The organism is Cupriavidus sp. 2TAF22 (assembly GCF_052115045.1).
GTDB lineage: Bacteria > Pseudomonadota > Gammaproteobacteria > Burkholderiales > Burkholderiaceae > Cupriavidus.
In genome coordinates this window covers 112,849-169,479 of the sequence record NZ_JBFRFX010000012.1, presented here as the reverse complement: position 1 = coordinate 169,479, position 56,631 = coordinate 112,849, and the positions used below count along the sequence as shown (strand labels likewise).

Sequence of the window (56,631 nt, the reverse complement as noted above, 5' to 3'; positions counted from 1 at the left end):
GATCCCTTCGGCACCATCAGCTTGGTCCCGGCCACGAAGATCACCGGTGAGAACGACACGCGCTTCAGGCGCTCGACGTTCCTGGTGGTCGAGCCGCATTCCAGGTCGACCTTGCCGGACGTGACCGCATCGAAGCGGTTGTCCGAGGTGACCGGCGCCCATTGAATGCTGACCTCGCGGCCCACCTCCACCGCCGCCGCGTCCACGATCGCGCGGCAGATATCGATGGAATAGCCGACCGGCTTGCCAAGCCTGTCCAGGTACGAGAATGGCAAGGACGACTCGCGATAGCCGATGGTCAGGGTGCCGCTTTCCTTCGCCTTCTTCAGCGTGCCGGCCAGTTCCCCCGCCGGTTGCGCCGACGCCGCGCCGGCAGCCAGTGCCGCGCACAGCGCAACCGCCGCCCACGTCGCGATTCGCCGGCACCTGCGGCTGCCGCGCCCGCCGCCCACCCGTGTTCCATTTGAAAGCATTTGATTTGCACTCCTGCAGTGATCGTTCGCACAATGCCCGGCACACCACGCGCAAGGCCGCCTGCGAGGCGCCCCCGCGCAGGCTGGTCAGGCCTGGACCACGCCCGGCTTGCCGAGCGGGGCGCGCGCGTCGGATGCCGCGCTGTCGCCCTCACCGTCCAGATCCGACTCGCTCGCCAGCTGGCCCTCCCATTTCGCCACCACCGCGGCGGCAATCGAGTTGCCTACCGCATTGGTCGCCGAACGGCCCATGTCCAGGAACTGGTCGACCCCCATGATCAGCAGCAAACCGGCTTCCGGAATGCCGAACTGGTTCAGCGTGGCGGCAATCACCACCAGCGATGCGCGCGGCACCCCGGCCATCCCCTTGGAGGTCAGCATGAGCAGCAGCAACATGGTGATCTGGGTCCCGATCGGCAGATGGATATCGTAGGCCTGGGCGATGAACAGCACGGCGAACGTGCAGTACATCATGGTGCCGTCGAGGTTGAAGGAGTACCCCATCGGCAGCACAAAGCTGGAGATCCTGCGGCTGACGCCGAACCGGTCCAGCGCGGTAAGCATCTTCGGATAGGCGGCCTCCGAGCTGGCGGTGGAGAACGAGAGAAGGAAGGGTTCGCGAATCAGCCGGATCAGCGTGAATACCCGCTTGCCGAGGAAGAAGAAGCCGGCCAGGACCAGCAGGCCCCACAGCACCGCCAGGCCAAGATAGAAGCTACCCATGAACTTGGCGAAGGTGACGAGGATGCCCAGCCCCTGCGTGGTCACGGTGGAGGCAATGGCCGCAAACACCGCCACGGGCGCCATCCACATGACGGCGCCGGTGATCTTGAGCATCGTCTGCGCGAGATCATCGATGACGCCTGCCAGCCGCTTGCCGGTCTCCCCCAGCGTGGACAGCGCGGTACCGAAGAAGATCGAGAACACCACGATCTGCAGGATCTCATTGGTGGCCATGGCCTCGGCCACGGACTTCGGCACCAGGTGCGTGATGAAGTCCTTGAGCGTAAAGGCATTGGTCTTCAGATTGGTGGCCGCGCCCACATCCGGCAATGGCAGGCCGATGTTATGGCCAGGCTGCAGGAAGGTGGCCAGAACGAGGCCAAGCGACAGCGAGATGAACGAAGCCACGATAAACCAGCCGAGCGCCTTCACGCCGACGCGGCCAACGGTACTCGCATCGCCCATGTGCGCGATGCCAACCACCAGCGTGGAGAACACGAGCGGTGCGATGATCATCTTGATCAGCCGCAGGAAGACGTCGGTGAAGATCGATATATAGCCGGCGATCTCCTTGGCCGTACCGGGATCCGGGAAGGCCTTGTTACAGCTATAGCCGACGATGATGCCGAGGATCATCGCGATGACGATGTAGGTGGTAATCGGGCGCTTTTTTTTCATGACTGCTCCTTGGATTCTTGCGAGCCTGCTTTTCCGGTGCGTCAGACTTTCATGTGGGTCGATGCATCGCCGGGCAAATTCCGGCGCTGCCGTAGCTTCCCTCTCCCGCATGGCGGGAGCGGGAGAGGGAGCGGGAGCAAACCAGCAGCGTTATGCTTCCGGCAACTCGCACCCGCATGCAGTGCCCACACTAAAGTCCAAAGCACCACGTTTTCCGAAGCCGCCAACCCCTGATATGTTCAGGCGAATTGGGTCGCCGCGGACCGGAACGGACCGCGTCCTCTTTGTATTCCAGCGGATCAGATGGTTAGCGTTCGGCCAATGGCCGCGCGGTATCTGGTATCTATATGCATGCCTTCCCCGATGACCGATGAGACTGGGAAACTCACTGAAAACTACCCACATCGTCGAGCATCCACCGGCGCGCCGGCGCCACCGCGTGCGGCAGCGCCGTGCTCTCCACGTCGAACTCGATCATTCGGGCGCCAGGCAGGAAATGGCTGCAGGACTGCCGCCAGACGGCATCTGGCCAGACCATCTCGACGGAGCCGTCATAGGGGTGATAGACAGCGCTGTACAACGTGCCGTGGCCACGCCCGTAGGAAGTCTGAAACAGTGGCGGGCGTAGCAGCGCGCGCAGGACAGCCTTGGCATCCTCGGCCTGCCGCACGGCAACCGCCAGCGTCTGCTCCCTGGCTTCGGCCAGGGTCGCATTGGCGTGCGCCGGCCACTCGACGCCATGCTGCAGGTTGCTCACCGCCTGCTTGCGCACCACCTCCAGCGGCCGGTCCGGCGTGACAAACACCGTTGCCCACTGTGCGCGGCGGTCAAGCAGGCTCACCGTGTAGCTCATATGCACCGGGATGCGCGCGAGCATTTCCACCGCCTGGTCGACGTTCTCCGCGAACTCCAGCACGTAGCGCAGGACCAGTGGAATGCCGAATCCATTGCCTACCGCCTTGCGGCCCCCGAACGACAGCGACGCGGCCAGGCCGCTCTCGTTGATGCCGTCAAGCGCGCCCCACAGGCAGTCGTTGACCGCCACCACCCGCTGGCCATGCCACCTGGAAGCCAGCCACACGCCCTCGAGCAAAGCCGGGGCGAAATCGTAATTGCGCAACAGCGCAGGCGTGGCGCCGGCAGCCTGCTGCCCGTCCACCGGCAGCCACACCGCCTGGGAACAACCGGCAATGTAGGGCGGCGGCCCCCACATCGACAGGAAGCGCGCTTCCAGGTCGCCACCCCCGGCCAGCTCGACCAGCCGCTCCCAGGTCGGGACCAGCTCCGGCATATGGTGGCGCAAGGCCTTGCGGCACATCAGGAAGCCGGGCCGCGCGCGATCGCCGTCGCGCAGATACCATTGCCGGTATCCAGGCCAGAATTGCCGGAAGATGTTCTGCCATCGGTGGCCGGGCAAGTCCTCGCTGATCGCTTCGAATGTACAACGCATGAATTCTTGCCCTCTCGTGGTTGGACCTTCGGCCTACAGGATCTTGAATGCGCCCGGCTGCGGCGCCATCTCCGCCAGCGCGGGAACCAGGGGCTTGGCCACGTAGTACTGCTTGATGCCTCGGATCCATTGGTGCGCGCGCTCGTTGAGCTTGAACTCGTCGTTCATCGAACGGCCCCGCGTGATCAGGATGCCAAGATCGGCGCCTTCGTAGCGATAATCGCCCGGCCCGGTGATGCGCAGGAAGAAGGCTTCCTGCTCGCTTTCGATCTCGCGCCGGTTGGAGTCGAAGCGGTGGTAGGACACGGAGCCGTCGGACGCCATGCGATAGATGCCCGAGGGCGGTGCATGGGTCACGATGTCCACGTTGTCCTCGGTGTACTTGATGACCAGCTGGGACCAGCCGTCGATGAACGACTTCTCGGCCCAGCGCTCATTGAGTTCGCGCACATTGAGGTCGAACGGCACACCAGAGAATTCCAGCAGGTGGAACAGGAACAACGGCGCGTCCGCATAGGCGAAGGCCGCGTGATTGGTCATCGGGCTGGCGCCGCAGATGCGGGGATTCAGCTCGCCGAGATACACCTCGCCACTATCGACGTCGATCAGGAAGTCCAGGTCGAAGTAGCCGCGATAGCCCTCCTCCAGCAACTGGTTGCCAAAGCGGAAGGCCATGTCGCGTGCCTTCATCCTGACTTCTTCGGAGAACGCCCCAGGGAAGATCTCGTTGCCGCACCAGCCGCCCTTGTAGGGGGTCAGCTGGCGCGCGCCCACCACCTCGGTCAGCAGCGGCCCGACCAGCGTGCCGGACTGCGTGGCGCATGCCTCCAGGGTCGCGCCGCGGCAGTTGATGCGCTTCATGATCTTCACTTCGGGGTCGTTGACGATCTCGTCCTTGTGCTTGTTGAAATCGTCCTCGCCGGAAATAAAGAAGGTGGTGTGGCCGGAGTCGCCGAACGCGCTCTGCACCACCAGGTCCCTGCCGAGACCGTAGTGTTCCGCGATCTGCATCAGGTGCTCATAGCTGTCCACCTTCTCCAGGGCATTGGGCACCGAGTGCACGCCCGCCTTGTTGCCGATGCGCACGGTCTCCATCTTGTTGTCGCAGCGGCTGCGCAGCGCAGCCGGAGGGAACCACACGTCCAGCCCGAGTTCGTCGGCGAGCTCTTCGGTCTTCTCGTCGAACATCAGGAAGGTCGCCGCCGCCCTTCCCCCCCGCTGCTCGATCAGCTCGACCACATCCTTGTGCTGCAGCAGGTAGTTATTGATGTCTTCGATCGAGGTGAACTCCTCGTGCGGCAGTTCTTGCGGCACGAAGACATTGGGATGGCGGCCGTCGAAGCAATCGATATAGTTGATGTACTTGAATCGGTTGACCCACTGATCGATGCCCAGGAGATTGAAGTTGGTGGCGCTGATGAAGTAGATGGGCTTCTCGTTCCTGTGGAACATCACGCGCAGATCTGAGACATTACGGACTTTTTGCATCGTGGCTTTCTCCTGATGAACTCGGGGCCGGCTGGACGCGGGTTTCCCGCGGCTCCTGGACAGCCAGGACCGGCATTTTTTCTTTGTCGACATGGGCTCTGTTGCGAGAAGCCGGGCGCCAATCCCGGCCTCCCGCCTCGCTACTTTTTTGCCGCCGGGCGTTCCGCCATGGCCACCGCCGCCACTTCATCGACCGTTGCCGTCGAGACTTCCACAACGGTCGAGACCGACGCCTTTGCCGCGGCCGCCACCGCCGCCGCGGCCTCGCCGGCTGCCTGGAGGGCCAGTTGCTGGAGCGCCCCGTCGCTGAACACGCGGAATCCCAGCTCCGGGCGGTAACCGTGGATCTCGCGCACATCCAGCGCCTGCATGAACTCGAGGATCTCGGAGCTGATCACCTGCCCCGGCACCAGGATGGGGAAGCCCGGGGGATAGGGAATCACGAACAAGGCCGATACCACCTCACGGCCCTTGGAGATGGCCCTGGCCACCTCGGCCATGTTCAGGTACTCGCAGTTCTCCTCGTCATAGGACATGAAGAAGGCCTTGCGGATATCGCCGTCCGGCGTCTCGATCTGCCCGCTGTTGCACACGCTGCGGAATGCAAAGTGGAAGTGCGAGAAGTCCGGCAGCGGCGGCAGTTCCTTGGTCAGCGACGACACGCGCCGCTCGTGCAGGCGGCGCTCGATCACGCTCATGTCCGCCGTGCGCTCCTCCAGTTCCCTGGCGATCTTGATCAGCACCTCGATCAGGTAGGCCACCGACGAACGCGTGGTACCGATGTTGGTCATGAACAAGACGGTATTGCGCGACGTCTTGTTGATCTGGATGCCGTACTTGTCCATCAGGTACTTGTTCTTGAACGTATCGCCGTCGATGCCGGAGGTGCCGATCGACAGGGTCAGCCGGGTAGGATCCAGCGCGAATTCATCGACGCGCCACGCGGCTTCCATATTGGCCCAGCCGGATTCCGGGCTGTAGTACGCCTCGATGCCGGACGGCCGGTACGCGGTCGGCACCACGCGGGAGACGTTGAGGAACTGGAAGTACTTCTTGAGCAAGGGGTGGGTGTGGATCCACTCGCGCAGCGTCATGGCCAGTTCCATCTGGCGCTGCACCAGCTCGTAGCCTTCCAGCTCCACCTGGCGGCGGCCGACGTCGAGCGAGGCCAGGATCTGGTAGTTCGGCGAGGTCGAGGTGTGCGTCATGTACGCCTCGTGGAACGCCTCTTCCGCCTTGTCCTTGAAGTCCTGATCCCACACATGAATCATGGAGCCCTGGCGCAGCGAGGTCAGGGTCTTGTGGGTGGACTGGGTCGCGTAGACCCGCACCCGCGCGCGGTCCGGATCCGGCATCAGGCGGGTGGCGACGACCTTCTCCTCATCATCCCAGTCCGCCCCGCCGAACGATTCGGTGAATGCATCGTAGCGCCGGCGATAGTCTTCGCTATCCAGCTCGCGGCGCAGGCGCGACGCCGAATCCATGCCGGTGCGCTGGCGGTAGGTGGGATGAAAGCGGGCGAAGGCAAACCAGGCCTCGTCCCACAGGAAAATCAGGTCCGGCTTGATGGCCAGGCACTCCTCCATGACGCGCTTCACGTCATAGACCACGCCATCGAAGGTGCAGTTGGTCAGCAGCACCATCTTGACCTTGTGCAGCGTCCCCGCCTGCCTGAACCGCAGCAGCGTGCGCTTCATCTGGGCGATGGGGACCGCGCCGTACATCGAGAAGTCATTGAGCGGATAGGAGTCGAGGTACGCCACCTTGGCGCCCGCCAGCACCATGCCATAGTGGTGGGACTTGTGGCAGTTGCGGTCCACCATCACGATATCGCCCGGCTTGACCAGCGCCTGCACCACGATCTTGTTGGCCGTCGAAGTGCCATTGGTCGCGAAGAAGGTGCGGCGCGCACCGAATGCGCGCGCCGCATATTCCTGCGCGACCTTGATGGGGCCGATCGGGTCCAGCAGCGAGTCGAGCCCGCCGGACGTAGCCGAGGTCTCCGCCATGAACAGATTCAGGCCATAGAACTGCGCCATGTCCTGAATCCAGTGGGAGTTCATGATCGACTTTCCGCGTGCCAGCGGCAAGGCGTGGAACACCCCGGTCGGCTGCTTCGAATACTCCTTCAACGCCGTGAAAAACGGCGTCTTGTAACGCTCCGACACCCCTTTCATGATCGACATGTACAGCTCGGTGTGGTCCTCTTCCCGGAAAAAGATCCGGTTGAAGACCTCGCCCAGCCGCGACGCGATCTCCTCGGCCTTCACGTCCGTGACCAGGTACAAGTCCAGTTCCGGCCGCAGCTCGGCAATCTTCTGGCCCAGCAAGGGGCCGCGCTCGGACTCCGGCTGCTCCTCGATGCCCTCGTCCAGCCCTTCCAGGAACTTGCGCAGCAGGTCCAGCTCATACTCGGACTTGAACGGAAATCCATGCCGGATCACGCAAGCCTGCAGGTTGAAGTTGAAGAGCGTTGCTATTAGCGCATCCTCGAAGCTTGGCACCACCACCACGTCCCACACGAAGGGATCATCCACGCGCTGCTTGCGCTGAACGCGCCGGCGCAGGGCCTCTTCATCCTCGCGCGTCATGTCGTCGACGATCAGGACCTCAAAGTACGGCCGTGCTATTTGCGCCTGCATCTCCTCTTCCGTCTCGATCTCGGACGGCTCCTCCGACTCCGCATCCAGCGACAGCTTCTTGTGACGGTAGGTATCGCTGGCCAGCATGCGGTTGATACGGTGCACGGCGATGTTCAGCCGGCCCAGATCGCCAGCCTCGAACCACGCGTTCAGCTCCTCGAACAATCGGTGCCCCGGGAATGCCCAGAACCGCTCGATCGGCTCGAGCATGGCCAGCGTCTCTTTTACCCGGGCGTGGCGCTCGATGAATTCCTTGCACTCCCGCGCGAGATTGACCAGGCGGCCCAGGTCATCAGTCAGATTCATCCAGCCATCCGCGCGCATTTCCCAAACGCTACGGTAACGGTTTAGGGAAATGTGTTGCCCGGTCTTTGCTTTTCGTGCCGTGCTGCGTGCCATGTTATTCCTCTGCTAACTAGATAATCTCAATGCGCGGATCCGCAACTGCAAATCCGTTTAATCGAACGACCGTTTTATTCCAGGCCTGATATTCACCCATTCCTGTTTATCAAGCGGGTCAATAACAACCCGAAAGGCAAGCGCCATCCATTGGGCCAGCAATCACGCTTTCCCTCGGAAATTCCAATTCTGTTTTTTCCCGCCATGCGGGAATAACGTGACGGCCTGCCGGGGCCTTGCCCCCGGCGGCTACTCGCCAGCCGGCCCGGTCACTTCCGGCTGCGCGTCTTCCAGGACACCCGGCTTCACCAGCTTGCCAAGCGTGTGGAGATAGGCATCCGCGCCGCTGTCGCGCTGGTAGACCGGGAACTCCACCACCCGGTCGCGGAAGCTCTTCAGCGGCTGGCCAAGCCCGCGCAAGCCGCGCTCGCGCTCGCGCCGGACCTTTTCGAAATCGATCTCCACGGGGATGATCTCCGCGGTGCCCGGGCCGGCTTCATGCAGCACATAGCCAGCGGGATCCACCACGATGGAGCGGCCCACGCCACCGTCCCCGACTCCGTTGATATCGAAGAAATAGACCTGGTTGGTTGCCGCCGACGCCCGCACGATCGCCAATTCGATGTCGCGGTCGATGGTGTCCGTCATGGTCGGGTGCAGGATGACTTCGGCGCCCATCGCAACCAGCGTCCGGGTGGTTTCCGGGAACCACATGTCATAGCAGATCGAGATGCCGAAGCGCCCCGCGTCCGGCACGTCGAACACCACGAACTCGCTGCCCGCGGCGATGCCTTGCTCATAGGGCCTGAAGGGAAACAGCTTGCGGAAACGGGCAACCACGTTCCCTGCGGGGTCGATCACCGGCGAGGTGTTGTAGATGGCACCGTCACGACGCTCGAACAAGGATCCGGGGATCAGCCACAAGCCGTACTTGGCGGCCATCTCGCACAGGCGGGCCTCGGCCGCGCCCGGCATTTCCTCGGCCTTGGCCGGGCTCGGGCCAAACGCCGCCAGCTCGGAGAACATCACCATGTCGACCCACGGAAAGCGGTGCCTGACATGCGCCAGGTAACGATTCATCTGTGTGATGTTCTCTTCGAATGCCGACACCGGCATCTGGATACCTGCTACTGCAAAACGCTTCATTTAATGCCTCGGGAAACGCACCATGCCGGTGAATATCTACACACCGATATGGGGAGAATCGCCATCCCCCTTTTCCAATCAATTAAGTGCCCGCTAAATTGCGGGACTTTTCACGCTTGATGGGGGTTATGGCGGTGCTCTGTTACTTAAATTAAATAGTTATGTGGTAATGCCACGACACGATGGGATCTACTCTACAAGCGCGGTGGCTCCACTGTATAGTGCCGGTACAAATTTTCAGATGGAGCCAAGAATTGAAAGAGACGCCGTTGACCGATTGGCTTCTCGCGCGCAGTCATTGGAGCCACCCCGAACGATCCGGTGCTCCGCTGAACAGGCAGTTGTTTGACGACATCCGCGAGGCAATCCTCGCCGGCCAGCTGTCCCCGGGCACACGGTTGCCACCCACGCGCGAACTGGCCCGGGAACTGAGCATTGCCCGCAACACCGTTCTGTATGCCTATGAACGGCTCACCGATGAAGGCTACACCCATACGCATGGCGGCAGCGGCACCTACGTCGGCGATACCGCTCCCGATCCCGCCTTGCTCGCCCGCATCCTCGACACGAGCCCGACTGCCGATCCGGTACTCCCAAGCGTTGCTTCGCGCCTGTCCCTGCGCGCGCACGAGCTGCTCGCCAGCGTCGGCGCGTCGGACTTGCAGGTCGGCGCGTTCGTCCCCGGCATTCCGGATGTGAGCCAGTTCCCGCGCGGCGTCTGGCAACGCTTGATCACCAAGGTGTGGAAGACCGCCAGCCAGGAGCAACTGGGATATGGCAGCCGGCATGGCTGCCCCCCGCTCAAGCGCGCGTTGACCGAGTATCTGACGCTCGCCCGCGGTGTCGATTGCACCCCGGAGCAGATCATCGTGACCCAGGGCAGCCACCAGGCCATCGATCTGTGTGCCCGCCTGCTCGCCGATCCGGGAGACCTCGTATGGGTCGAGGATCCGTGCTATTGGGGCGCACGCAGTGTCTTTCGCTCGGCCGGCATGCGAATGGAGGGCGTGCCGGTGGACGAGCACGGAATCCAGCCGCCGCTTGCGCCAGAGACCGCGCCAAGGCTGATCTTCGTCACGCCGTCTCACCAGTACCCAAGCGGCGTCGTGATGAGCCTTGCCCGGCGCCGCCTCCTGACCGAGCTGGCGCATCGCCACAATGCGTGGATCATCGAAGACGACTACGACAGCGAATTCCGCTATCACGGCGCGCCGCTGCCGTCGCTACAGGGCCTGGACCCGCATCGCAATACGATTTATGTCGGCAGTTTTTCCAAGGTGCTCTATCCCGGCCTGCGGCTGGCGTTCCTGATCGTGCCGCCGGAACTTGTCGATGCGTTCTCGGTAGCGCAATCCGAGCTGCATCGCGGTGGGCAATTGTCGGCGCAGGCCGCGCTGGCGGAGTTTATCTCCGACGGCCACTACGCAGCGCACGTACGGCGCATGCGCAAGATCTATGGCGAGCGTCAGGCCTTGCTGACGCGGGAGCTGCAACTCCAGCTTGGCGATCAGGTCGATATCGTCGGCACGGATACCGGGCTTCACCTGACGGTGAAGCTCCGGCACGCCAACGATCACCTGGTATCCCGTGCGGCGCTTGCCCACGGCATCGTGGCTCGGCCCCTGTCGTCCTACTTTGCCTCCCAACTGCACTCCCAGAACGGCCTGGTCCTGGGCTACGGCGGGGTGAGCGACGAGGATATCGAACCGGCGGTCCGGAAACTGGCCCTGGCGATCGATCTGGTGAACCGCGCCTGATGCGGATCACCATGGCGGGCACCTGGGTGCCTTGGTGAAAGGTGCCTTAGTGAAGCCGGGTCACTCCCGGGCCTTCACTACCAAGCGCTCTAGCAAGTCATCGAATTGCTTGCGCTCGTCTTCGTCGAGACAGGACATGATTTCGGCATTGCGGCGCTCGATCAGGGCCATGGTCCGAAGCCAGATACGCTCCCCCTGGGTCGTCACCGTCAGGACGACGCCGCGGCCGTCCGTCGCACTTGCCGTCTTGCGCACGAGCCCCTTGTCGACCAGCGATTGCGCCGCCCGGCTTGCCTGCCCTTTGTCCAGGTTCGCGCGACGCGCCAGATCGTTGACCGATAACGGGCTAAATGAGCCGATCGCGGCCAGGCAGCGGCCTTCATGCATCGGAATGCCGACTTCTGACTCGTAGGCTAGCTGCGTGACACGGTCCGTAAGCTTGTTCAATTCGTGCAGGCGGTGTGTCAGGGTGCGGTCAAGGGCAATCGGGATATATCGGGAAGTCACCGGCAGAGACCTTTGAAAAAGTGAGGCAAACGGCTGCACAGCTGACCGGTTGCTGACGCGATGAAGGTGCGAATTATAGTTCCGTCACATAGTTGCGCGCACAACTAGTGCAAACCCCAGTGACGGTCCGCCTGCCGCTGACACATACTAGTTGCGCGCACAACTAAATCAAAAGCCGTGTCTGCCAATCGCTGCGCCAGACGCCTGTCACGTCGTTCCAGCCCCGATTGTTGTGGCGACGACGCATTCTCGTTATCCAGCCGACGGCGCAGCCGTAGGAGACAAGTCGCGTGAGATCCCCCATTGCAGCCCCCCCGCCCGGGAACGCCACCGCAGCGTTGACCGAAAATCAGTTCACGGCCGAAGCGAACAGCGTTATCGCCAAGGTATCGCGCCATCTGCTGTGGTTCGTGTTTCTCTTGTTCGTGGTTTCCTTCCTGGACCGCATCAACATCGGCTTCGCCGCCTTGACGATGATGAAGGACCTGGGGCTGACCAGCACCCAGTTCGGCCTGGCCACCACCCTGTTCTACCTGGCCTACATTGCCTGCGGCGTGCCGAGCAATGCCATCCTGGCACGCGTTGGTGCGCGACGCTGGATCGCGACGATCATGGTCGCCTGGGGATTAGCGTCCACGGCCACGCTCTTCGCTACCGATGCGCATACGCTGTACTGGCTCCGCGTGCTGGTGGGCATCACGGAAGCGGGCTTCTTGCCGGGGATGCTGCTGTACCTGACTTTCTGGTTCCCGGCGGCTTACCGGGCACGCGCCAATGCGCTGTTCATGATCGCCATGCCGGTCACGGCTGCTTTCGGTTCAGCCATCTCTGGGGTGATCCTCGGCATGGATGGGCTGCACGGGCTCAAGGGTTGGCAGTGGCTGTTCCTGCTCGAAGGGTTGCCGGCCTCGGTACTGGGCGTGGTCGTGTACTTCTATCTCACCGACACGCCGGAGCGTGCGCGCTGGCTCTCGCCGGGCGAGAAGCAAACGCTCGCGCAGATGCTGGCTCGGGAGCATCGGGCCGACCCCGTGGCACAACAGCGTGGCGAGGCGTCGCGCAGCCTGTGGTCCGAATTGACCTCACCCACCGTGCTGAAGTTCTCGCTGGCCTATTTCTGCCTGGTAAACAGCCTCGCCATGGTGGCCGTGTGGACGCCGCTGATCGTCAAGAGCTTTTCCGGCGGCGCCACCAACACAACAATCGGGCTGCTGGCGGCGATTCCCCAGGTATGCACGATCATCGGCATGATCTGGTGGGGCCGGCGCTCGGACCGCGCGCAAGAGCGCCGCTGGCACACCGTCCTGCCGATGCTGTTCGCGGCGGCGGGCTGGCTGCTGACGGCATATTCGTCGCATCCTGCGGTGCAACTGCTGGGCGTGTGCCTGGCTTCCACCGGCGCCTATACCGCCATGTCGATCTTCTGGACCACGCCGGACCATGCGTTGAGCTTCGCCGCGCGGGCCTTGGGCATCGCGGTGATCAACGCGACCGGCAACCTCGGCTCGGCCCTCAATCCGCTGGTCGTGGGCTGGCTCAAGGACGTCACCCACAGCTTCAACACAGGCCTGCTCTACGCGGCGGCCCTGCTGGTCGCGGGCTGTGTGATTTTCCTGGTCTTGCCGATCCCGCGCACGCTCAAGCAAACGACTTGAGAACGAGCTCGCATTCCCCGCTTTTTCGATGACCTGCTGCACGGTTACCCATTAGCTCACCTTGAAGCGACGTAGCCGCTGCGCGCTACGCCGGACCCATTCTATTTAAGTCGGAGTCACGTCCATGCATTTGCCCACCGCCGAAGCCCGTCCTTCGATCTACTACGACTATCAGGTGTTCAAGCCGTGGCTGGCTTCCGCCCACGCAAAGCAGGACCGCAAGAAGGTCGTCATTGCGGGTTCCGGCCCGGCGGGCCTGGTCGCCGCCCTGGAACTGGCCCGCCATGGCGTACCCAGCGTCGTCGTCACCTCTGAGTTGCAGGTGTCCCAGGGCAGCCGCGCCATCGTCTTCACGCGTCGCTCGATGGAAATCCTGCAGCAGGTCGGCGTGGCCGACCGTATGACCGAGAGCGGGCTGCCCTGGCGTTACGGCAATTCGTACTACCGCGGCGAGCGCGTGTTTCGCATGGAAGCCCCGCACGACGGCGACGACCGCTTCTTCCCGATGCTGAACATCCAGCAACAGTATATGGAGGAGTATCTGCTCGATGCCTGCGCCGCCAATCCCCTGATCGATTTCCGGTGGGGCAACAAGGTGGCCAAGGTCGATCAGGAAACCGATTTCGCGCGCGTCGAGGTGGACACGCCGGAAGGCCCATATTGGCTGGAGACTGAGTGGCTGGTCGCGGCCGACGGCGGACGCTCCGGCATCCGTACCGCGATGGACCTGCAGATGGAAGGCGCCTCCTACGAGGGCTTCTTCGTCATCGCCGACATCAAGATCGACCTGCCGCTGCCGACCGAGCGCCTGGCCTACTTCGACCCGGACTGGAACCCGGGCAACACCATCCTGATGCACCGCGAGCCACATGGCATCTGGCGCGTCGACTACCAGTTGCCGGCCGGCGAAACGCCCGAGGACGCGCTCAAGCCCGAGTCGCTCAAGGCGCGCATCGATGCCCAGCTGGCCATGATCGGCCATGCCGGCACCCCCTGGGAAATGGACTGGTGCTCCGTGTACTCCGCCCGCACGCTGACGTTGCCCGAGTACGTGCACGGCCGCGTGATCTTTACCGGCGATGCCGCCCACCTGCTGCCGATCTTTGGCGTGCGCGGCGCCAACACCGCCTTTCAGGACGCGCAGTCCCTGGCCTGGCACCTCGCCTTCGTGCTCAAGGGACTGGCCGGGCGGAAGCTGCTGGCCAACCACAGCGCCGAGCGGGTCGGCGCGGCACGCGAAATTATCGAGGAAGCGGGCAAGAGCACGCGCTTCATGACGCCGCCAAGCGAGGGCTTCCGCCTGCTGCGGGATGCCGTGCTATCGCTCTCGCTGACCGAGAAGTTCGTGCGTCCGCTCTACCACTGGCGCACTTCGCGCCCGCACGAGTACACCGCTTCGGTGCTCAACTGCCCCGGTGACGACAACGCGCTGTTCGTGCACGGCCCGGCCCACGGCGCCCCGCCGCAAAACATCCGACTGGCGGCCAACGACTACTTGCTCGACCATCTGGGCGCAGGGTTCGACCTGTTGTACTTCACCGAGGCCGACGCCGTACCCGGCGCCCTGCAGAGGGTAGTGGCTGCCACCCGGGAGCGCGGCGTGCCGCTGCGCGTCATCGCCGTCGGGGCCGCCAGCCCGGTGGCGGGCGCCGACCTGACGTTCGCCGACGCCGATGGCCACTTCCGCCGTCGCTATGGAGTGCAGGCCAGCGGCGCGGCTTACCTGCTGCGCCCCGACCAGCACGTGTGCGCGCGCTGGCTCACGCTGGACGCGACGCGTCTGCAAGCCGCCCTGAACACCGCCCTGCCCCAGTGAAGATCCATTAGGAGAGAGTCCCATGACTACCCCTCACAAGACCCTGAGCATCCCCGGCCTGGAAGCCGTCTATGACGCCCTGGCCACCGCCATCGATGAGGCCGGCGTGGACAAGGCCCAACTGTTCCTGGTCAAGCTGGCGCTGCTCAACGCCAATGCGCTGGGCGAGCCCGGGCAATTCCAGCAGCACGTGCAGGCTGCGCTCAAGAACCTGTAATGCGTCCAGGCCTGTCGCTGTCTGGGCGAATCGAAGGCGTGACCACCACAGTGCAGCTTAATCCAGCGTTACCCCGGCCGCCTTTGCCACCTTGGCCCACTTGGCGATGTCCGCCTTCTGGAAGTCGGCCAGTTGCTGGGGCGTGCCGCCGACGATCCTGACGCCCAGTTCATCCAGATGCGCGATCACGTCGCGGTCCTTCAGGATGCGGTTGATCTCGGTGTTCAGCCGCTGCACGATCTGCGGTGGCGTGCCCGCGGGCGCGAATATCGCTTGCCACTGTTCCGCCTCGAAGCTGGGGACGCCGGCCTCGCCCATCGTCGGCACGGCCGGCAGGCTCGCCACGCGGGCCTTCGTGGCCACCCCGAGCGCGCGCAGCTTGCCGCCTTGCACATGCGGCAGGATCGGCGCGGTCGGCGCGAACATGAAGTCGACGTGGCCGGCCATCACATCCTGGATGGCGGGCACGTCGCCCTTGTAGGGCACGTGCGTCAGCTTGACATGAGCCTGCGCCTTGAGCAGTTCCCCGGACATCTGGAGGATGGTGCCATTGCCGCCCGAGGCGAAGCTCACGGACCCTGGCTTCTTCCTGGCCGCGGCAAGCAGGCCCTGCACATCGTGGTAGGGGCTGTCCGCGCCGACCACGAGCACGCTCGGAATGGTGCCGATCAGCACGACGGGCGCGAACGACTTGACGGCGTCGTACGGCAGTTTCGGGTTCAGCACGGGGTTGATGGCGTGGGACGCGGTCGATGCGCCAAGCAGTGTGTAGCCGTCCGCCGGGGCCCGCGCCACGAAGGCGGAGCCGATCGCGCCCGTGGCGCCTGGCTTGTTCTCGACGACTACCGTGGTCTGCAGGGCCTGGCCGAGCTTCTGCGCGATCAGCCGGGCGAGGATGTCGGTGGTGCCGCCCGCGGGGTAAGGCACCACGTAGGTGATGACCTTTTTCGGCCAGTCCGCCTGGGCGTGGGCGTGGCCCGCGATGCAAGCCAGCGTCGACAGGCACAGCGTTGCGACGATCTTCCCGAGTGTCATGAGAGGGGTCTCCGGTCTTGTTGTCATGCGGCTTCGGCCCTCGCGGCGAAGCCATATAGTCGTTGGGGGTTGTCGACGAGGACGGCCCGCACCAGGGCATCGTCGCCGCACCACTGGCGAAACAGCGCGTGCAGGGCGCCATCGTCGCAGCGCGTCTTGTCCTGCGCGCGCAGCGTGGGATGCGGCCAGTCGGATGCCCACAGCATCTGCCCGGGCGCCAGCGCCAGGTAGCGGCGCGCCAGGGCTGCCACGTCGCCGTAGCGGGGCGCGCCTTCGCGCGATTCGATGTAGGGGCCGGAGAGCTTGACCCAGCCCTTGCCCTCGGCCAGCAGCCGCGCGATCACGGCGAACGCCGGCTCGAACGCCGCGTCGCCGAACGGCAGGTGGCCGTAGTGGTCGAAGACCACGGGCACCGGGCACGCCGCGAGCATGGATTCCATCTCCGGCAACCACGCCGCGGGCGCATTGAGCTGCACGTGCCAGCCCAGGGGCGCGATCCGCGACGCAAGCGCAGGCAGCATGCCCGCATCCACCGGTCCGGGCATGGTGAGGTTGAAGCGGATGCCGCGCATGCCCCGCGCGTGCAGGTGCTCCAGGTCTGCGTCCGTGACGGAGGTGTCGACCACCGCCACGCCGCGCGCGTCGGCGCCAAGCTCCGCCAGCGCGGCGAGCGTGGCACGGTTGTCGGTGCCATACGTCGACGGCGTCACCACCACGGCCCGCGTGGTGCCCATGTCCCGTTGCGCCGCGCGGTAGTCGGCGACGCGCGCGTCCGCCGGGCGCAGCGTGGCGCCCGGCGCGCACGGAAAGCGCCCGTCATAGAAGTGCACGTGGCAATCGCACGCATCCTGCAGCAGGGCGTTCGTCATCCGCGTTGCGCCTCCAGGTTGTCGTGTAATGGCATGCCGGGCACATCCATGTCGATGGACAGGATCTCGCCGGCGGTGGAGTCGGTGATGAACAGCCGCTTGCGGTCCGCCCCGCCGAACGCCATGTTGGTCAGCGAATGGCCGGGCGTGCCGCGTATCACCACCACCGGCTCGGCGCGCTGGCTGAGTACCCAGACATACGCCAGACCCGGGTTGGCCACCAGCAGGCGGCCTGCCTCGTCCATGGCCAGCCCGTCCGGCCCGCTGGGCCCGTACGAGGTGAAGAACTGCCCCGTCTTCGACACGCTGCCGTCCGCCTGCAACGGCATGCGCCATACGCAGTTGCCGCGCGTGACCGCGACAAACAGGAAGCGCTCGTCCGGCGACAGCACGATGCCGTTCGGGCTGGGCACGTTGGCCAGCAGCAGTTCCAGGCGCCCTTCCCGCGTCAGCCGGTAGACGCGCCCGGTCGGGTCGTGCAGGCCGGTCTGGCCCTGGTCGGTGAAGTAGAGGTTGCCGTGCGCGTCGAGCGTCAGGTCGTTCACGCCCTTGAAGCTCTCGGTATGGCGGCGTGACAGGAACGGCCGGACGTTGCCCGTGCGCAGGTCGACGGCCATGAGGCCGTTGCGGTAGTCGGTGACCAGCAGTTCGTGCGCGCCGATGCGCTTCATGCCGTTCGGCTCGCCGTCCCACTCCGCGATCAGCTCCCACTCGCCTTCTGCGTCGACGCGCAGGATGCGGCCGTTCGGGATGTCCGTGACATAGAGATTGCCGCTGTCGTCGGTGACCGGGCCTTCGAGGAACGAATCGATCTCCCGGCCGCCCTGGTTGGCGGCGGACCACGCGGTATGGCGGCGCTGCCGGTAGCGCGCCGGCAGCCGCGCGAACGTCTGAGCCTCGCGGACGGCCGGAGGATGCATGAGGAACATGATGATGCCTTGTGGTTTAGCCTGCGCAGGAGGATTGGCCGCGCGATCCCTGCCAGCTTATCTCTATTGGAATCGATGCGGCCGGCCCTGGCTACTGCTTCTGGAAGCCCGTGCCACTGGCCACCTTGCCCCAGAATGCCGTGCGCTCGACCATCTCCTTCGAGAACGTCCGGGTGTCCCAGTAGCCTGCGTCCGCACCGATGCTTTGCGCGTACGTGCGCATGTCCGGCGTGGCCATCGCGATGGCGACTTCCTTCTGGATGCGGTTCAGCACCTCCCGGGGCGTGCCCTTGGGTGCCCACAGGCCGGTGAAATTGGTGACGCCGTACCCGCGCAGCCCGGCTTCGGCGAACGTCGGCACGTTCGGCAATGCCGGCAGGCGCTTGTCCCCGCTGACCGCCAGCACGCTGAGCTTGCCGCCGGCAACCTGCCCGATCACGCCGGGGATGGAGGCGATCTGGAAATCGACGGTGCCGCCGAGCAGCGCCACGGTAGCCTCGCCGGCGCCCTTGAACGGCACATGCAGGAAATGCGCGCCCGCCGCCACGCCGAGCGCCTCGCTGGCGAAGTGCGGCGTCGATCCCGCGCCGCCCGAACCGTACGACACCTTGTTGTCTTCCGCCTTGGCGGCGGCCACCAGGCTGGACAGTGTCTTGTACTTGCCGTCGGCCTTGACGACCACGCCCATCGGCGCGAACACATACGCGGAGACCGGCTGCAGGTCTTCGGCGTAGTCGAACGGTAGCTTCTTGAAGATATGCGGCAGCAGCGAATACGTAGTGTCGTTGGCCAGCAGCGTGTAGCCGTCGGGCGCCGCGTGCACGACCTGCAGCGCACCGATCGTTCCGGTGGCGCCGGCCTTGTTCTCCACATAGAAGCTCTGCCCGGTCTGCGCGGTCAGGCGCTGGGCCATCTTGCGCGTGACCGCGTCGACCGCGCCGCCCGGCGGGTAAGGCACGACGATCTTGACCGGCTTGGCCGGCCAGGCTTGCGCGGGCGTTTGTGCCTGCGCCTGCATCATCGCCGGCAGGATGGCAAGCAGGCCCAGGGCCAGCCGCCACGGCGCTGCCGCGCCGCGTTGAATCGCTTTCATGTTCTGTCTCCTTGCACCACCATTTGCTGCGAGGCCCTGCGCACTCCTCTCGTGGGAGCCGCGCCTCGTGGCCTCGCCTGTCCGTCCTGCGTGCCGCCTATGCGCGGGCGAGCGCCGGCTCGCTCGCCGCGGCCAGCGCCGCGAGCGTGTTCCTGGCGGCGGCCATCCCCATGTTCACGTAGGCCGCGCTCGTCACGCCCCCGATATGCGGGCTCAGGATAAAGCCCGGCTCGCCATGGAAGACATGCGGCACGGTCATCGGCTCGGCGGCGAAGCTGTCCAGCCCGGCCGCGGCCACCTGCCCGGAGCGCACCGCCGACAGCAGCGCGGGCTCGTCGATCAGCCCGCCGCGCGCGGTATTGACGACCAGCACGCCGGGCTTGCAGCGCGCCAGCGTCTGCGCGTTGACCATCTGCCGGTTGTCCGCCGTGAGCGGGCAATGCAGCGAGATGACGTCCGACTCCTGCCAGATGGCATCGAGCGCGGCCGGCTGCACGTAGGCCGGCAGGTTCGTCGCGAACGGGTCGAACCCGATCACGCGCATGCCGATGGCATCGCACATCCTGGCGAAGCGCAGGCCGATGGCGCCCAGGCCGACGAGGCCGACCGTGCGGCCGTCGAGTTCCACGCTCTTGTGCGTGGCCTTGTCCCACTGCCCGGCATGCATGCGCTTGTCGAGCGCCACCACGGACTTCGCGCATGCCAGCATCAGCGCCAGCGCGTGCTCCGCCACGGCGGCGGCATTGGCCCCGGCCGCGGCCGTCACCGCCACGCCACGCGCGGCGGCGGCGGCCTTGTCGATGGTGTCGGTGCCGCTGCCGTGCTTGGAGATCACGCGCAATGCGGGCGCGGCGTCCATGATCGCGGCGGTCACCGCGCCATAGCGCACGATGATGCCGACCGGGTTGTGCCGGCGGGCCAACGCGAGGAGATCGTCGTGCTGCGGGGTCTTGCCGGCGAATACGATGTCATAGCCGTCCAGCAGCGCGAGGGCCTGCGGCGCGAGATCCGCCGCGGTCACGAGAATGGCGGGACGCGTCGTCACAGCGCTTCTCCCTGCTTGAGCACGCCGGCGGTCACCAGCGAGGCCAGCAGCCACGGCGCATTGGTATTGCCTTCCTTGATCTGCGCGATCCGCCTGGCTTCCGCCTCTTCCTTCCTGGCCGCGACCTCGAGCAGCGCTTCGATCTTCTCGCGCTCCACCACCACCAGCCCGTCGGCATCGCCGCTGATGAAATCGCCCGGGTTCACGGTCACCCCGCCCACCGACACCGGATGGCCGATGCGCCCGGCGACTTCCTTGGTCGGCCCGTTCGGGTTGGTGCCCACGGAGAAGACCGGGAACTGCATCTCCTCGAGGTCGAGGCTGTCGCGCACCGCGCCGTCGATCACCACGCCGGCGAGGCCGCGCTGGCGTGCCGCGTGCATCATGATCGTGCCCATCAGCGCGGAGGTCTGGTCGCCCTTGCCATCGATGACCAGCACGTCGCCGGGCTGCGCCAGCGCCAGCGCCGCGTGGATCATCAGGTTGTCGCCGGGGCGCACCTCGACGGTGAAGGCCGGGCCGGCCACCTTCATGCTCGGGCGCAATGCCCGGATGCGTCCGTGAAGCGCGCCGCGGCGCCCGGCGACGTCGGCGAGGATGGCCGGCTGGAACTTGGCGGCCTTCGCCACAACGGCGGCGGACACGCGATCGAACGACTTGATGATGTTGGGCAGGCTCATGGCTTGGCTCCGGAAGGACGTGAAGTGGGACGTGAAGTGGGACGTGGAATGGGGAACGCGCAAACGAGGCAGGACGGCAGCGCTCAGTCCAGCGTGGTGCCGGATGCCTTGACGACCGCCGACCAGCGGGAAATGTCCCGCTTGACCAGCGCGCCGAACTGGTCGGGCGTGCCGCCGAGCACCGTCGCGCCCTGCTCGTTGAGCTTCCTCGCGAGCTCCGGCGCCTGCAGCGCCTTGTTGAACTCGGCGTTCAGGCGGGCGACCACGGCTGGCGGTGTCGCGCCGGGGGCTGCGAAGCCGAACCACGTGGCAGCTTCGAAGGCCGGATAGCCGGACTCGGCGACGGTCGGGATCTGCGGCAGGTCGGCAACGCGCTTGAGCGAGGTCACCGCCAGCGCACGCAGCTTGCCGTTGCGGATATGGCCGAGCAGCGACGGCACGGAAGCCATGTACAGGTCGACCTGGCCGCCGATCAGGTCGTTGACGGCCTGGGCGGCGCCCTTGTACGGGATATGGGTGAGCTTGAGGCCCGCGGTCTTCTGGAGCAGTTCGCCGGACAGATGCGCGACCGTGCCGTTGCCGGGCGACGCGAAGTTGATGGCGCCCGGCCTGGCCTTGCCGGCCTTGATCACGTCCGCCAGCGTCTTGTAGGGCGAATTGACGGGCGTGACCAGCACCAGCGGCGCGCTGGCCACCAGGCTGATCGGGGCCAGGTCCTTCACGGGGTCGTACGGCAGGCGGCTGTACAGCGTGGGATTGATGGCAAGGTTGCTGGTCTGGCCCAGCACGATGGTGTAGCCGTCGGCCGGTGCCTTGGCGGCGGCATCGACGCCGAGGTTGCCGCCCGAGCCCGGCTTGTTGTCCACGACAAAGATCCAGCCGGTGGCAAGCGCCACCTTGTTGGTCACCTCCCTGGCGATGATGTCGGTGCCGCCGCCGGCCGGGAACGGCACGATGACGCGAATGGGCTTGGCGGGATAAGGCACCGCGGCGATGGCGGTGGCCGAAGCCGCGGCAACGGCTACCGCGCCGGCGCCGGCCGTGACGGCGAACGTGCAGCGGCGAACCGCGCCGAGGACAACGCTCAGGACTGCGTTCATGACTGTCTCCAGATCTCGTTATGTTGTGAGCTGGATTGTTGTCTAGCGTTTCACGGCATACAATACCGTTTCGTACCGTGCAACGCGTACCGTCATATGAACCGAAAAAGAGATGCCTCGACCACCCCTGGCCTGGAAGAGGGCGCCAGCGGCGGGGTCACCGCCGTCACGCGTGCCCTGCGCGTCCTGGAAGCCTTCGGCGTCAATGACGCGCAGCTGACGCTGGCCGACCTCAGCCGCCGCACCGGCATCCACAAGACGACGGTGCTGCGCCTGGCGCGCACGCTCGCCGCCGACAACTACCTGGTGCAGAAGGAGGACGGCAGCTGGCGCCTGGGCCGCGCGGCCGGCTGGCTGGGCGCGTGCTACCAGGCGACCTTCAACGTGCAGGAGGTGGTGGAACCGGTCTTGCGGGAGCTGACCATCAAGACCGGCGAAAGCGCATCGTTCTACGTGCGCGAGGGGCAGCAGCGCACGTGCCTGGTGCGGGTGGAAGGACCCCAGGCGATCCGGCACCACGTGCGGATCGGCGCGGGCCTGCCGCTGGACAGCGGCTCGCCCGGCCGGGTCATCCTGGCCTTCTCCGGCGAGCCCGGCGAGCTCCATGAACTGATCCGCCGCCGCGGATTCCACCTGTCACTCGGCGAGCGCGAGCCGGAGGTGTCGAGCGTGTCGGCCCCCGTCTTCGGGCTGCACTGGCGGCTGCTCGGGTCCATGTGCATCTCGGGACCGACATCGCGCCTGGGCGAGGCGCGGCTGCTGGAGCTGGCGCAGACGGTGATGGATGCCGCCAACAGGCTGTCCTACGCCATGGCGGGCAGCCAGCGGCCGGCGATGCAGATCGAACGGCCGTCGACCTGGCACCCTTGAGCCGCAGGGGATCTTGCGCAGCAGGGTCGGGCGGGCCCCGGCTCAGTCCGGCTGGCGGCGTTTCCGGTTAGGCGGGCGCCGAGCCGGTCCTGGCCGCCCACCGTGCAGAGGTCGACGCCTTCCGCGGGCACGCAGCGGATCTCGCCGGCTTCCTCGCTGCCGGCCGTCAGGCCGGCGGCCAGCAGCGCCATGCGCGTGGTATTGCGCCGTCATCGGAGCGCGTGCCGCGCCGCCGTGATGAACGGCTCGATGAAGGGGCTATCCAGATCGCGGCGCCGGCAGACGGCCACCTCGAACCCCTCCGTGACTTCCTTAAGCTTTCGGAACGCGACACCCGGAGGCCTGCCGATTGCCGCGCACGCCGGCACGATCGCAACCCCCTCGCCTGCGAGCACCAGAGCCAGTGCCGCATGAACCGTCTCCACCCGCTCGACTATCTGCATGGTTACCTGGTGGCGCCGCAGCAGAGCGGCAACCATCGAAGTGTCCCCGCCCCCTGTCAGTGTGGGCAGCGCAATCAATCTCTGCCCGTGCAGCCGTGCCACCGGCACCGACGAAAGCCGCGCGAGCGGTGCACGTGCCGGCAAGGCCAGCCGTAGCGGTTGCATGCCGACGATCGTCGTGGACAGGTCAGGCCGCTGAAGCGGTGGCATGCACAAACCAACTGTCACCTTGTGGTCGATGATCTGCGCTTCATATGTCGAGGTGCTCATCTCGACGAACTGCAGTTCGACATCCGGGAGTACGCGGTGCAACTGCGGCACGAGCTTCGGCAGTACGGCGTAGCCAAGCGAAAACATGTAGCCGACAGACAGCCGCCCGCGCCGCCCGGACGCTACGGCGCGTGCGGCCTCGAACCCCTCGTGTGCCAGCGCCAGGGCTTCGCGCGCGCGCGCGAAGAGCGCGCTACCCGCGTCTGTCAGTCGCATGCCGGTGGATTCGCGCACAAAGAGCGCCGTACCGAGTTGTGCCTCGAGGTTGCGAATCTGGACGGACAGCGGCGGTTGCGCCATGTGAAGACGCTCGGCGGCCTTGCCCACGCTGCGGGCCTCCGCTACAGCAACGAAATAACGCAGGCTCTTGAGGTCCATGGGTCATACGATTCCGATATGCCTTGATTGTGAACGAGTATTGGACCGGGCGGGGGGTGTATGTCAACTTTGATTCGTTGCCGGTCACTTGAGCCGGGCTCTCCCAGGATGTCTTGGATGAATGAGGAACTTTGCTTCTTGCCTGCCGTGCGGCTTCGCGAAGCGATAGCTGCCCGCGAGGTTTCCCCGGTCGAGGTAACGCGTGCCGTGCTGGATCGTGCGGCCAGGCTCCAGTCGGAACTCAACTGTTTCATAACGCTTTGCCCCGACGAGGCCATGCAGGAGGCACAGGCCGCGGAGCAATCGATCATGCGCGGGGAACCCACAGGATTGCTGCACGGGATTCCTTATTCCTGCAAGGACCTGGTTAACACCCGCGGGGTGCGTACGACATTCGGCTCCCTGCTGTTCGCGGACAACGTCCCGACCGAGGACGCGGTAGCCGTTGCCCGACTACGCCGACAAGGAGCCATCCTTATCGGGAAGACGACCACATCGGAGTTCGGAGCGAAGTGCCTCACCGATGCGCCTCTGTTCGGTCGTACCCGCAATGCCTGGCATCCCGGCCACACCAGCGGTGGTTCCAGCGGTGGCGCGGCGGTGGCAGTAGCGGCCGGGCTCGCCCCGATCGGCATTGCCACGGACGGCGGCGGTTCCACCCGGATTCCGGCGGCCTGCAATGGTGCCGTCGGCCTGAAACAAAGCATCGGCTTGGTACCGCACTCTCAGGTGGAGGATGCCTTTGGCAACCTCACCTATGTCACGCCTATCTCACGCACGGTGGCCGATACTGCATTGATGCTCCAGGCGATGGCCGGTGAAGACGCTTCAGACCCTTGGTCCGCTGGCGCGCGCGCGGCCGACTATGTAGATGCGACGCGCACTGCCACCGACCTGCGGGGCAGGCGCATCCTGTTCGCGATCTCGCCACCCGGGCGACCGGTCGCCGCAGATGTGGCCGCGTGCTTCGCGTCTGCCCTGGACCGGTTGCAGGACCTGGGCGCGGATCTCGCAGAGATGCCTGGCTCGGCCTTCGACATCGAGCCGCTCTGGCGAACCATCAACCACACGGTATGGCGAGCGCGCTTCGGTCAGATGGCCCTGCAGCAGCCTGACCGGCTCAGCCCTTCGCTGTTGCAACAGCTGGCCCTTGCCAATGAATTCAGCGCGGTCGACTACCAGAGGGCCAACTTCGAACGCACCCGCTTGTTCCGGCACGTGCAGGCGCTGCTTCGTGACCACGACTTCATCGCCGTTCCCACCATCGCGCGCACCGCCCTGCCGATTGACCAGGATCTGTTCGGGCAGATAGAGATCGACGGCCGGCTGTACGACGAGGTGCGATCCAACTGGTTCCCCTGGACCATGCCGTTCAACCTGACCGGCCACCCCGCCATCACCCTGCCCTGCGGTTTTGGCCGTGACGGACTGCCCGTCGGCTTGCAGTTGGTGGGGCGTCTGCGCGGGGAGTCCGACCTGCTCGGCGCGGCTGCGCTGTTCGAGGCCTCTCAGAATCTCTTGTCCCGCTGGCCAGACGTGGAGGTGCCATGAAGAAATCGATACGCCGTTTGCTTGCGGCTGCCTCGGTGGCCGGGCTGGCCGCCGTGCAAGCGAATCCAGCCGGCGCGCAGCCTCCTGCAGCGACGGGAAGCACAACTCCCTTGCGGCTTGTTGTCGGCTTCCCGCCCGGGGGCGCGCTGGACATCCTCGGGCGCTCGCTGGCCGAGCAACTGCGGTTGGCCGGCATGGGCCCGGTGATCGTGGAAAACAGGCCGGGCGCGTCGACGCGCATCTCCATCGACTACGTGAAGCGATCACAGCCGAACGGCAGGACTGTGCTGCTTTCATCGAATGCGCCGATGGTCATCTTCCCGATGACCTACCGGCGGCTTGACTATGACGTCGATCGCGATTTCATTGCTGTGGCGCAGCTTGCGGAAGTCCCTACGGTGATATCGGCGGGCGCGGATCGCCCCTACAAGACGCTGCGGGAATACGTGAGCTGGGTCCGTGCGAACCCATCACAGGGCAGCGTCGGCCTCACCTCGCTGGGCGGGACACTGCATTTCGCCATCCTCGGCATGGGCCGAACCGTAGGCGTACCGCTCAGGCCGGTGGCCTACAAGGGAGGCGCGCCGCTTGTGACGGACCTCGTGGGCGGGCACGTTCCGTTAGCCACCGACGCCCTGGCCAGCCAGCTGGAGCTTTATCGCGCTGGCAAGATTCGCATTCTGGCCGTGTCCGGCACCCATCGAAACGCGGCCCTCCCCGATGTGCCAACCGTGCGTGAAGATGGCATCGACGCATTCGATCACGCGAATGCGTCGTACAGCGCCTTTGTGCCTGCGGGGACGCCCCCGGAGGTGGTGCAACGGTTGGAGCAGGCATTCGTTGCCGCCATGCAGAAACCGGAGATGAAAGCCCTGTTGCCGCGTGTCGGTCTGGAAGCGACTGGCCTGCCTGGCGCGGCCGTGACCCGCACGCTGCACGCCGAGCGCGAGTTCTGGCGCCCGCTCGTCCAGGCATCGGGATTTCGCAACGAGGACTGAGCTGGCGGCGCGCAGACCACCAATAGCAACAGCAACAGCAACAGCAATAGCAAGGAGACAAAGACATGAGAAGCGATACCGAGCAGCTTTCTTCCCCGGCAATGCCCGACGGCATGGATCCGGCCGAGTGGCAGCTGCGCTGCGACCTCGCCGCGTGCTATCAGCTCACCGACCTGTACGGAATGTCTGACCTCGCGTCGACGCACATCTCGGTCATGCTGCCCGGGCCCGAACACCATTTCCTGGTCAACCCGCTGGGCACGCTGTTCGACGAGATGACGGCTTCGGCCCTGCTCAAGGTGGACCTGGCCGGCCGCGTCGTGAAGGGCGATCCGTCATTGCTCAATCCCGCCGGCTTCATCATCCACAGCGCCATTCACATGTCGCAGTCTGATCTGCAATGCGTCATGCACAGCCACACGCGCGCCAACAACGCTGTCGCGATGCAGGCCATGGGGCTGCGGCCGCTCAGCCAGAAGGCCTGCGTCATGCTGGACTTGCTCGGCTACCACGACTACGAGGGCGCAGCGCTGGATGAGGACGAACGGCAGCGGCTGGTGCGCGACCTCGGCCCGGAAGGTCGCGTTCTGATCCTGCGCAACCACGGTGCGCTCACGGTTGGCCGCAGTGTGGGAGAGGCGTTCTGCTGGATGCTGCGCCTGGAGACGGCATGCCAGTACCAGATCGATGGCCAGGCCGGTGGCGTGGCCCTTCACGAACTGTCCGAGGCCACCATCCGGCACACCCGCGCTCAGGGGCGCAAGATGCTCGGTCCCGGCGGCTTCCTGGAGGTTGGCAAGGTGGAATGGCCTGGCCTCTTGCGCAAGCTCGAACGGGAGCGAGGTACCTCGTACCGCACTTGAGAGCCGGCCTTGGCGGCCGCAGGCCGCGGCCTGGATCCTAAGGATCTACGGATCTAAGGATCTAAGGATCTAGAGGATAGAGAAACTGATCGACTTCGCAACCGCATCGCGGATGTGCTGGATGCGCTCCCGGTTTAGCTGCTCCGCCGCAGCGCCATCGCCGCGCCTGATGGCATCCAGCAGCTTCTCGTGTTCCTCGATCGCGGCTTCCATGCGGCCCGGCAGCACGGCGGTTCGATTGCCCATCAGGCGCAACTGATTCTCGATGGCGAGGACGTACTCAGCCAGCGTGTCGCTGCGGCAGCATTCGACGAGCACACGGCGAAACGCCAGCGCGTGGTCAAGATAGCCGGCGACATCTCCCTTCTTCGCGCAGGCAGTCAGTTGCTGGAGCGACTTCTTCAGCGTCTGCAGGTGCGCGGCATCCATATGCCGCGTCGCCAGACGTGCCACCAGACCCTCGAGCACCTCGCGGATGTCCAGCAACTCAAGCACATCTTCCGGAGTCAGCTGCCTCACCGTGACACCTACGAACGGCGTCCGGCTGACGAGTCGCTCGGTCTCCAGTTGGCGGATGGCCTCCCGGACGGGCGTGCGGCTCACTTCGAATTCCGCGGCAAGATCCTGCTCTGTCAGCTTTGCGCCTGGCCGCAGGTCTCCGCGCAGGATGCCGGAGCGAATCCGCTCGCAGACCTGCTCCACGGACAGCGGCTGGGGATCGCGTTTACGCAATGCGTTTGATTTTGGTTCACTCATGAGGACTTTATACAGGAGTCTGTGAGGTGCTTCAACGCAGAGCCAGGTACTCCGCAGCCATGGCCGGCATCTGCAATATGAGGAGGTGAAGGCCGTCCGGGCCGGCACGGCAGGCACCGCCGTGCTCACCCGCCGAGATGAACCGGCTCTCCCACTCCTGCAACCGGCTTTCCGGTGCGCTCAGCTCACCCGCAAGGACGAGCTGGAACTGCCCCGAGCCACGGGCGGCCGGGACGCTCACTTCCGAAAACGGCGGAAGCTGCAATGCATAGGCCTCGGGTTCGCTTCCATCGGCGCCAATCAGTTCGGCACGCAGCGGGGCCTTCAGTGCCCGGAGCTGCCCGATCGTTCGGGGTTCATGTACTGGCCCGTGCGCGTTCCGCTTCGGTCCGCGGCGCAGCTTGTCGCGCGCAAGCGGAAGAAAGTTCGCGCCGGTTTCGAACGCCGCGCGGATCGTGAAGTAACTCAGCCCCTGCGGCCCCGCCACCAAGGGCCCATACCCTGTGAATGCGCCGGCGTAGTGGACGGAGCCGGGCCCGACCGCACGAGACCCCAGGGATCCCGATCCTTGCTGGAAGACCTGGAATTGATTCTGTGTATGAAAGTGCGCAGGCAGCACCGAATGCGCAGGCTGCTCCACCAGGAATATGGTGGGAGACAGGCACGGGTCGGATCCGGCCTGCATCCACTCACTGCGATGGAAGCTGAAGCCGTTCTCCAAGACCCGGTGGTGCCGCGTGTCACGAGCGAGCGTGGCAGAGCCGATAGCAATCATTGCATCACTCCAGGCGGGCGCCGGACGCCTTGACGACGGCCGCCCACCGCCCCATCTCGCCATGCATGAAGGTCCTGAATTCCGCCGCGGTACTGCTGCGGGGGCGGCCACCCAGGGCGGCGATCCGCTGGGACAGTTCGGGAGACTGGACAATCCTGGCGAGTTCTGCGCTCACCTTGTCCACGACAGGTTTCGGGGTGCCCGCGGGCGCGAGCAGACCCACCCACGGGACCACGTCGAAGTCTTCCATGCCCATGCCGCTCTCGGCGACTGTCGGTACGGACGGCAGTGCGGTCAGGCGCTCCCGGGAACTCACCGCAATCGCACGCACCTTGCCATTGGCGAGGAAGGGCTGCGCGCCCGCAAAGGCATCGAAGGCAACCTGCACCTCACCCGCGGCAAGGTCGGTCAGCGACTTGGCAGAACCGGCATAGGGGACGTGCGTCATTTCCATGCCGGTTCGCCGCATGAGCTCCGACATCGCCAGATGGGACACCGAACCGTTACCTGGGGAGGAATAGTTGACCTTTCCCGCGTTCGCCTTCGCGTAGGCAACCAGCTCCTTCACAGAGTGGATGGGAAGCGCGCTATTGACCATCAGCAGGAGCGGCGCATCGTAGACCAGGCCGATCGGCTCGAAATCCCTGGCCGTGTCGTAACGCAGGTTCCGATACAGGAAAGGATTGCCAGCCAGAGCCGCCGAGGCCGACAGCGTCATCACGCTGCCGTCGGCGGGCATGCGCGCAACCGCCGCCAGCGCCAGGCTGCCGGACTGCCCCGGCATATTCTCCACGATCAGCAATCGCCCGATCGCCGGACCGAGGCGGTTGGCCAGGATCCGGGCGACCACGTCGACAGATTGGCCCGAGGGATAGCCCACAATCAATTTCCCCGTTTCCTTCTGCGCGAAGGCTGCGCCGCTGACGAACAGAACGGCAACGACAGCCAGCCGGACGATGCTTCGGACGATTGCCATGGTTGGTCTCCTTGCTTCTTGATTTGGCTACGGGCAGCTTACGCGCCGAGCATCTTGATGATGGAGGAAAAGTCGAGCCGGCCACGCCCGGCGGCACAGTGCATGGCGTAGACCGAGGCGGCCGCCGCACCCAGCAATGCCGGCGACTGGCTGGCAACCGCAGCCTGCTCCGCCAGCCGCAAGTCCTTCAACATCAGCTCGGAAGCGAAGCCGCCTTCGTAATCCCGGTTGGCCGGCGCGGATGGCACCAGGCCGGGCTCAGGCGCATAGCTCGTGAGCGCCCAGCACTGGCCCGAAGACGCCGAGGCAATTTCGTGGAACCTGCGTGGATCCAGCCCCAGTCGCTTGGCCAGATGCAGGGCCTCGGAGACGGCCACCATGGAAATGCCCGCCAGCATGTTGTTGCAGATCTTCGCCGCCTGGCCGGCGCCCGCCGCGCCTGCATGGAAAATGTTCTTGCCCATCGCGCGCAGCAGTCCGAGGGCACGCGCGAAGGCTGCTTCCGTGCCTCCGACCATGAACGTGAGTGTCCCCGCCGCCGCGCCGCCTACGCCGCCGGAAACGGGAGCGTCAAGCGTGACAAGCCCCTTCTTGCGCAGCGTTTCGTGGAAGACAGCGCAGGACGCGACATCGATCGTCGAGCAATCGATCACAAGCGCTTCAGGTGCGAGCGGCAGGGTGTCTGCCGTGAGCACATCCAGCACATGCCGGCCGCTGGGCAGCATGGTGATGACGACCTCCGCCCCGGATACCGTTTCCTCGACCGAAGCCCGCGGCCGGAGGCCCGCATGCAATGCGCGCTCCATCGAGCCCGCGTCGAGATCGAAACAGCGAACGTCATGCCCTGCCTCCTTCAGCCGGCACGCCATGGGAAATCCCATATTGCCCAATCCAATGAAACCGATCGCAGCCATTCTTGTCTCCTCGTACCGAGCGCAGCTCAGTTCATGTTGAAGATCACGGTCTTCTTGTGCGTGAAGTGGTCCAGCATTGCCTCCAGCGACGCCTCGCGGCCAAGGCCGGATTGCTTCACGCCCCCATAGGACAATCCCGGCTGGACCACGATGTTCTGGTTCACCTGCACGAAGCCTGCCTGCAGGCGCCGGGTGGCATCCAGCGCGGTCTTCAGGTTCTGCGTCCAGATGGTTGCAGCCAGTCCATAGTCGCTGTCGTTGGCTTGCGCCACGGCTTCTTCGTAACTTGAGAAGCGGATCACGCACGTCACGGGCCCGAAGATTTCCTCGCGTGCCAGCCGGGACGCGTTGCCCAAGCCGGTAAAGATGACCGGCCTGATGAACAGCCCCTGCCGAAGCGACTCGTCTGCAGGCAATTGGGAGCATTCGAGCGCGCGGGCACGAGGCTCGGCTCGACCGCTTTCGATGTAGCCGAGAACCTTGTCGAGCTGGGCGCGCGAGATAACGGTGCCGATGTCCGTCGCTTCATCCAGGGGATCGCCCATCTTCAGCGTGTCAACGCGCGCCTTGAGCATGGCGACGAACTCATCGTGCACCTTGTCCTGCACGAAGATTCGGCTGGCGGCCGTGCAGCTCTGTCCCTGGCGGGTGAAGCGCATGCCGCTCACCGCGCCGGCGACGGCCTTCGCGATGTCGGCGTCCTCCATCACGATCATGGGGCTCTTGCCGCCGAGCTCGAGCGTGACGGGGATGAGCTTCTCTCCAGCCGTGCGTGCCACGATTCGCCCCGTTTCGACGGAGCCGGTGAACGTCACCTTGCCGACCGCGGGGTGCGCGACCAGCGGTGCTCCGCATTCGGGCCCGAAGCCCGAGACGATGTTCAGCACCCCCGGGGGCAGCGCCTGGCTGAGGATCTGGCAGAGCCTCAAGACTGCCAGTGGCGCCTCTTCGGCCGATTTCACGACAACCGTGTTGCCGGCCACCAGCGCCGGGGCGATCTTCAGCGCCATCAGCATCATGGGGGCGTTCCAGGGAATGATGACGCCCACCACCCCAATCGGTTCGCGCTGCGTGACGGTCAGCATGTCCGGGCTGAACGGCACGCTTTCGCCCTTGAGTTCCGAGGCCAGGCCGCCATAGAACTGCAACGCGTCGGCAACGACAGACGCTTCGACCCGGCTCTCGGTGCGCAGTGCCTTGCCGGTCTCCAGAGCCACCAGCCGACCTAGTTCCTCCACGTGCTCTGCAATCAGGCGCGAGCAGTCGGCCAGCAGGGCGCCACGCTTGCGCGCCGGCATTGCAGCCCAGGCGGGCTGCGCCTGGGCCGCCGCATTCGCTGCTCGTTCGACGTCGCTTGCGTCGCTTTGCGCCGCGTATCCGATCTCGCGTCCGGTTGCAGGGTTGACTACCGGGAACGTATCTCCCGAACGGGCCCTCACCAGGTCCCCGCCGATCAGGTTGTAGCCGCTTATCGCGCGAGCCAGACGGTGCGGATCGATGTCCGCCGTGAGCTTGTTCTGAGTCATCATCGGCCTCCGTTCACTTAGCGGCGGACGCCACGGCCGGCCAGCGCTTTTTTACCTTGATCACGCGCGCGCTGCCCCGGCGCACAAAGCGGCGTGTGTCGTCCGTGCCCGCCTGGTAGTCCCAGGTAGGCTGAATGCCCTCGGGCAGCGAGTTGATAAACTTGCGGCGCGCCTGGCTGGCAAGCACCTGCTGCGTGATTGCGGCCGGATCCCACCGGGAGAGCACGCGTGCCTTCAACTCGGCAAGTACCTGCGGCTGTTCTTGCGCGATGTTCGCCAGCTCGTTCGGGTCGGCCTCCATGTCGAAAAGCAGGTCTGGATGGCCATGGGTGTACACATACTTGTATCGGCCACGCCGCAGCATGCAGCATGGACCAGTGACGCCCTCGGCGGTGTACTCGACGAACGCTTCCGCCTCGCCGTCGTCATCGCCTGTCGCGAGCAGCGGCACGAGGCTGCGACCATCAACCGGCTCGACCCAGGCCGGCGTTTGCCCATCCATCGCAAGATCCAGCAATGTGGGGAGCAGGTCCACGTGAGAAACCGGCTCCGCGATGCGCCGGGGTTCGCGCTTGCGCGGGTCATAGACGAGCAGCGGAACCTTGGCCGACCAGTCGAAGAACACGCGCTTGAACCACATGCCGCGTTCGCCCAGCATGTCACCGTGATCGGACGTGAACACGACGATGGTGTTGTCCTCGAAGCCCGCGCGCTTGAGCGTCTCCAGCAGGCGGCCCACTTTGTCGTCGACATAGCTCACCATCGCATAGTAGGCGTGGCGCGCACGCCGCACTTGCTCGTCGGTGGCCCCTTGCTTGTCCAGCCCGTGGGAATACTGCACCCACTGGCTGAGCTTGTCGCGCGCCTGCATCGGCATGTCGCCGACAACGGGCAGGTTGATCTCCTCCGGCGAGTAACGATCCAGGTATTCGGGAAGGATGTGATAAGGCGGATGGGGGTGCGTATAGGAAACGCACATGAAGAACGGTTGCTCGTCCTCCCTCGCGAGGTCGTACAGGCGCTGGATCGCCTTCGCCTCGACCTCCTCGTCGTAATCGAGTTGCAGGCTGCGGAAGCAAGAGCCGCTCTCGTCCACGGTGGTCAGGTTGTGTCCAGGTGAATAGAAGCTGAACTCGCCCTCCGCCCAGTCCGCTGCCCAGCCGAAGTCAGCCGGGTAGATATCGGTTGTAAGGCGCTCCTGGAAGCCGTGCTTCTGGTCAGGGCCCACGAAGTGCATCTTGCCGCCGAGGATGGTCTTGTAGCCCTGCTGCGCGAGGTAATAAGGCAGCGTGGGCGTGGCGGCCTGGAACTCGCACGCATTGTCGAACGCGCCGATGCGCGTGGCGAACTGGCCTGCAAGCAGCGAGAACCTGGCAGGCGCGCACAAGGGGAAGTTGCAGTAGGCGTTGTCAAAGACTGCGGACCGTTCGGCGAGCGCCTGGAGGTGAGGCGCCTTCACGGCGGTGTTGCCATGGAAGGGTAAAACCGGCGCCGAGAGTTGGTCGGCCATGACGAAAAGAATGTTGGGCTTGCGCATGATTCTCCTTTATTGCACAACGGTTGCATTTCCGTTGTATGCAATATAGAGTGGGACATGCGATCTTACAAGTGGAGAAAGCATGACCGACCCAACTTCCTTGCCGCTTTCGGGGATTCGCGTCCTGGATCTCACCAGGGCGCTTGCCGGCCCCTTCTGCACGATGGTCCTGGGCGACCTGGGCGCCGACGTGATCAAGGTCGAGCCCGCGGGCGGCGACATGATCCGCCATTGGGGGCCTTTCGACCGCGGCACCAGCGCTTACTACCTGAGCGGCAACCGCAACAAGCGCGGGATCGCCATCAACTTCCGCGATCCCCGCGCGCTTGACCTGCTGCGCGATCTCGCCGGCCAGTACGACGTGATCGTGGAGAACTTTCGTGCCGGCGCCATGGAATCCATGGGTCTTGGGTACGAAGCGCTTGCCGAAGCGAACCCACGGCTCATCTATGCGAGCGTCACCGGCTTCGGCCGGTCGGGGCCGGCGAGTCAACGTCCAGGGTTCGACCAGATTGCGCAGGGGTACTCGGGACTCATGAGCGTGACGGGCATGCCGGAATCGGGACCGGTCAGGGTGGGTGTGGCGATCGGTGACCAGACTGCCGGGATGTGGTGTGTCATCGGCATCCTTGCTGCCGTAGCACAGCGCCATGCGACAGGGCGAGGCCGCCGGGTGGAGACATCACTGCTGGCAGGACTCGTCGGGCTCATGAGCGTCCAGGCCCAGCGTTACCTGAGTCTGGGGGAGATTCCCGGTCTCGCCGGCAATACGCACCCTGTGATTGCGCCGTACGGCGTGTTCCAGACCGCGGATGGGCCATTGAACATCGCACCGGCGACAGCCGAGATGTGGCGGCGCCTGTGCGAGGTGCTTGAACTCCGAGAGCTCATCGATGATCCGCGCTACGCGACGAATGCAGCGCGGATCGAGCGGCGCGCCGAGCTCAAGGAGATCATCGAGGCCAGGTTGAAGGCGCACAGCCGCAAGGAGTGGACGGAACGACTGCTGGCGGCCGATATTCCGGCTGGGCCGATCTACAACGTTGCGGATGTCTTCGCTGACGAACAGGTCATTCACTCGCGGCTGGTGGAGCAAGTCCAGCATGYGGAGCTGGGTTCTATCCGCCAAGTCGGCAGCCCGATCGCCTTCGACGGCCGCCATGGGGAATCCATTCGGCGCGCGCCGCCCTTGCTCGGCGAGCACACGTTCGATGTCCTTCGGGAGCATGGATTCATCACGCCTGACCTGGAAGCACTGGCGCGCGAAGGCATCATCCTGCAACACGGCCACGACCCCAAGCCATGACATCCGCAAAGCCTACCCTTGAAATCGCCGGCGCGACGGCGACGATCACACTCCGACGCCCTGCCGAGCACAACCGGCTTGACCCAGACGATATCGGGATCCTGCTGCGGTTCGTGGAACAAGTGAGGTGCGACCCGGCCTTGCGGCTGCTCGTGCTGACGGGCGAAGGCGAGAAAACCTTCTGCTCGGGCTATACGCTGAGCCAGATCGGCACGCGCCTGGACCGGTCGCTCGAAGACATGATCGACGCCCTGGAAAACCTCGAGCTCCCGACGTTATGCGCGATGAACGGCAGCGCCTACGGTGGCGGCACGGACCTCGCCTTGGCTTGCGATTTCCGTGTCGGCGTTCACGGTTGCAAGCTGTTCATGCCCGCCGCGAAGTTTGGACTGCACTACTACCCAGGGGGTCTGCGGCGCTTCGTTTCGCGCCTGGGCTCTCCCGCAGCCAAGAAAATCTTCCTGACTTCCATGACGCTCGAAAGCGAGGAATTGCTCCGGATCGGCTTTCTCACCGACCTTGTGCGCCGCGAGGACCTCCCCGACGTCATCGACACGTATGCAGGGAACATCGGGGATTGCGACCGGGACGCCGTTCGCTCCATGAAGCGGCACATCGATGCGATTGCCGGCGGTGAATGGAACGAGAGCATCGGCAGATCGGCCTACGAAGCCTCCCTGCGCGCCGAGGAAACTGTGCGACGCCTTGCCGAGCTCGCGGCCAGGTAGGCCTCCAGCCCTGTCCGTTCCGCAGTCTTGGCCCTGGCAACGAACGTCCCAGGCCGTTTAGCGCCGTCCCTCGACAGCCAGGTGTGCCCGCTCAACGGCTGGACAGGTCGTATGGACCGCGAACGAAGCTGCATACGCGTGCGGAGGTCTGCGCAATGAAATCCAGAGCCCTGGAAAAGCTGGCTTGGCGATAGACGGCCGAATACACGAGCGCAGGCGGCATTGGATCGGTACGGACAATACGCAGCAGGCCGGCTTCGATGTCCGGCGCGAAGTAATCGACGGCCAGCTGACTGATGCCGAGCCCTTCGATGGCAAGCTCGCGCAGCACCGTCAGGCTATTTGTCGAGAACACCTTCTTGAAGCGGAAACCGTGCTCATGGAGCCACGCGCCGTAGAAAGCATTCTTGGCTGACCCCGCCGACTGCTCCAGCACAGGGTAGTCGGAAAATTCCGCGGGTTTCAGGGGGCGGTCGGGCAAGTCCAGCTTCGGGCTGGCCATCCACAAATCCTCCACCCGGCCCACCTCGACGCACTTGTAGGCGTCGCCCCAGAAGGTCCCGGGCAGGATGGCCAGATCGATCGTATTGGCCTCCAGCGCACCAAACAGGTTCATGCCCGCATCGACGACCAGCTCGACGTGCAATGCCGGATGCTGAGCCTTGAGTTCGCGCAGCAGCTTTGTCAGCCATGTCAGCGCCACGAGTTCGGTGACCCCGATGCGAAAGGTACCCTTGATATCGTCGTCCAGACCGATCTCGCTGGCAATTCGCCCTTTGAGGTGCATGGCCTCCTCCGCGAGCGGGAGCAGCCGTGTACCGGATTGCGTTGGGACCAGCCCCTTGGGCATGCGATGCACCAGCTGAACGCCTAGTGCCTGCTCGAGTTCGATTACCCGCTTCGAGACCGCGGACTGCGTCGTATTGAGTTTTGCCGCCGCCGAGGTGAACGATTCATGCGAGACGCTGAAATAGAAGGCTTCAAGCTGCTTTAAAGTCACATTCACATTGATCTACCCCGCTCCATCTGCTTTCCGCTCGCACCACGAAGCAGCACTATACGAAAAAATGGAATGGCTGGGGTGGCCGATTACTCGTTTGTGGCGTGCCGGACAAGGCTGGATACTTCTTTCAAGCCCAATCACCCCTAGCCGGACATCCATGCTGACACTCTCCGATCGCCTCAACCGCATCAAACCATCTCCGAGCTCGATGGCGGGCCAACGGGTCAGGGAACTCCGGTCTGCCGGCCGCGATGTCATCGGCCTGACGGCCGGCGAGCCAGACTTCGCCACGCCGGCTCATATCCGCGAGGCGGCATGGCAAGCCATGAACACCGGCAAGACGGGATATACCGATGTCGGCGGCACGGTGCCATTGCGCGAGGCCGTGGCACGCAAGTTCGCGCGCGAAAACAATCTGCACTACCAGCAGAATGAAATCATCGTCAGCACCGGCGCCAAGCAGGTGATCTTCAACGCCATCCTTTGCACGATCCAGCGCGGCGATGAGGTCATCGTGCCCGCGCCGTACTGGGTGTCGTACCCGGACATCACGATGTTTGCCGGTGGCACGCCCGTGTACGCGGCCTGCGAGCCGGAGCACGATTTCAAGCTGATGCCTGAAGAACTTGAGCGCGCCATCACACCGCGTACGCGCTGGCTTATCCTGAATTCGCCGAACAATCCTAGCGGCGCCGCCTATACCCGCGACGAACTGGTCGCGCTGGCAGAGGTGCTCGAGCGCCACCCCCATGTCTGGATCATGACCGACGACATCTACGAGCACCTGATGTACAACGGCACCGGATTCGTATCCATGGCGCAGGCGGCGCCGCAGCTCGCCGACCGGACGCTGACCATCAACGGCGTATCCAAGGCCTATGCCATGACAGGATGGCGCATCGGATACGCAGGCGGGCCGGCCGCGCTGATCAAGGCCATGGTCAAGCTGCAATCGCAGAGTACTTCCGGCGCCAACGCCATTGCGCAGGCCGCGGCTCTCGCGGCACTCGACGGCCCGCAAGACTTCATCGCTGCGAACCGCGAGGTTTATCGGCAGCGTCGGGATTTCCTGGTCGATGCCCTCGACAAGATCGACGGCATCGAATGCAAAGCGCCCGCCGGGGCCTTCTACCTCTTTGCATCGTGCCACCAGCTCTTTGGCTCCCGCACACCCGATGGCCGCGAGATTCGCACCAGCGATGACTGGACCGCATGGGCGCTGGAGTCGGCCAACATCGCCATGCTGCAGGGCTCCGCATACGGCGTCGACACCCATTTCAGGCTCTCCTTCGCAACAAGCATGGACGTGCTTGCCGAAGGAGCGCGACGTATCGCGGCCGCGGCCCAGGCGTTGATCCGGCCATAGCCCGACACCGTATTCCCAGAGATCCGATACGGATCCACATTGTCCTTGCCTACCACTACCACACGCCCTCATCCATCATGCGTAGCCTGCCAAAGCGTTCGCTCCCTTCGCGCTTCCTTCAAGTTCTTGCTGCCGGCCTGACGCTGGCGGCTTGTCTGCCCGCACACGCCGAGGAGGCCTATCCGTCCCGGCCGGTCCGGATTCTCGTCGGTTTCTCGCCGGGCGGCTCCAACGACATCGTGGCCCGCATCATCGCCCCGAAACTGGCCGACGCGCTGGGCAAGCAGGTCCTGATCGACAACCGGCCCGGCGCCGGCGGGAACATCGCCGCGGACGTCATGCTCAAGGCACCCGCCGATGGCCATACGCTCATGATCTGCACCACGGGCATGCTGTCGATCCAGCCGTTGCTCCAGAAGATGACGTACGACTCCCAGACCGACATCGTGCCGGTCTCGCTGATCGCCAATACGCCTTACGTCGCGCTGGTCAACGCGTCGCTGCCGATCCATAACGTCAAGGAACTGATTGCCTACGCCAAGGCCAATCCCGGCAAGCTCAACTACGCATCGTCCGGCAACGGCACTGCCGGGCACCTTGCCGGCGAGATGCTCAAGCTGCGGACCGGCATCGACATCGTGCACGTACCGTACAAAGGCACCGGCCAGGCCATGGCCGACCTGCTGGGCGGCCAGGTGTCGCTGATCTTCGACCAGCCGATCAGCTCGCTGCAATACGCGAAGTCCGGCAAGCTGCGCGTGCTCGGCGTTGCCGCCCTGCGCCGCCTCGACGGACTGCCCGACGTCCCGACCTTCGCAGAATCCGGTGTCAACGGCTTCGATCCCGTCGCATGGACCGGCCTATGCGCCGCCAAGGGTACGCCGGCGGCAATCGTTGCCCGTCTTCAGAAGGAGGTCCAGCAAGTGCTGCGCCAGCCCGACATCGCGCAGCGGCTGAAACAGGACGGCATGGAAGTCGTAGGCAGCTCTCCCGAGAAGTTCCGCGAATTCCTCGTGACGGACAAGCGCAAGTGGTCGGATGTCATCAAGGCAGCCAACGTGACAATGAACTGAAGGGAAGAAGATCATGGCAAACGAACATGCACAACGCGCTATCGAACAGGATTTCAAGCGCGTATCACCTGAGCTGATTGCACGCGCATCGCAATTTCCATCGTCGATCCTGGCCGACGTCGCCGGCCGCCGCGGCGGCATGCACGGACGGATAACCGCAATGGATCACCGCAGCCGCTTCTGTGGGCCGGCGCTCACCGTCGAAGTCCGGCCCGGTGACAATCTGATGATCCATGCCGCAATGGCGATCGCGCAGCCCGGTGATGTCATCGTCGTGGACGGCAAGGCAGACCAGTCCTGTGCACTGATGGGCGCAATCATGGCCAATCAGTGCAAGGCCATCGGCGTCGCGGCGGCCGTGCTGGACGCCGCAGCCCGTGATCGTGATGAAATCTGCGAACTGGGCTTTCCGATGTATTCGGTCGGCACCAATCCGAACGGCCCGACCAAGCTGGTGCCCGGCCGCGTCAATCGCCCGATCCAGTGCGGCGGCGTGGCCGTCCAGCCAGGCGATCTCGTCGTCGGAGATGCCGACGGCATTGTCGTGATCGAGCGCGACATGGTCGCCACGGTGCTGGACAAGGCCGCCGAGAAGGTGGCTGCGGAACGCGCCCGCATCGACAACATCCGCTCGGGAAAATCGATCCGACCGTCCTGGCTGGAAGCCGCACTCATCGCCGCAGGTATCCTGAAACAGGGAGAGGCGCTTTAATCGCTGCCGGCGCGAACGAGCAGATGAAATCCAGCAAAGGGGCCAACGCCGTCGTTGTGTTGGCCCTCGAAAACATTCGATACCCGACCCGCGAGCAAATCGGTCATCGCCTGGCCGGCATGATTTCTGTTCCAAGCAGTAGAACAGAACGGCACGTCGCCAGCGCCGCCCGTCACCCCGATTTAAGGCGATAGCCAGACGATGGCGTGCAAACCTGGATTGCGGAAGTTGCCACGCGAGTTAGCGTGGCCTCGCCTGGCGGCGTCCTTGACTACGCCTCCGGAATCAGGAACTTGTCACGGTTCTTGCCTAGCCAGGCTGGTGCACGACCGCGACCCGTCCAGGTAGCGCCGGTCTTCGGGTCCTGGTATTTAGGCGGCAGCGAAACCTTGATCTTTTCTGCAGGCGCCACGCTCGAGGCAGGACGGCCGCGACGTCGTTTTGGCGCGAGGTCTTCGGCGGTCAATTCGTACTGGGCCATCAAGGTCTGAATCTGCTCGATAACATCGGCAACTTCAGTGGCACGCACTTCCACAAGTTGTGCTTCGAGCTTTTCCTTCTCTGCCAGCAACTGCTTGTATGTGGCCATCGCCTTTCTCCAATTGGTTCCAATTCTCGGAATCGTACATTAATTATCACGATGGAGCATGTCTAGATCGTACTTTTTCCCGCACCATTGAATAATGGAAATGGATTTCTTCCTTCAGCTTGCTAGTCAGCATGTCGATCCACCTGGTGCAATCGCCCGGTCGGATATGGCCGCGGCACAAGGTGCAATTTGCATGCGTGGCTGAATTGCCAATTTGAATTGAGCACGTTGTCAGCCGCCGAGTTGGTGCGCCTTGAGGCGAAGGCAACATCACCGGGCGACGACATTCTCGCGGCGAGGCTGAATGCCGCGGTGATCGGCTTGGGATCTGGTTGGGATCGGCCAGACCCGACCGCTGCGAGAAACCCGCAGTACGCGAGTTCTGGCCGATGCGTGCCTCCCAGATATTCTCAAGGCAACCCAGTCCGAACCGTTGGACCTCGGCGGCAGAGAGGGGCGGCATCACCAAACGCGTGGGCCTGCTACAATCGGCACACTTTTTTTATGGCTGGGCACGATGGGTTTCGAACAACTGGCGGCACTGAAAGAACAACTGGCGAAGCAGGCGAAGTCCGCGCCGCAGGCCAAGGCACCACGCGTACGCCCCGCCGTGCCGGTCAAGCGATCCAAAGCTGTGGTTCCCGCGGATCGATCCAAACCCGTGGATCCGGTATTGCAGGCCATCGCGAAGCTGCAAAAGCGCTTCCCGGCAGCGTTTCCGAAGAACCCCGCGCCCAAGGTGCCGTTGAAAGTTGGCCTCTTCGAGGACCTGACCAAGCACGCTGAGGAGCTCGCCCTGGCAGAGCCCGCATTGCTCGACGCGCTCCGGACCTGGTGCCGCGGCACCCGATACTGGACCTGCCTGGCGGAAGGAGCGCCGCGCGTGGATCTGTCGGGCCAGGAGGCGGGACAGGTATCGCAGGCCGATGCGAAATGGGCGCAGCAGCTGCAAGCCCGTCGCGCAATGCGACCGGCGCAACACCCAGCGAAAGCCGCCAAGGCCAACTGAACGGCCAGCAAACAACCGCCGCGGGCGTGCCGGGTTCGCGCATGACCGCAAAAGAGCACCGGGAGTCGCCCGCATCCATGTGGGCGTCAGCCTCCCACGCTGCGTGCCGGGAGGCTTTGCCCGCATGGGTGGCATGCCTGCTCGAGCGTGGGGAAACTGCGCCTTCGGGACGACGAGCTTCGTCAAACTCGTACCGTCCGGCGCACCCAAAGCCACGCGCTCCAGATTCGCCCCCTCTACCGTTCTCCGCCTGGACAGGTTCTCCGCCTGGACAGCACGCCGACGGATGCACGCAATGCCTGGTGGCTTGGCCAATTGGCAACCTCGGCAACCCTCGGTAGCCCTCGGTCCTCCTGGCAGGCCACGACATCGTCACAGATGGACGAGAACAGGCGATTAATTGCGTTTTACTCCGCCCACCGACGTCTGGGCACTGAACTCACTCGCTGCCAGCGGCAGTACGGTTTCGCAGTCCGACTCCCTCCGAGAAGAGTGCGGCAAAAATGTGGCGCTTACGATAATCAGAAAAATGCGGAATTTTTAAACGTCCGCGAGCCGGATTAAACGAGCGGTGCGTGCCTTGACGACAGAATGAATGGGATAGTGGCTCACAGAGCACTACAACATCACTCCCGTACAAGACTTCCAGATCACTAGCGAGATCGGCCCCGTTCATCGCTCCGTCGGCAACGACAAAGGCCGCAAGAGATCTACCCGGCCGCCATACCGCGGTTTCGGCCTGGGGCAGACATATTGGGGATTAATTGCATTTCTCTTGCCGCAAGGATTCTGTCGCAGTCAGGACGCAGGTAAAGATGGACGCCGCAGAAACAGTTGACCCGGTATCCGGCGGGCGATTTCTGCAAACGGACTAGTTGCCCGAGGTAGGTCAGAAGCCGAAGCGCAACTATGCTCTCATAGCATGGCGGCCAAAGCCGCCGGGTCTGGGAGGAAGATATGCGCTTCGCGGCATTCCATGCATCGTACTTGTCGATGCTTCTGCTAGCTGGCTGCGGTGCCCGCGAGCAGTCGGCCGCCCCCGGGGGCGGCAAAGTTGCGGCATCGGGAAGCAGCGAAGCGGCCGTAACCACCGGACCGCAAGAAGCCCTCGAGAGGCCTGCGCCCGCAGGGCCTGGGCGATACGAGATCGCCATTAGTCCCCAGGGCCATGCGAGCCCCCTTCTCCTCGACACGCAAACGGGTCGGATCTGGCAATTGAGGGAGTTCTCAGGCCTGGAAGGCAAGCCAACGGCATGGCAGGAGATGACGATCATCGATGACAAGGCCGGGATGGGAATCACGACTGCCCAATTCCAGAAACTCTATCCCCCTCGCAATACCGCGCCGCCAAGAGAGATTGGCAGACACAAGAGATAAATATCGGCGCAGGCAACGGAACTGGCCACGCGAAACGCAATCACCAGTGACCGGCTATCCCGCCGGATTGCCTGGGGAAGAGCGCCGCGGGTGCATCGGTTGTCGGGCTGGTTTTTTTATAGCACCGGTCTCGCATTCCCTATCGCGTTTGTGCGCCGGGGGACGGTTGCGCCTATATTGGGAACATCCGCGTACGCGGTCGGGCGACGATTTTCCAGTCATTTCGCAATGGGGGTGTCGAGATGAAGATGAAACTGCTGGCCGCCGTCGGCGCTGCCATGGCAGCTACCGGTGCATACGCGCAGTCGACCGTAACGCTGTACGGCATCGTTGACGCGGGGATCGAGTACCAGAACAACCAGCCTGGGGGCAGCCACAGCGTCACCCGAATTACCTCCGGGAATATGTCCGGCAGCCGCTGGGGCTTGCGTGGCGTGGAGGACCTGGGTGGCGGACTGAAAGGGGTCTTCGTGCTGGAAAGCGGCTTCACGGTGGATGACGGCAAGTCGGCCCAGGGCGGGCGCTTGTTCGGCCGCCAGGCCTACGTCGGTGTGCAAAGCCCCTATGGCGGCGTGACCCTGGGCCGCCAACAGACGCCACTCTATGAATTCGGCCTGAAATATGACCCGATGGGCATCTCGACGAACTATTCGATCATTGCGCAGGATGCCAGCCTTACCAGTCGCGCCGACAACTCGATCAAGTACGCCGGCACCTTCAACGGCGTGACCGCCATCGCCATGTACAGCTTCGGCTCGAACACTGGCGGCGGCGCCGCTGGCGAGGTCCCTGGCAGCTTCAAGGTCGGTCAGGAGTACAGCGCAAGCGTTGGTTACACTGCGGGCCCCCTCTCGGTCGGTGCTGCGTACGATGAAATCAACCCCGGCCTGGCGGCCTCCGGCGCCCTCAAGGATGCCAAGATCCGGCGCGCCACCGTGGCAAGCACCTACTCGTTCGGACCGGCCAAGATGTACGCAGGCTATCGCTGGGCCAAGGCGCTCGATGGCGCCACGCTGCCGGGCAACCTGGGAGCCAACAACCTTTCCAACCTGTACTGGCTGGGCCTGGGTTACAACCTGACGCCGGCATTCTCGCTGACCGGCGCAGCCTACTACCAGGACTTCAAGGGTACCGGTGCCGATCCGTGGCTGTTCGTCGCATCGGCTGACTACACCCTGTCGAAACGCACCGACGCTTATCTGAACCTGGCCTATGCGAAGAACAAGGACGGCTCCAATCTAGGCGTGACCTCGGGCGGTGCCGGTGCGATCGGGGGCACCGGCTTCGGTACGGTCAATGGCAGCGAGAACCAGTTCGGCGCGGTCCTCGGTATCCGGCACAGGTTCTGACTCGACGCGGTTGCAGACGAGCACGGGCGGCCGCGCGCCGCCCGGCCGCCCGGCCGCCCGGCGCCTGCCCTTCTTCCCCTTCCCGTGCCGGGCTGCCTGCCTGGGTGAGGCGTGAAGCGGATTCGGACAAAGGCAAAAGAAAAGGCGCCTCAAACTTCGAAGCGCCTGCGGGAGCCCGCCATCTTGCTGCATCGGACATCGACTGCCCAGGATCGCAATCGGACCCTGACAGGTTCAGCGAGCAGCGGGTACCGTCCGCGATACCCCGTTCAAGCCTGGCGACTCATCGCCAGATCGCGCGCACGACAGGGCGTGGCCATGAACCGGACGAATTCACTATGTCCCCTGCTGCTGGCGCGGCCAACCTCGCACCTTCCTGCGTCACGGTGACGCTGGCCGGCCGCTTCGGCGGCTCAGTGCGTTTCCTAAGTATAGGAGACAGCCTTCTCGCGATAAGCCTCGGGCCGGATGAATCCGTGCCGGATTCATCACGCGCAGCGGCACGCAAGAGCCCGCAATCTGCCAAGGTATGGAAGCCTCTGCGCTACCCGCTGAAAGCGATACCGAGATACCGGCACTGCGCGGTTTCCGTCACCTCCCTGCCGATCTATGCTTGTTTTAGAACATCAATGCGCACCCTGATGAATTGCGCAATCTACAGGCGGGAATCCATGAACGACGACCAGTCCTTATCGCGGCAGCAGGCCGAGACGCGCGAACCCGTCCTGGACGTTGTCGACCGCGTCTCGGAAATGTGCTTCGGCCTGTTCATGGCGCTGACCTTCGTCGGCGCGGTATCGACAACCACCGCGGGGCAGGACGCGGGCCAGACCATGCTGCGCACAGCCCTGGGCTGCAACCTGGCGTGGGGACTGGTCGACGCCGTCATGTTCCTGGTGCGCACGCTCGTCAACCGCGGCAGGCGCCTCGGACTCGTGCTGGCAGTGAGGCACGCACCGGATCCCGTACAGGGGGTGCAGGTCATCCGCAACACGTTGCCGAAGTTGATGAAGACGCTGGTTGCCGACGCGGAACTGGAGGCCATCCGGTCCCGCCTTGTCGCATCCGCAACGGTGCCCAACCGCCCCGCCCTTGATGCGCAAGACCTGCTCGGCGCGGTGCGCATCTTCTGCATCGTCGTGCTTTCCACGTTTCCGGTTGCCCTGCCGTTCGTGCTGCTGGACGACGTCGCGCAGGCCTTGATCCTCTCGCGCTTGCTGACGCTGGTCATGCTCTTCGGCGGCGGCGCGGCCCTCGGGCATTACGCGCGATTCGGCGCCCTGCGCACCGGCCTCGGCATGATGGCGCTCGGCGTGGCGCTGACCATGGCCATCATCGCGCTGGGTGGATGAGATGCGCGCACTGGCGATTGCCCTGGGCTTCGCCGCGTTGGTCCAGTACCGTTCAAGGCGGCGTCAGGCCGCATCCCGGCGCCACTATTGGCGAGCCTTTTGCATTGCCTTGCTGCGCTGCTCCTGAGCTTCCAGGAGCAGCCGGTAGGCCGCGTAGTACTTGTATATGTTCCGCACATAGGTGGTGGTTTCCAGCCCGATCTGTTCCGCCACCACGATCTCGACATTGTTGAACCACTTGTTCGGGTCCAGGCCCCGCTCTTCGGCGGCCTTGCGCATTTTCGCAATATTGCCAGGGCCGGCATTGTAGCTGGCGAAGGCAAATAACGGACGGTTGTTCTCGGTAAACCTGGCATCCGGGAAGTACCGCGTCATCAGTTGGTCCATGTACTTCGTACCGGCATGGATATTCGACTCGACGGTCCTGATGTCGCCCACGTTCAGGCTCTTGCCCGTGGATGGCATGATCTGCATGACGCCGATCGCGCCCACGCGACTGTGCGCTTCCTGGTTCAACTGCGACTCCTGAAAGCCCTGCGCCGCAAGCATCAACGGATCGAAGTCATATTGCTTGCCGTATTTTTCAAACAGGGCAAGCGCTTGCTGGAAGCGCTTGAGCTCGGCGGCCTCGGTGTTATTGGCAATCTGCTTGACCCGTTTCATGGCTTGTTTCAGCCGATAGTCGACCACCCCTTGCTTCTTCGCGTATTGAAGATAGAAGTCGCTGGCGACCTGCTGCAATTGCGGACTGTTCTTGCGCATAGCCCAGCCGATCACGGCATCGGAACGAACCGCGATGTCGTTGTGCACTTTCACCTTCGGCAGGATTTGCGCCCACATCGCGGCCTTCCAGTCATCCACGACCGCAATCTGGAGCAGGCCGGCATTGAGCATCTCGAGAACATCCTCATCCTCAAGCGCGTCGGGCAGCAGCGTCAGCTTGATGGGTGGCTTGCCCGCATCGCGCAGGCGTTTGTCGAGCGCGGTGAGGCTTTCGTAGTAACTGGACGCGCGCCGCACGTGGACAGTCTTGCCGGCAAGGTCCTCCAGCGTGGCAATCTGAGGCGACTTCGGTCCGGTCACGACCAGTTCGCGAACCGGCTTGCGGTCCCGTGGCGCAAAAAAATCCGCTTGCTTGAGCCGCTCGTCCGTCACGGTCAGGTTGCCCGCGGCGATGTCGCCAAGCCCCTGCGCCAGGCCGGGCAGCAAGCGATCCCGCGTGGTCGGAATGATGAAGATGGTGAGGGGACGTTTGCCCAGCCGGTCAGCGTAGGTCTTGTTCAGGTAGCGCTCGAAGTCGCGCATCAGTTCCGCGGTCAGGCCGCGTTCGCTACCTTTGTCGTTGAAATAGAGTGTGCGGCTATAGGGAACGAGGACGCGAATCATGCGCCGCTCAAGCATGGCGTCGAAGTCACCTTGCCACGGCTTGACCGCCAGGTTGAGCTGGCGGGCAGGTGCGGACGCAGCCGGCGCGGAGGCGCTTGCTGCCGGCACGGATGCGCTTGCGGCCGGCGGTCGCTGGTCAACTCCCTGCGCCCCCTGTGCGGCAAAGACAGCCAGGCAAAGTAGTCCAGCCAGCCAATGGAACAATGTGGACGGGCGCATGACGAGATCCTCCGCGCGCATCGGCGCAACGCCCCGGCTGGAAAATTTCGAGTGCTTTGCTCAATACACGGCAGCGCTCGCGATGCAATGCCAGATGCAAAGCGGCAACGCTGGACCTGTCATGCCAGCGTACCCGTGCTGCGGACAAAAGCGAAAGGTAGGCTGCCATTCGCCTCTGGGGCGACATCTAAAGTCTAGTGCATCGTACTTCGGCAAGAAGGCCGCAAATGCACCTGACGTGGCGAATCAGCCGGGCCGCGCCGCCCCCCGCAGCGCCTTGAAATACCATCCCCCCGGGACTTGAGGCGATGACAGCATCATCAACCCCGGCGGCTTCATGCCGGCGTCCGTCGCCTGGACGACCATGACGTTGCGCGCGCCATCCACCAGCCGAGGCAAGCCTGATGGAACGCAATCGCAATACCGCGAACGTCTTCCACGGTCGTCCAGCACTGTCCACCTTGGCGGCGGCATGAACTGTATCTGTGCGTTGCCTTGGGCTAAAGGTACAGTCCGTAATCGATCGGATTTGGCATATGGGCGCCGGCGGCAGTATCGGCTTGCTCCGTGATGAATTCTGATGTCCGCCGACGCCACAAGCACCTCGACCCAGGAGCAACCTTTAAGCGCGTCTCCTGCATTGACGACTCATGCTGTGTGAGGCCTTGCAAAGGACCTGCACGTATTTCCCCCGTCATCTCGCCACAGGGTTCCGGACAGGTATCCGCCAATGTCGGTAGTGGCTCTGCGCTCTTCTCGCACTGTCCGGATTGACTCGATCACCAGTGCGACGGCGCCCGCTGCCCTGGCGCGATAGTTGTCGCCCGGGTAGTCGTCCCACGGATGATCTCGGACGGCGCCAACCGGAATCCTCGCGATGTGCGGCGCCCAGGCAAGTATCCGGAGACGATCCCCCATGGAAATCACAATAGCTCGCTGTCAGTTTCAGGTCCGTCCTGTTCATGACATTTAAACGGGCCTGAAAGAAAGTGCAGAATGAAGATAAAACGCCAGGCAATTGACTTAGATACAATTTTGCCGCCGTTTCCGCGCTCCGAACAATGGCTGATGGAAGTGGCTGATGGGAAGACAACGCTAGCGTTCGATGATTGGTTTGTGATCAAGCTGGCTTCGGCAGAGGGCGAAGAAACCGGTACTGCGACGGACGTTGCCTGTGGTCGCACCATGACGTTCCACCAGGGCCCCGTCGAGTTTGAATTAACCCACGGTGCCTGCTACACGGCAACCCATCCGCAAAAGGGTGTTCGCCACTTCAAGTGCATCCTTGACGGCCACTACCCGATGATTTCGTTCTACCGCCCGGGTACCGCGCTTCGTTTCCCATGGATCACCATGGCGCGAGTCTTCGTGGCCGATGAGCTACGTTCATTGAAGCGAGCACCAGTTCCTGCATGGCCTTCGCAATACACGTAAGACAGGCTCCGGGCAGCCGTTTGCCACGCAGCATTACGCCAAGAGGCATTGGCGGAGCACACCAGCCAGTTGCCGCCGCATTTACCTAGCCAGGGCTGCGACCCTGGCGCTGACCTCGCTCAACGCCGATTGGAACAGTTGATGGCGATGCGACGAGCGCCGTTAGAAGAACTGGCGAAGCCTGGGTGTTCCCCGCGCACTTGGCGCATAGGCATCGCCGGGCCCGGAACTGTGATGTCGGAGTCGGCGGGGCACTGTATCCTCCGCCGCCCGTGCCCCTCTCCTACCATGGCTTCCATGGTTCACCGACATCGGTCTCCGGATTGCCGGCAACGACGACATGGACCATCTCAAGTGTTTTCCAACCGACTTATAGAGAGAGATCCATCATGCAAAGCCGTTCCGTCGCCACCGTCCTGCAAGCCCTGATCCTCGCAGCGAGCGCCGTCACTGCACTGCACGTGCAGACTGCCAGCGCCAGCACCGTGAACGAAGCGCGCAATGTGTACACCGATGGCGCACGCGGCGTACAGGAACCGCGCAGCGTCTACACCGACGGTGCCCGCGGCGCGCTCGAATCGCGTTCGCCCTACACCGACGGCGCAGACAGCAAGGGCGCTTCATTCACGCTGGCCGGCATGGATCGCACCGGCGTGTCCGCGCCCCCCGATGGCGCCGCCTGATGTTGCGCGCCCATCGGCAACCGCGGCCCGGCATCCCAATGGAAATCAGCGTTGGGCGACAAGACGGCGGTTGAAACCTGTCCAATCAAGGTTGAGGACCAACTCCTTGGCGCCAGAGTCGGGATCGTCGACATCAAAGTAGCGGATGGAAGAGGAATCTACCTGTGGGGCGCCGTCCCGATATGCGATGAATAGCCGGAAGATGGCGGCCAGCTTGCCATAGCGTAGAAACGCCTTGACGAGCTCGCGGAAAAACTCGACATCGGTTTCCGGGAGGACGGCGAGGGCCGACTCGAGCCGCGTGACATGTGGGTTACGCTGGTGGGCGAATCCGAAAGACGCAGAAGTGGCCGGCGCGAGCACGTAATAGCACAAGCCTTCGCCGTAAGGCTTGGGGAACGGGAACCGAATCGTGAAATTGCCTGCGTTGGTATAGGTGGGCCGCGTCTGCATCTGCTTGTGTTGGGCTGGCAAGATATTTGAGATGATCCTCATCCGCGTGGTCTGCACGGGACAGGGCTGCTCTCATTTGTTGTGACGTCGCAGATCGAGGAGTGCGCAGCTGGGCCAGCCTGCCTGTAGTACGCGGAACATCGCGATGAAATACCGATAAATGATTGCCTTACGGCGCTTATGCCAAAACCTTGGGTCACAGGCAGCCCCCACCGAGACCGCGTATTTAATCTGGTTGTATCAAGTTCGCGTGCTTTAGCGATATTGGGTGAATCACGATGAGCGCAGACGTCGGCTATCCGCCTTTGGCGTGATTGCGCTTCCTCACCCTATCGGCAACAGATCATCATGCGATAACCCCTCGAAGTGGGGGGGTGCGCTTCAAGGAGCGAGTATGGTATCGGCGCACCGTCCGTTGCACGGTACCGCGTACGATCAAGATGGCCGTGGGTCCCGTCCGTGCCAGCCTCAGCCTTCACCCAGAAGCCGTACCGCAGGGTCGACAGGGCAAATCCTGACCACCTCCCCCGCGAATCAGTCCACGCGTCAATGTCCAATCCCGCGATGGCTGAACCCGATCAGACGACCCCGGCATTCACGAATGGCAGGAAACGTACCCGACTGGCCTCTTCGATTCCAACCATGACATTCCGATTAAAGTTTTCATGTGGCAAGCCGTTGACATTGGATATTCGATTCGCGTGGAATTAAATTGTCTTTCTCCTTCAATGATCACCCGGCTAGCCGTGCGCAGTCCTGTGAATTTCCAGGTTCCAGCACGAACGGAGAGTCGCCTGTCATTGAGTGGTTGCTTCATGACGATCAGGTGATGCGGGAATGCTTCCGACACGCCACCAGTATCTTGAAAGCGGTGACCGGCGCATCGATTGCTGCGATCTTGTTGCTGGACGCCGAGCATCAGCACTATCGCGCGGAGATCGGCCTGTCCGTTTTGCCAATACCTCGCAGGCAGTCGCTATGCAACTACGCCGTACAGAATGACGCGCTTTTTGTCGTCGAAGATGCCGGCGCGGACCCTCGCTTCGCCCACTGCGCACTCGTGCGGAACGCGCCTTTTGTACGGTTCTATGCGGCCATCCCGCTGCGGGGACCTGACGGCGAGATCGTGGGAGCCTTGTGTGCCATGGATGCGGCACCCGGCCGCATGACCGCCGCGCAAGCCGATGTCTTTCGCCATCTGCGCGCGATGATCGAGAACGATCTGAAGCTGCGAAGCGCGAATGCAACCGACCCGGGCACGCAATTGTTCAACCGGCGCTTCATGCTCGAAAGCATTCGCCGAAAGTGGGATGAGGCAGCAGACGGCGATGAGATGGGTGCAGTGATGGTCGATATCGACTGGTTCAAGCAATACAACGATACCTATGGGCATCAGGCTGGCGACGCGTGTCTGCGCCGGGTGGCTTCGGTCCTGCAGTCAATCGCTGATGAGCACCAGATGATTGCAGGGCGTCTGGGCGGTGAAGAGTTTGGGCTTCTGCTCTGCCGCCTGCCACCGCCGGCCCTGGAGGCGGCACTGGAAAAGCTGCGCGCCGGTGTAGCTCGCCTCGCGATTGCCCACCGCCGCTCCCCGGCCGGCGTGGTGACCGTCAGTGTCGGCGCGGCGGTGAGGCGCCGACTAGGCAGCACGGATTCCGCGCACCAGACAACGTTCGCGGCCGCCGATCGCGCGTTGTACAGAGCCAAGAACAACGGGCGCAATAGAGTCGTGATTCTCTAGCCAGTCCGAGGCGACCGCTCGACGCGCAACGCGAGGACGGCGTATTTGCGAGGTAGCTTCTGTCTATAATCACGCCTCGAATCGCCTGCAGATGGATTGCCATTCATGCCTGTCCCAGCCTCCGTCCCTGCCCTGCCCCTCGCCACGCTGCCGGCATCGCCGCTGGAACAACTCGCCCTGCCTCCCGCGCTATCGGGCGCCGACGGCAGCAACCGTGCCCGTGGCGGCGTCCCGCAGATCGCCGCGCAGGATGACGTGGCTGCCGTGGCTGCCTGGCTGGCGCGCTACAGCGGCACCCCCGCCACGCTGCAAAGCTACCGGCGCGAGGCCGAACGATTGCTGCTATGGGCAGTGATGCAGCATGGCAAGCCGCTGTCATCGCTGACGCATGAGGATCTGCTGGTGTACGAGCGCTTCCTGGCCGACCCGCAGCCGGCTGCTCGCTGGGTGATGACGTCGCGCAAGAAACTGGCGCGCGACGCGCCCGACTGGCGGCCTTTCGCCGGCGCGCTCTCCCCGGCCAGCGTGCGGCACGCGCTGGTGATCATCAACGCGCTGTTTGCCTGGCTGGTCGAAGCCGGCTACCTGGCCGGCAACCCGCTCTCGCTGGCACGCCGGCGGCGCGGCCATGCCAAGCCCCGGATCACGCGCTACCTGAGCCACGAACTGTGGCAAGCGGTAAAGGACACCATCGAAAGCATGCCGGCGCAAACCGAACGCGAGCGCCAGCACGCGGCGCGCTGCCGCTGGCTGCTGACGGTGCTGTACCTGGGGGGCCTGCGCGCGGCCGAGGTGGCCGACACTACCATGGGGGCGTTCTTCAGCAGGCGCGATGCGCACGGCGTCGAGCGCTGGTGGCTGGAAGTGACCGGCAAGGGCGGCAAGACGCGGCTGGTGCCTGCCACCGATGAGCTGATCGCGGAGCTGGCGCGCTACCGGCGCGCCTGCGGCCTGCCGCCCAGCCCGCTGCCAGGCGAGGCGCGGCCGCTTGTGCTGCCGGTGACCGGGCAGGCGCGCGCACCGCGCCCGCTATCGCGCGGCGCGCTGCACCTGGTGCTCAAGGAAGTGTTTGCACTGGCGGCGCAACGCCTGCGCACGCGCGGGCCCGAATGGGAAAGCCGCGCCGACCTGCTGGCCAGCGCCTCGGCGCACTGGCTGCGCCACACGGCTGGCTCGCATATGACCGATGGCCAGGTAGACCTGCGCTTCGTGCGCGACAACCTTGGCCATGCCTCGATCGCCACCACCAGCGGTTACCTGCATACCGAGGACGATGCGCGCCACCGCGCGACGGAGGCAGCCCACCGCATTGCGTGGACGGCGACGCCGCCGGATGCTTCGGACTAGGCCTGCCTCAGCCGCCCAGTTCCCCCACCGCCCGCCACGCCTGCTCGATTGCCGCCGTCATCGAAGGGCTGCCGGCGCTGTCGCTATTGGCGATGACCACATTGCCCGCGGCGGCGCGCGCGCGGTTCAGCGTGGCCTGCGCGGCGGCCTGGTCTTCGTATAGGCTGTTGGGCATGTAGCTGTAGCCGTGCGCCCAGCGGTTGACGGTGATGCCGCGGATAACGTCGCCGGACCGGAATCCGCCTCCCGCCAGCATGCGGTCGAGCTGGCCGCGGATGCCGGCTTCGAGCGCGTCGAACGGCGTGCCGAGGAGGAAGGCGCGCCCGGCGCGGAAGCGATCACGGGCCTGCATGCCGCTGTCGGGCACGGTGGGCACGTAGAGCATATGCAGCACCACGGGGTCGGACGGGCGCGCGCCGGCCGGGGTTTCCAGCCACAGGTCGGTGTAGGCCATGGCGGGCGCATGGATCCGGCGCGCCTTGAGCGCGGCAAAGGCCTGCCAGTTGTCGAGCGCCACCTTGCTGTAGACCACGGGTGCCTTCACATCCGAGCGCAGGGCCTGCTTCTGGGCTTCGGGCAGGCTGGGCATGATGAACGGGATCATCATGTTGTAGCCGGCCAGCACCACGTGCGCGGCTTCCACGCGGTGGAGGTTGCCGTTCCAGCCGTAGGTGACGCGCGTGATGCGCTGGTCAGGTTCGATGGCGATGGCGGTGCTGTTCAGGCGCACCCGGACCGTGGCGTCGTCGGTGTCGAGCCGGCTGTAGTCGAAGGCCGCCGTGCCGATGGCCTCGGGGCCCGCCCCCCTGGCGACGCCAGGGACCAGGCTCTGCACCAGCAGGCGTGCCAGCGAGGCGTTGCCATCAGGGAACCACAACGTGGAGGCGGCCGATTTGCCCAGACGCGGATCGAGGCTGGCCGGCGGCATGTTCTTGCCGCCCGGCAGGCCGATGCCGAGCGCGTCGAACACGGAGATGCCGTCCGCGTCGAGCGCGTAGGCGTCGTTGCTGCGGCTGCGGAAAAAGCGCTGGCCATCCAGGCCGAGGCCCGCCTTGTCGCGCAGGAAGACGGCGTACGGGGTGCGCTTGAGATAGGCCAGCCGCTCGGCATCGCTCATGCCGGGCAGGAAATCCGTGCCGCCATCGGCCAGGCGCGCCAGCGCGGCGCGCTCCTGCGGCGGCAGCGGCGCCTTGTCGAGGAAGGTCTTGAGCGCATCTGCGGAGGGCGGCTGCGCGCGCCCCGCGTTGCGCGCGTCGATGAGCTCGGCGAAGGGATCCCCGGCCACCAGTTGCTCGCGGCCAAAATGCTCGGCGTCGAAGAACACCGCACGGCCCATGCCGAGGTCACGGTAGGGATCGCGCGCCACCGGCGGCGGGCGCTTCGTCTCGACGCCAAGGCCAGCCAGCAGCGTGGCAACGGCGCGGCTATCCAGCGCGGTCGAGGGCATCTCGGCGCTGCCGCCATAGGTAACCAGCTTCCGCCCACGCACGGTGAACTCGTTGCGCTTGGCATGGCCGCCGAAATCGTCGTGGTTGTCGAGGATCAGTATGCGCTTGCCGGCGCCGAAGCGGCGCTGGTAGAACCACGCGGCCGCCAGCCCGCTGAGCCCGCCGCCCACCACCACCAGGTCGAACACTTCGCGCGCGAGCACGCCGGGGTATTTGGCGCCCTCGCGCGCCAGGCTGTGCGCCAGCGTATAGGTGCCGGCATGGTTGCCGCGCAGCCCCGTGAGTGCCGGCGGATAGACCGCGCCGCGCTCGGCGGCCTGCAGCAACTGGGCGGGCGCCAGGCCAGCGGCGATGGTCAGCGCGGCGCCGTTGAGGAAATCCCTGCGCGTAATGGTCATGTCGGGGTCGGGGTCATGTCGGGGTCGGGGTCATGCCGGTCTTTTGCTCTTCGCGTGCCCGGGCGTGGCGCGGGCTCAGCGCCCGCTCATCGCTTCCTTGTGGCGGCCGAGTTCGGCGCGCCGCGCGGCCACCGTTGCCTCGCTGACCGGGCTGGCGTTGTTGCCCCAGCCGCCGCGGATGAAGGTCAGGACGTTGGCCAGTTCCTGGTTGTCCAGCGTCCAGCCGTAGCCGGGCATGTGGTAGTCGGTGGCGGCCGTGCCCACCTGGGCCGTGACGGCGCCGTCGAGCAGCAGGCTGGCCAGCGCCGACGGGTCCGGGTCCATCACGGTGGGATTGCCCGCCAGCGGCGGGAACACCCGCGCGAAGCCCTTGCCGCCCGCACCGTGACAGGGCATGCAGAACTCCGCGTACTGGCGCGCTCCCGCGGTATCGAAGCGGCCCTGGGCGAGGCGGTCGGCAGTGCCGGCATCGTAGCGGTATGGCGCTTCGTCGCGCGCGCCGGGGATGGACTTGAGGTAGGTCGCCACCGCGTCGAGATCGGGCCGGCTCATGAACTGCGTCGACGACGCGATCACCTCGGACATTGGCCCGAACGAGGTGGCGTGCGCGTTGCGCCCGGTATGCAGGTACTCGGCGATTTCCTCGCGCGACCAGCCGCCCAGCCCGGTGCGCGGATCGCCGCGCAGGCTGGTCGAGGCCCAGCCGTCCACGCTGGCGCCGGCCAGGAAATGCCGGCTGCGCTCGTCGAGCCCGCGTTCAGCCATCAGCGTGCCGCGCGGCGTGTGGCAGGCACCGCAGTGGGCCACGGCCTGGACCAGGTAGGCGCCGCGCTGCCAGTCGGCGCTCTGGCCGGTGCCGGTGTGCACCGGCCCGCTCTCCAGGAACAGCCAGTTCCAGATACGCAGCAGCCAGCGCATATTGAATGGCCAGCGCATATCGGGCTCGGCGGTTTCGCTGCGCACCGGCTTCACCTCGGCGCGCAGGTAGGCATAGAGCGCCTGCACGTCGGGCTCATCGAGCCTGGCGTAGGACGGATAAGGCATGGCCGGGTAAAGCCGCTTGCCATGTTTCGCCACGCCCTGGCGCAGTGCGCGATCGAATTCCTGCAGGCTATAGGCGCCGATGCCGGTATCGGGCTCGGGCGTGATGTTGGTGGAGTAGACGGTGCCCACCCCGGTGCGCAGCGGCAGCCCGCCGGCAAACGGCGCACCGCCGGGGCTGGTGTGGCACGCCGCGCAGTTGGCGACCTTGGCCAGGTAGCGGCCGCGCTCGATCTTCGCGGTGTCCGCCGGCTGGGCGGCGGCGAGCGGCGCCAGGCCCGCGCACGATGCCAGCAGCAGCATGGCGCCGAGGGCACGGCGAACGTTCTTGCGCAGGCCGCCGGCCAGCAAGCTGATGTCGCTGATGTAACCGTTGGCAGCGGCGGGCCGCCCGGGGATGAGGCTCATGTCGTCATGTATCGTTGTCCGCACCATTGCACACGGCGCGCTTGCCGGCAGGCCAACGCAGCACAGCCCGCACGCGGCGGGCAAGTCTGTGCGCTGGCCGCGCGACCGGGCACGAAACCCACGCGCTCAGCCGTGCGTCACCGCCCAGTGCGCCAGCGTGAGCAACAGCAGCACCAGCCCGGCCGCCAGCACCACGCCGGTCAGGATCAGCGGCACCGGCCGCACCGCCTGCAAGTCGCGCATATGCTCCTCGCCACGGCGCAGGCCGAGGAATCCCCACAACACGGTGGTCACCAATCTCAAGGGGTTCATTTTGCTTTTCCTTCCTTGTACGTCCGGCCGCCGAGGGGAGATCCGGGTGCAAATCCTTTACGGGTTGGAACGGATTATGGCTGTTGCCGGCAAGCAATAACAGCATCAGATCTGCGATAATTTTGCGTATCAGTTTTGACAGCCCGCCGGACCACCCGGCTGTTGCCCAACCCATGAAGCGCTACGAAGAACTGGCGGAGACGCTGGCCAGGGACATCCGCAACGGCAATTTGCCGCCCGGCACCAAGATGCCGTCGATCCGCAAGACGGTGGCGCAGTACGCCGTGAGTCCGGCCACCGCCTTCCAGGCCTATTACCGGCTGGAAGAGCGTGGGCTG

Annotated in this window: 49 protein-coding genes (2 of these 49 cut by a window edge); 21 read left to right on the top strand and 28 right to left on the bottom strand. The window is 64.6% G+C overall.

Annotated features, from left to right (window positions below):
* The 6 genes from AB4Z48_RS16395 to AB4Z48_RS16370 form a co-directional block, all read right to left on the bottom strand.
* Nucleotides 1–473: the 5' end (the start) of an amino acid ABC transporter substrate-binding protein gene (locus AB4Z48_RS16395; protein WP_441615708.1), read on the bottom strand. 475 nt of this gene lie to the left of the window's left edge; only the first 473 of its 948 coding nucleotides appear in the window; its start codon is at nucleotides 471–473; its stop codon lies off the left edge, out of view.
* An 87-nt stretch (nucleotides 474–560) separates the two neighbouring features.
* A complete protein-coding gene (locus AB4Z48_RS16390; protein WP_441615706.1) occupies nucleotides 561–1,874 on the bottom strand; it encodes a dicarboxylate/amino acid:cation symporter in 1,314 nt (437 codons plus the stop codon).
* Between the two features lie 385 nt (nucleotides 1,875–2,259).
* The gene (locus tag AB4Z48_RS16385; protein WP_441615704.1) at nucleotides 2,260–3,324 is read right to left on the bottom strand and encodes a C45 family autoproteolytic acyltransferase/hydolase; all 1,065 of its coding nucleotides are present in this window, start codon (nucleotides 3,322–3,324) and stop codon (nucleotides 2,260–2,262) included.
* Nucleotides 3,325–3,357: 33 nt separating this feature from the next.
* Nucleotides 3,358–4,905, bottom strand: coding sequence for a biotin carboxylase (locus AB4Z48_RS16380; RefSeq protein ID WP_441615703.1), 1,548 nt, complete (start codon nucleotides 4,903–4,905; stop codon nucleotides 3,358–3,360).
* A 47-nt stretch (nucleotides 4,906–4,952) separates the two neighbouring features.
* Nucleotides 4,953–7,760 (bottom strand): aminotransferase class I/II-fold pyridoxal phosphate-dependent enzyme, encoded by a 2,808-nt coding sequence (locus AB4Z48_RS16375; protein WP_441615701.1) that lies wholly within the window; start codon nucleotides 7,758–7,760, stop codon nucleotides 4,953–4,955.
* A gap of 342 nt (nucleotides 7,761–8,102) precedes the next feature.
* Nucleotides 8,103–8,999, bottom strand: coding sequence for a carbon-nitrogen hydrolase family protein (locus AB4Z48_RS16370; protein WP_441615699.1), 897 nt, complete (start codon nucleotides 8,997–8,999; stop codon nucleotides 8,103–8,105).
* A gap of 254 nt (nucleotides 9,000–9,253) precedes the next feature.
* Here AB4Z48_RS16370 and pdxR point away from each other — a divergent pair, with 254 nt between their 5' ends.
* Complete coding sequence (gene pdxR, locus AB4Z48_RS16365; protein ID WP_441615697.1) at nucleotides 9,254–10,756, top strand: MocR-like pyridoxine biosynthesis transcription factor PdxR; 1,503 nt, start codon at nucleotides 9,254–9,256, stop codon at nucleotides 10,754–10,756.
* A gap of 60 nt (nucleotides 10,757–10,816) precedes the next feature.
* On the opposite strand, the gene AB4Z48_RS16360 is transcribed toward pdxR, so the two are convergent.
* Nucleotides 10,817–11,263, bottom strand: a complete 447-nt coding sequence (locus tag AB4Z48_RS16360) for a MarR family winged helix-turn-helix transcriptional regulator (RefSeq protein ID WP_441615695.1) — start codon at nucleotides 11,261–11,263, stop codon at nucleotides 10,817–10,819.
* A gap of 290 nt (nucleotides 11,264–11,553) precedes the next feature.
* On the opposite strand from AB4Z48_RS16360, the gene AB4Z48_RS16355 reads away from it, so the two are divergent.
* The 3 genes from AB4Z48_RS16355 to AB4Z48_RS16345 all read left to right on the top strand — a co-directional run bounded on the left by AB4Z48_RS16355 (nucleotide 11,554) and on the right by AB4Z48_RS16345 (nucleotide 14,951).
* A complete protein-coding gene (locus AB4Z48_RS16355; protein WP_441615693.1) occupies nucleotides 11,554–12,918 on the top strand; it encodes an MFS transporter in 1,365 nt (454 codons plus the stop codon).
* 124 nt (nucleotides 12,919–13,042) lie between these two features.
* Entirely contained in the window at nucleotides 13,043–14,734 is a 1,692-nt protein-coding gene (locus AB4Z48_RS16350) for an FAD-dependent monooxygenase (RefSeq protein WP_441615691.1), read from the top strand.
* Nucleotides 14,735–14,756: 22 nt separating this feature from the next.
* Nucleotides 14,757–14,951 (top strand): DUF2783 domain-containing protein, encoded by a 195-nt coding sequence (locus AB4Z48_RS16345; RefSeq protein WP_441615690.1) that lies wholly within the window; start codon nucleotides 14,757–14,759, stop codon nucleotides 14,949–14,951.
* Nucleotides 14,952–15,008: 57 nt separating this feature from the next.
* Here the strand turns inward: AB4Z48_RS16345 and AB4Z48_RS16340 are convergent, their stop codons facing one another.
* The 7 genes from AB4Z48_RS16340 to AB4Z48_RS16310 form a co-directional block, all read right to left on the bottom strand.
* A complete protein-coding gene (locus AB4Z48_RS16340) occupies nucleotides 15,009–15,986 on the bottom strand; it encodes a Bug family tripartite tricarboxylate transporter substrate binding protein (RefSeq protein ID WP_441615688.1) in 978 nt (325 codons plus the stop codon).
* A 23-nt stretch (nucleotides 15,987–16,009) separates the two neighbouring features.
* Nucleotides 16,010–16,855: an amidohydrolase family protein gene (locus AB4Z48_RS16335; RefSeq protein WP_441615687.1), complete on the bottom strand. Its 846-nt coding sequence runs from the start codon at nucleotides 16,853–16,855 to the stop codon at nucleotides 16,010–16,012.
* Nucleotides 16,852–17,784, bottom strand: a complete 933-nt coding sequence (locus AB4Z48_RS16330; RefSeq protein WP_441615685.1) for an SMP-30/gluconolactonase/LRE family protein — start codon at nucleotides 17,782–17,784, stop codon at nucleotides 16,852–16,854. The genes AB4Z48_RS16335 and AB4Z48_RS16330 overlap by 4 nt, the downstream gene beginning before the upstream one ends.
* A gap of 91 nt (nucleotides 17,785–17,875) precedes the next feature.
* The gene (locus AB4Z48_RS16325) at nucleotides 17,876–18,877 is read right to left on the bottom strand and encodes a Bug family tripartite tricarboxylate transporter substrate binding protein (RefSeq protein ID WP_441615683.1); all 1,002 of its coding nucleotides are present in this window, start codon (nucleotides 18,875–18,877) and stop codon (nucleotides 17,876–17,878) included.
* 97 nt (nucleotides 18,878–18,974) lie between these two features.
* Nucleotides 18,975–19,922, bottom strand: a complete 948-nt coding sequence (locus AB4Z48_RS16320; protein ID WP_441615681.1) for an NAD(P)-dependent oxidoreductase — start codon at nucleotides 19,920–19,922, stop codon at nucleotides 18,975–18,977.
* Complete coding sequence (locus tag AB4Z48_RS16315) at nucleotides 19,919–20,602, bottom strand: RraA family protein (RefSeq protein ID WP_441615680.1); 684 nt, start codon at nucleotides 20,600–20,602, stop codon at nucleotides 19,919–19,921. The genes AB4Z48_RS16320 and AB4Z48_RS16315 overlap by 4 nt, the downstream gene beginning before the upstream one ends.
* A gap of 83 nt (nucleotides 20,603–20,685) precedes the next feature.
* Entirely contained in the window at nucleotides 20,686–21,702 is a 1,017-nt protein-coding gene (locus AB4Z48_RS16310; RefSeq protein ID WP_441615678.1) for a tripartite tricarboxylate transporter substrate binding protein, read from the bottom strand.
* Nucleotides 21,703–21,798: 96 nt separating this feature from the next.
* Between AB4Z48_RS16310 and AB4Z48_RS16305 the strand changes: the two genes are divergently transcribed.
* Entirely contained in the window at nucleotides 21,799–22,572 is a 774-nt protein-coding gene (locus AB4Z48_RS16305) for an IclR family transcriptional regulator (RefSeq protein WP_441615676.1), read from the top strand.
* Between the two features lie 209 nt (nucleotides 22,573–22,781).
* Here AB4Z48_RS16305 and AB4Z48_RS16300 read toward each other — a convergent pair whose 3' ends face one another.
* On the bottom strand, nucleotides 22,782–23,663 hold the full coding sequence (locus AB4Z48_RS16300; RefSeq protein WP_441615674.1) for a LysR family transcriptional regulator: 882 nt from the start codon (nucleotides 23,661–23,663) through the stop codon (nucleotides 22,782–22,784).
* 117 nt (nucleotides 23,664–23,780) lie between these two features.
* Between AB4Z48_RS16300 and AB4Z48_RS16295 the strand changes: the two genes are divergently transcribed.
* From AB4Z48_RS16295 to AB4Z48_RS16285, 3 genes are all read left to right on the top strand, one after another.
* Entirely contained in the window at nucleotides 23,781–25,214 is a 1,434-nt protein-coding gene (locus tag AB4Z48_RS16295; RefSeq protein ID WP_441615672.1) for an amidase, read from the top strand.
* Complete coding sequence (locus tag AB4Z48_RS16290) at nucleotides 25,211–26,212, top strand: tripartite tricarboxylate transporter substrate-binding protein (protein WP_441615670.1); 1,002 nt, start codon at nucleotides 25,211–25,213, stop codon at nucleotides 26,210–26,212. Before AB4Z48_RS16295 ends, AB4Z48_RS16290 begins: the two co-directional genes overlap by 4 nt.
* 65 nt (nucleotides 26,213–26,277) lie before the next feature.
* Entirely contained in the window at nucleotides 26,278–27,075 is a 798-nt protein-coding gene (locus tag AB4Z48_RS16285) for a class II aldolase/adducin family protein (protein WP_441615669.1), read from the top strand.
* A 69-nt stretch (nucleotides 27,076–27,144) separates the two neighbouring features.
* Here the strand turns inward: AB4Z48_RS16285 and AB4Z48_RS16280 are convergent, their stop codons facing one another.
* From AB4Z48_RS16280 to betC, 6 genes are read right to left on the bottom strand one after another with little or no spacing between them, the layout of a single operon-like run.
* Complete coding sequence (locus AB4Z48_RS16280; RefSeq protein WP_441615668.1) at nucleotides 27,145–27,831, bottom strand: GntR family transcriptional regulator; 687 nt, start codon at nucleotides 27,829–27,831, stop codon at nucleotides 27,145–27,147.
* A 31-nt stretch (nucleotides 27,832–27,862) separates the two neighbouring features.
* Nucleotides 27,863–28,606, bottom strand: coding sequence for a hypothetical protein (locus AB4Z48_RS16275; protein ID WP_441615666.1), 744 nt, complete (start codon nucleotides 28,604–28,606; stop codon nucleotides 27,863–27,865).
* A gap of 4 nt (nucleotides 28,607–28,610) precedes the next feature.
* On the bottom strand, nucleotides 28,611–29,582 hold the full coding sequence (locus AB4Z48_RS16270) for a Bug family tripartite tricarboxylate transporter substrate binding protein (protein WP_441615664.1): 972 nt from the start codon (nucleotides 29,580–29,582) through the stop codon (nucleotides 28,611–28,613).
* Between the two features lie 38 nt (nucleotides 29,583–29,620).
* A complete protein-coding gene (mmsB, locus tag AB4Z48_RS16265; protein ID WP_441615662.1) occupies nucleotides 29,621–30,496 on the bottom strand; it encodes a 3-hydroxyisobutyrate dehydrogenase in 876 nt (291 codons plus the stop codon).
* A 26-nt stretch (nucleotides 30,497–30,522) separates the two neighbouring features.
* The gene (locus AB4Z48_RS16260; RefSeq protein ID WP_441615660.1) at nucleotides 30,523–32,025 is read right to left on the bottom strand and encodes an aldehyde dehydrogenase family protein; all 1,503 of its coding nucleotides are present in this window, start codon (nucleotides 32,023–32,025) and stop codon (nucleotides 30,523–30,525) included.
* A 10-nt stretch (nucleotides 32,026–32,035) separates the two neighbouring features.
* Nucleotides 32,036–33,559: a choline-sulfatase gene (gene betC, locus AB4Z48_RS16255; protein WP_441615658.1), complete on the bottom strand. Its 1,524-nt coding sequence runs from the start codon at nucleotides 33,557–33,559 to the stop codon at nucleotides 32,036–32,038.
* Between the two features lie 82 nt (nucleotides 33,560–33,641).
* Between betC and AB4Z48_RS16250 the strand changes: the two genes are divergently transcribed.
* Complete coding sequence (locus AB4Z48_RS16250) at nucleotides 33,642–34,865, top strand: CaiB/BaiF CoA transferase family protein (protein ID WP_441615657.1); 1,224 nt, start codon at nucleotides 33,642–33,644, stop codon at nucleotides 34,863–34,865.
* Nucleotides 34,862–35,593, top strand: a complete 732-nt coding sequence (locus AB4Z48_RS16245) for an enoyl-CoA hydratase/isomerase family protein (RefSeq protein ID WP_441615655.1) — start codon at nucleotides 34,862–34,864, stop codon at nucleotides 35,591–35,593. The genes AB4Z48_RS16250 and AB4Z48_RS16245 overlap by 4 nt, the downstream gene beginning before the upstream one ends.
* 91 nt (nucleotides 35,594–35,684) lie before the next feature.
* Here AB4Z48_RS16245 and AB4Z48_RS16240 read toward each other — a convergent pair whose 3' ends face one another.
* Complete coding sequence (locus AB4Z48_RS16240) at nucleotides 35,685–36,599, bottom strand: LysR family transcriptional regulator (RefSeq protein WP_441615653.1); 915 nt, start codon at nucleotides 36,597–36,599, stop codon at nucleotides 35,685–35,687.
* A gap of 154 nt (nucleotides 36,600–36,753) precedes the next feature.
* On the opposite strand from AB4Z48_RS16240, the gene AB4Z48_RS16235 reads away from it, so the two are divergent.
* The 3 genes from AB4Z48_RS16235 to AB4Z48_RS16225 all read left to right on the top strand — a co-directional run bounded on the left by AB4Z48_RS16235 (nucleotide 36,754) and on the right by AB4Z48_RS16225 (nucleotide 39,747).
* Entirely contained in the window at nucleotides 36,754–37,962 is a 1,209-nt protein-coding gene (locus AB4Z48_RS16235) for a pyridoxal phosphate-dependent aminotransferase (RefSeq protein ID WP_441615746.1), read from the top strand.
* Nucleotides 37,963–38,039: 77 nt separating this feature from the next.
* Entirely contained in the window at nucleotides 38,040–39,035 is a 996-nt protein-coding gene (locus AB4Z48_RS16230; RefSeq protein ID WP_441615651.1) for a Bug family tripartite tricarboxylate transporter substrate binding protein, read from the top strand.
* Between the two features lie 13 nt (nucleotides 39,036–39,048).
* On the top strand, nucleotides 39,049–39,747 hold the full coding sequence (locus AB4Z48_RS16225) for an RraA family protein (RefSeq protein ID WP_441615649.1): 699 nt from the start codon (nucleotides 39,049–39,051) through the stop codon (nucleotides 39,745–39,747).
* Between the two features lie 271 nt (nucleotides 39,748–40,018).
* On the opposite strand, the gene AB4Z48_RS16220 is transcribed toward AB4Z48_RS16225, so the two are convergent.
* On the bottom strand, nucleotides 40,019–40,336 hold the full coding sequence (locus AB4Z48_RS16220; protein WP_441615647.1) for an H-NS histone family protein: 318 nt from the start codon (nucleotides 40,334–40,336) through the stop codon (nucleotides 40,019–40,021).
* Between the two features lie 517 nt (nucleotides 40,337–40,853).
* On the opposite strand from AB4Z48_RS16220, the gene AB4Z48_RS16215 reads away from it, so the two are divergent.
* The 3 genes from AB4Z48_RS16215 to AB4Z48_RS16205 all read left to right on the top strand — a co-directional run bounded on the left by AB4Z48_RS16215 (nucleotide 40,854) and on the right by AB4Z48_RS16205 (nucleotide 45,423).
* Nucleotides 40,854–41,345: a ProQ/FinO family protein gene (locus AB4Z48_RS16215; RefSeq protein WP_441615645.1), complete on the top strand. Its 492-nt coding sequence runs from the start codon at nucleotides 40,854–40,856 to the stop codon at nucleotides 41,343–41,345.
* 1,619 nt (nucleotides 41,346–42,964) lie between these two features.
* Entirely contained in the window at nucleotides 42,965–44,071 is a 1,107-nt protein-coding gene (locus tag AB4Z48_RS16210; RefSeq protein ID WP_441615643.1) for a porin, read from the top strand.
* A 671-nt stretch (nucleotides 44,072–44,742) separates the two neighbouring features.
* Complete coding sequence (locus tag AB4Z48_RS16205) at nucleotides 44,743–45,423, top strand: hypothetical protein (protein WP_441615744.1); 681 nt, start codon at nucleotides 44,743–44,745, stop codon at nucleotides 45,421–45,423.
* An 84-nt stretch (nucleotides 45,424–45,507) separates the two neighbouring features.
* Here the strand turns inward: AB4Z48_RS16205 and AB4Z48_RS16200 are convergent, their stop codons facing one another.
* Nucleotides 45,508–47,028, bottom strand: a complete 1,521-nt coding sequence (locus AB4Z48_RS16200; protein ID WP_441615641.1) for a transglycosylase SLT domain-containing protein — start codon at nucleotides 47,026–47,028, stop codon at nucleotides 45,508–45,510.
* Nucleotides 47,029–48,024: 996 nt separating this feature from the next.
* Between AB4Z48_RS16200 and AB4Z48_RS16195 the strand changes: the two genes are divergently transcribed.
* A complete protein-coding gene (locus AB4Z48_RS16195) occupies nucleotides 48,025–48,462 on the top strand; it encodes a hypothetical protein (RefSeq protein ID WP_441615639.1) in 438 nt (145 codons plus the stop codon).
* Between the two features lie 389 nt (nucleotides 48,463–48,851).
* Nucleotides 48,852–49,145, top strand: coding sequence for a hypothetical protein (locus AB4Z48_RS16190; RefSeq protein ID WP_441615637.1), 294 nt, complete (start codon nucleotides 48,852–48,854; stop codon nucleotides 49,143–49,145).
* A 45-nt stretch (nucleotides 49,146–49,190) separates the two neighbouring features.
* On the opposite strand, the gene AB4Z48_RS16185 is transcribed toward AB4Z48_RS16190, so the two are convergent.
* Nucleotides 49,191–49,640: a hypothetical protein gene (locus AB4Z48_RS16185; RefSeq protein WP_441615635.1), complete on the bottom strand. Its 450-nt coding sequence runs from the start codon at nucleotides 49,638–49,640 to the stop codon at nucleotides 49,191–49,193.
* A 670-nt stretch (nucleotides 49,641–50,310) separates the two neighbouring features.
* On the opposite strand from AB4Z48_RS16185, the gene AB4Z48_RS16180 reads away from it, so the two are divergent.
* Complete coding sequence (locus AB4Z48_RS16180) at nucleotides 50,311–51,339, top strand: sensor domain-containing diguanylate cyclase (RefSeq protein ID WP_441615633.1); 1,029 nt, start codon at nucleotides 50,311–50,313, stop codon at nucleotides 51,337–51,339.
* Between the two features lie 105 nt (nucleotides 51,340–51,444).
* Complete coding sequence (locus tag AB4Z48_RS16175; protein ID WP_441615631.1) at nucleotides 51,445–52,686, top strand: tyrosine-type recombinase/integrase; 1,242 nt, start codon at nucleotides 51,445–51,447, stop codon at nucleotides 52,684–52,686.
* 7 nt (nucleotides 52,687–52,693) lie between these two features.
* Here AB4Z48_RS16175 and AB4Z48_RS16170 read toward each other — a convergent pair whose 3' ends face one another.
* From AB4Z48_RS16170 to AB4Z48_RS16160, 3 genes are all read right to left on the bottom strand, one after another.
* Nucleotides 52,694–54,532, bottom strand: a complete 1,839-nt coding sequence (locus tag AB4Z48_RS16170) for an NAD(P)-binding protein (protein ID WP_441615629.1) — start codon at nucleotides 54,530–54,532, stop codon at nucleotides 52,694–52,696.
* Between the two features lie 75 nt (nucleotides 54,533–54,607).
* Nucleotides 54,608–55,876 carry a cytochrome c gene (locus AB4Z48_RS16165; RefSeq protein ID WP_441615742.1) on the bottom strand — a complete coding sequence of 423 codons (1,269 nt, stop codon included), beginning with the start codon at nucleotides 55,874–55,876 and terminating at the stop codon, nucleotides 54,608–54,610.
* Nucleotides 55,877–56,107: 231 nt separating this feature from the next.
* Nucleotides 56,108–56,293, bottom strand: coding sequence for a DUF2970 domain-containing protein (locus AB4Z48_RS16160; protein WP_441615628.1), 186 nt, complete (start codon nucleotides 56,291–56,293; stop codon nucleotides 56,108–56,110).
* A 173-nt stretch (nucleotides 56,294–56,466) separates the two neighbouring features.
* Here AB4Z48_RS16160 and AB4Z48_RS16155 point away from each other — a divergent pair, with 173 nt between their 5' ends.
* Nucleotides 56,467–56,631 carry the start of an aminotransferase-like domain-containing protein gene (locus tag AB4Z48_RS16155; protein ID WP_441615626.1) on the top strand. 1,266 nt of this gene lie beyond the right edge of the window, so only the first 165 of its 1,431 coding nucleotides appear in the window; it begins with the start codon at nucleotides 56,467–56,469; its stop codon lies beyond the right edge, outside the window.

Excerpts from the sequence above, each read along its gene's own strand:
- AB4Z48_RS16390 (WP_441615706.1), bottom strand. The coding sequence starts at position 1,874 with ATGAAAAAAAAGCGCCCGATTACCACCTACATCGTCATCGCGATGATC.
- AB4Z48_RS16385 (WP_441615704.1), bottom strand. The coding sequence starts at position 3,324 with ATGCGTTGTACATTCGAAGCGATCAGCGAGGACTTGCCCGGCCACCGA.
- AB4Z48_RS16380 (WP_441615703.1), bottom strand. The coding sequence starts at position 4,905 with ATGTCGACAAAGAAAAAATGCCGGTCCTGGCTGTCCAGGAGCCGCGGG.
- AB4Z48_RS16375 (WP_441615701.1), bottom strand. The coding sequence starts at position 7,760 with ATGAATCTGACTGATGACCTGGGCCGCCTGGTCAATCTCGCGCGGGAG.
- AB4Z48_RS16370 (WP_441615699.1), bottom strand. The coding sequence starts at position 8,999 with ATGAAGCGTTTTGCAGTAGCAGGTATCCAGATGCCGGTGTCGGCATTC.
- AB4Z48_RS16350 (WP_441615691.1), top strand. The coding sequence starts at position 13,043 with ATGCATTTGCCCACCGCCGAAGCCCGTCCTTCGATCTACTACGACTAT.
- AB4Z48_RS16345 (WP_441615690.1), top strand. The coding sequence starts at position 14,757 with ATGACTACCCCTCACAAGACCCTGAGCATCCCCGGCCTGGAAGCCGTC.
- AB4Z48_RS16340 (WP_441615688.1), bottom strand. The coding sequence starts at position 15,986 with ATGACACTCGGGAAGATCGTCGCAACGCTGTGCCTGTCGACGCTGGCT.
- AB4Z48_RS16335 (WP_441615687.1), bottom strand. The coding sequence starts at position 16,855 with ATGACGAACGCCCTGCTGCAGGATGCGTGCGATTGCCACGTGCACTTC.
- AB4Z48_RS16330 (WP_441615685.1), bottom strand. The coding sequence starts at position 17,784 with ATGTTCCTCATGCATCCTCCGGCCGTCCGCGAGGCTCAGACGTTCGCG.
- AB4Z48_RS16325 (WP_441615683.1), bottom strand. The coding sequence starts at position 18,877 with ATGAAAGCGATTCAACGCGGCGCGGCAGCGCCGTGGCGGCTGGCCCTG.
- AB4Z48_RS16315 (WP_441615680.1), bottom strand. The coding sequence starts at position 20,602 with ATGAGCCTGCCCAACATCATCAAGTCGTTCGATCGCGTGTCCGCCGCC.
- AB4Z48_RS16310 (WP_441615678.1), bottom strand. The coding sequence starts at position 21,702 with ATGAACGCAGTCCTGAGCGTTGTCCTCGGCGCGGTTCGCCGCTGCACG.
- AB4Z48_RS16305 (WP_441615676.1), top strand. The coding sequence starts at position 21,799 with ATGAACCGAAAAAGAGATGCCTCGACCACCCCTGGCCTGGAAGAGGGC.
- AB4Z48_RS16300 (WP_441615674.1), bottom strand. The coding sequence starts at position 23,663 with ATGGACCTCAAGAGCCTGCGTTATTTCGTTGCTGTAGCGGAGGCCCGC.
- AB4Z48_RS16295 (WP_441615672.1), top strand. The coding sequence starts at position 23,781 with ATGAATGAGGAACTTTGCTTCTTGCCTGCCGTGCGGCTTCGCGAAGCG.
- AB4Z48_RS16290 (WP_441615670.1), top strand. The coding sequence starts at position 25,211 with ATGAAGAAATCGATACGCCGTTTGCTTGCGGCTGCCTCGGTGGCCGGG.
- AB4Z48_RS16285 (WP_441615669.1), top strand. The coding sequence starts at position 26,278 with ATGAGAAGCGATACCGAGCAGCTTTCTTCCCCGGCAATGCCCGACGGC.
- AB4Z48_RS16280 (WP_441615668.1), bottom strand. The coding sequence starts at position 27,831 with ATGAGTGAACCAAAATCAAACGCATTGCGTAAACGCGATCCCCAGCCG.
- AB4Z48_RS16275 (WP_441615666.1), bottom strand. The coding sequence starts at position 28,606 with ATGATTGCTATCGGCTCTGCCACGCTCGCTCGTGACACGCGGCACCAC.
- AB4Z48_RS16270 (WP_441615664.1), bottom strand. The coding sequence starts at position 29,582 with ATGGCAATCGTCCGAAGCATCGTCCGGCTGGCTGTCGTTGCCGTTCTG.
- mmsB (WP_441615662.1), bottom strand. The coding sequence starts at position 30,496 with ATGGCTGCGATCGGTTTCATTGGATTGGGCAATATGGGATTTCCCATG.
- AB4Z48_RS16260 (WP_441615660.1), bottom strand. The coding sequence starts at position 32,025 with ATGATGACTCAGAACAAGCTCACGGCGGACATCGATCCGCACCGTCTG.
- betC (WP_441615658.1), bottom strand. The coding sequence starts at position 33,559 with ATGCGCAAGCCCAACATTCTTTTCGTCATGGCCGACCAACTCTCGGCG.
- AB4Z48_RS16245 (WP_441615655.1), top strand. The coding sequence starts at position 34,862 with ATGACATCCGCAAAGCCTACCCTTGAAATCGCCGGCGCGACGGCGACG.
- AB4Z48_RS16235 (WP_441615746.1), top strand. The coding sequence starts at position 36,754 with ATGCTGACACTCTCCGATCGCCTCAACCGCATCAAACCATCTCCGAGC.
- AB4Z48_RS16230 (WP_441615651.1), top strand. The coding sequence starts at position 38,040 with ATGCGTAGCCTGCCAAAGCGTTCGCTCCCTTCGCGCTTCCTTCAAGTT.
- AB4Z48_RS16225 (WP_441615649.1), top strand. The coding sequence starts at position 39,049 with ATGGCAAACGAACATGCACAACGCGCTATCGAACAGGATTTCAAGCGC.
- AB4Z48_RS16220 (WP_441615647.1), bottom strand. The coding sequence starts at position 40,336 with ATGGCCACATACAAGCAGTTGCTGGCAGAGAAGGAAAAGCTCGAAGCA.
- AB4Z48_RS16215 (WP_441615645.1), top strand. The coding sequence starts at position 40,854 with ATGGGTTTCGAACAACTGGCGGCACTGAAAGAACAACTGGCGAAGCAG.
- AB4Z48_RS16210 (WP_441615643.1), top strand. The coding sequence starts at position 42,965 with ATGAAGATGAAACTGCTGGCCGCCGTCGGCGCTGCCATGGCAGCTACC.
- AB4Z48_RS16205 (WP_441615744.1), top strand. The coding sequence starts at position 44,743 with ATGAACGACGACCAGTCCTTATCGCGGCAGCAGGCCGAGACGCGCGAA.
- AB4Z48_RS16200 (WP_441615641.1), bottom strand. The coding sequence starts at position 47,028 with ATGCGCCCGTCCACATTGTTCCATTGGCTGGCTGGACTACTTTGCCTG.
- AB4Z48_RS16195 (WP_441615639.1), top strand. The coding sequence starts at position 48,025 with ATGAAGATAAAACGCCAGGCAATTGACTTAGATACAATTTTGCCGCCG.
- AB4Z48_RS16190 (WP_441615637.1), top strand. The coding sequence starts at position 48,852 with ATGCAAAGCCGTTCCGTCGCCACCGTCCTGCAAGCCCTGATCCTCGCA.
- AB4Z48_RS16185 (WP_441615635.1), bottom strand. The coding sequence starts at position 49,640 with ATGAGGATCATCTCAAATATCTTGCCAGCCCAACACAAGCAGATGCAG.
- AB4Z48_RS16175 (WP_441615631.1), top strand. The coding sequence starts at position 51,445 with ATGCCTGTCCCAGCCTCCGTCCCTGCCCTGCCCCTCGCCACGCTGCCG.
- AB4Z48_RS16170 (WP_441615629.1), bottom strand. The coding sequence starts at position 54,532 with ATGACCATTACGCGCAGGGATTTCCTCAACGGCGCCGCGCTGACCATC.
- AB4Z48_RS16165 (WP_441615742.1), bottom strand. The coding sequence starts at position 55,876 with ATGCTGCTGCTGGCATCGTGCGCGGGCCTGGCGCCGCTCGCCGCCGCC.
- AB4Z48_RS16160 (WP_441615628.1), bottom strand. The coding sequence starts at position 56,293 with ATGAACCCCTTGAGATTGGTGACCACCGTGTTGTGGGGATTCCTCGGC.